Below are 55046 nucleotides of genomic sequence, written 5' to 3' on the forward strand. Positions count from 1 at the left end.
GGGGAGTCGTCAAGCGGTTAAGACACTGGATTTTGATTCCAGCATGCGAAGGTTCGAATCCTTCCTCCCCAGCCAAATAAAAGCGTGTAAGTTCTCTTACACGCTTTTTTACGCTAAGAGCAAAATAACGCTGAAAAACTTTTTTTTACCCGTCTTTACGCGTATAATCGCGTAATTAGTGTCTTAGACATAGGGCAAAGGGAAGCGTAATGTTTTCTGCGCGTAAATCAAATCTAGAATCAGGTGAAGATATGGCCGCTTATGACAGTTTAATGGTGTTTACCGGTAATGCAAATCCGGAATTGGCGCAACGTGTTGTCAAACATTTGGATATTTCACTCGGTGAAGCCACTGTTTCCAAATTCTCTGATGGCGAAGTAGCCATTGAATTGTTGGAAAATGTGCGTGGTCGCGATGTGTTTATTTTGCAACCTACCTGCGCGCCAACCAATGACAACCTGATGGAAATTTTGACGATGGCTGATGCACTTAAACGTGCTTCTGCCGGTCGTATTACTGCCGCGATTCCTTACTTTGGCTATGCGCGTCAAGATCGTCGTCCTCGCTCTGTTCGTGTACCGATTTCTGCTAAATTGGTAGCAAATATGTTGTACTCAGCAGGTATCGACCGCGTATTGACTGTTGACTTGCATGCCGATCAAATTCAAGGTTTCTTCGATATTCCGGTAGATAATATTTACGCCACCCCGATTTTATTGAACGATATTAAACAACAACGTATCGAAAATCTGACTGTTGTCAGCCCCGATATCGGTGGTGTTGTACGTGCACGTGCTGTTGCTAAATCTTTAAATGCTGATTTGGCCATTATCGACAAACGTCGTCCTAAAGCCAACGTGGCTGAAGTAATGAATATTATCGGTGACATTCAAGGCCGTACCTGCTTGATCGTAGATGATATGATCGATACGGCAAATACTTTGTGTAAAGCAGCCGTTGCCCTGAAAGAGCGCGGTGCAGATCGTGTACTGGCATACGCCAGCCATGCAGTATTCTCCGGTGAAGCAGTGAATCGAATTGCTTCTTCCGAAATTGACCAAGTAGTTGTGACAGATACGATTCCGTTGTCTGAAACAGCTAAAAAATGTGAACGCATCCGTCAAGTTACCATTGCCGGTTTGCTGGCTGAAACGGTACGCCGTATCAGCAATGAAGAATCCGTCTCATATCTTTTCAATGAAGATGTGATGACTGGCGGCATGTTGCTGCCATAACCCGATGTCGTCTTAAGCTGGTCGCGGCCGATGACGACGATTTTATCTAAATTGGAGTATTAAACATGACTTACGAAATTCAAGCCTCTGTTCGCGAAGCCCAAGGCACTGGTGCGAGCCGCCGCCTGCGTCGCGAAGGCCAAATCCCTGGCATCCTGTACGGTGAAGGTCAAGAGCCTGTTGCTATCGCTGTAGACCACAAAACTGTATTCTACGCATTGGAAAAAGAATCTTTCCATACTGCTTTGATTAAACTGTCTTTGAACGGTGAAACTAAAGACGTTATCGTGCGTGACTTCCAAATGCACCCATTCCGTCGCGAAGTTCAACACATCGACTTCCAAGCTGTAAAAGCTGATCAACCTGTACGTATCCGCGTTCCTCTGCACATTGTTAACGCTGAAAACTCTCAAGCTGTTAAATTGCAAGGTGGTCGCGTATCTCTGTTGAACACTTCTGTTGAAGTAGTTGCTTTGCCTGCAAACATTCCTGCTTTCTTGGAGCTGGATTGTGCATCAGTAGTTGCCGGCGACATTCTGCACTTGTCAGACATCAAATTGCCAGAAGGTGTTGAAAGCGTTTCTCTGAAACGTAACGAAAACCTGGCTGTTGCTACTGTTACCGGTAAAAAACGCTAATAGGTAGTTAAGATAAGAAAACCGTATCAGATTTATCTGATACGGTTTTTGTTTTGCATATAAAATCATTTGCTATAAAACTAGGTCAAATGTAACAGCATATGTACTTTATAAGATTGAAGCAATTTCCTTGCGAAGCTTATTAAGAAAGCGCCCATGCCGTACCCATTGTGCGGCTGATTCATAATCCTGTTGCTCAAATGCTTGTTGCAAATCTTGAAATAGGCTGCTTTGTACTTCTTGAATTTCTTGATCTAGAGCTCGGATGGCATCATGGTTTTGTTCTATTTGAGCATCCATCAATGTTTCCCGCCATTCCATCTGCTGCATGAGGAATTCTGGCGAAAACGAAGTGTGTTCAGGTGCATCAGCATCGATATTTTGGCTTTTCAAGAGATAAGCAGCCCGATCAATAGGGCTTTTTAATGTGCGGTAGGCATCATTAATTGTAGAAGACATCATAACGGCTTGTTTCTGCTCAAAAGCTGAAGCAGAAGCAAATTTATCGGGATGAAAACGGGCAGCTAAAGCTCGATAGATCTGTTCGAGTGCTTCGGTATCAATATTGAAAGATGGCTCAAGCTGGAAGAGGTTGAAGTATTGAGACATGATATTAAAGGAAAAAATCTAAAGAAGAGGATTATTTTACGATATAATCCAAACACTGTTTATACGAAAGGAAAACAATATGACCGGTAAGGTGCAACACAATAAAGGCAAGATACGAGACAATGCCTTAAAAGCCTTAGTCAAATCTGATTTGTTCCGACATAAAGTAGAACGAAAAAGAAAAGGCAAGGGTAGCTATAATAGGCAAGAAGCCAAAAAATGGCGGGATGGTTTTGATACTTTCCCGCCATTTTTTATATTTTAAACGTGGAAGCTCTCACCGCAGCCGCAAGAGTCTTTGACATTCGGATTTTCAAATTTGAAACCTTCCTGCAAGCCTTCTTTAGTGTAATCAACTTGCGTGCCGTCTAGATAAACCAAGCTTTTCGGATCGATATAAACTCGTGCGCCGTGTTCTTCAAAAATCAGGTCATCCTCGTTCACTTCATCGACAAATTCAAGGTTGTATGCCATGCCTGAGCAGCCGCTGGTTTTGACACCCAAGCGCACGCCCAAGCCTTTGCCGCGTTTGGTCAAGTAGCCGTTGATGTGTTTGGCTGCGTTTTCTGTGATGGTAATCATGCTTTTTTCCTCATTTCGCAATCATTTTCTGTTTTGTCTGCTTTTTATTTCAGACGGCCTCTTGATTTTCAGGCCGTCTGAAAACGCTGTTTTGCCCACTCTATTGCGGTGGCAATGGTAGTTTTTGCCTGCGGACTGTTTTTCCAACAGGTCGAGCCAGTCAATTGTGCGCCCTGTTCCAAAATATCGTCTAAATCCGCAACCGCCAGAGTGGCAATATCATCCAATCCCATTTGCTGCAAACGCTGCAATATGGTTTTACCTATGCCTTTGACAGCAAGTAGGGATTGGACTTCTTTATCAGTAAAAGGCATATCGTCTTCTTTGATTTTGCAGGTATAACGACTAAATATAAGCTGTAGCTTATTGCCCTCTCCCTAACCCTCTCCCGTGGGGAGAGGGGATAGATTGGCAGGTAATCCCAAACTTGGTAGCAACTTCAAAACGATTAAGTTTCTGTACAGTTGGTTTTGTCTCACAAAAGAAGAGGGGGGAAACCATTAGATTTGCTTTTCTCGAAGATTCGCCGGGAATCTTGGGCACCTGCCGATAAGGGTTCGTTAAATCCGGTTATTTGTTTTCCTGGCGTTTGCGATAGTCGGCAACGGCCGCTTTTACCGCATCTTCTGCCAAGATGGAGCAGTGGATTTTAACTGGAGGCAATTCCAACTCTTCGGCAATTTCACTGTTTTTGATTGCCAGTGCATCGTCAAGGCTTTTGCCTTTGACCCACTCGGTAATCAGGCTGGAAGAAGCGATGGCGGAGCCGCAGCCGTAAGTCTTGAATTTTGCATCTTCGATAATACCCTCATCGTTTACTTTGATTTGCAGACGCATTACGTCACCGCAGGCCGGAGCACCGACCATGCCGGTACCGACAGATTCGTCGTTTTTGTCGAAAGTGCCGACGTTGCGGGGGTTTTCGTAGTGGTCGATTACTTTATCGCTGTATGCCATGATGTGGTTTCCTTTGTGTTTTTAATGGTGTAAATGGTTTGTTTACGAATATTCAGACGGCCTGAAGTTTAGATTTTGCATGCGCCGCCTTCGCAGCCGTCATCATTCTCTGAATCAACGCCGCCTTCTACGGTAACGTCGTCAAAATCTTCGAGCAGGTTGTCGAGATTGTCGAGGTCGATTTCTTGTTCGTTCATGGGTTGTATCCTTGATTCTAATGTGGTGGCTTTTAGGTCGTCTGAAAAGGTCTTTGGGGATTTTCAGACGACCTTTTTTATTTATAGGTAGGTTGCTGAAAACGGATGCTTTAGCTCAAATCAAATACCTGTATCGTCAAAACCGCTTCGAGTGGCAATGCGCGCAGCAATTCAGGACGGTGCAGTTTCAAAGAGCGATAGCCGTACGACTTCATCAGCACGGTTTTGCCCTTGTCGTCTTCCATAAAAACAGGCGTGAAGTTTCCATTCGGCGCATCATCCTGTGGCGAGATTTTATCATCTAGCAGCCACGGGAAGACGTGCCGCACCTGCGTTTGGTACACATCGGGATAGCCGCCTTTGTTTTCGGTCTGTGCGGCTCGACCTTCTTTGCAAAGCTTATCCAGCCAGTCCACACCAGAAATGCCGCACTCCCACGAGGCAATGAGATGTGGCTCTTGCCTGTCTGCATCGCTGAAAACGCTTATCCACCAACCCAGCATAATTTGCTCCTTTTGTGATGGTTTTTTGAGTGCAGGCTGCTCTTAATGCGCCGCCCATTCAATCGAGTTCAAATCGATACCCTCTTTAAACATTTCCCACAGCGGAGACAGTTCGCGCAGTTTGCCGATTTTGGATTTGATCAGTTCTGCCGCAAACTGCACTTCTTCTTCGGTGGTCATGCGGCCGAAGGTGATGCGCAAGGAAGAGTGTGCCAATTCGTCGTTGCGGCCGAGTGCGCGCAGGACGTAGCTTGGTTCGAGGCTGGCAGAAGTACAGGCGGAGCCGCTGGATACGGCGAGTTCTTTGACTGCCATAATCAGGCTTTCGCCTTCGACGAAGTTGAAGCTGACGTTCAGATTGTTTGGAGCGCGGTGTTCGAGGTCGCCGTTGATGTAGACTTCTTCGATGCCTTCGATACCTTTGAGGAAAATATCGCGCAGTTTCAGGTAGTGCGCAGTGTCTTGTGCCAATTCTTCTTTGGCAATGCGGAAGGCTTCGCCCATACCGACGATTTGATGGGTCGGCAATGTGCCGGAACGGAAGCCACGCTCGTGGCCGCCACCGTGCATTTGAGCTTCGAGGCGGACGCGTGGTTTACGGCGTACATACAGGGCGCCGATGCCTTTAGGGCCGTATACTTTGTGGCCGGACATGGACAACAAATCAACTTTGGCGGCTTCAACGTCGACAGGTACTTTGCCGCATGCTTGTGCTGCGTCAACGTGGAAAATGATTTTACGTTCGCGGCAGATTTCGCCGATGGCAGGAATGTCTTGAACCACGCCGATTTCGTTGTTTACCCACATTACGGAAACGAGGATGGTGTCTTCGCGGATAGCGGCTTTCAGTACGTCTAAGTCAACCAAACCGTTTTCTTGTACGTCCAGGTAAGTTACTTCATAACCTTGGCGTTCGAGTTCACGCATGGTGTCGAGCACGGCTTTGTGCTCGGTTTTCACGGTGATGAGGTGGTTGCCTTTGGATTTGTAGAAGTGCGCCGCGCCTTTAATGGCGAGGTTGTTGGACTCGGTCGCACCGCTGGTAAAAACGATTTCTTTGGAGTCGGCGTTAATCAGGGCTGCAATGTCTGCGCGTGCTTTTTCTACGGCTTCTTCTGCTTCCCAACCGAAGCTGTGGCTATTAGAAGCTGGGTTGCCGAAAATATCGGACAGGTAGGGAATCATTTTTTCGGCAACGCGGCGGTCAACGGGAGTGGTTGCGGCGTAGTCGAGGTATACGGGGGTTTTGACGGTCATGGTTTGCTCTTTCGTTTGGTCATCTGCCTGCGGTCTTTGCCGCAAGTCGGTTTAATGAATGTGTGTAAAGGTAACGACATGACTGCTGTCGCTGCAGTTTTTTTGTTCAATGATGCTTTGCAGCGTAACGCCGCTGAGGTAGTCATTGATGGTTTTGTTTAAGTTTTCCCAAAGGTCGTGGGTCAGACAGGGGGCGCCGTGGTGGCAGTTTGCTTTGCTGCCGCATTGTGTGGCATCCAGTCGGTCTTCGGCTGCGGAGATGATTTGTGCAATATTGATTTGCTCGGCGGGAGCGGCAAGGATGTAGCCTCCGCCTGGGCCGCGTAGGCTTTCAACCAATCCGGCACGGCGCAGCTTGCTGAATAATTGTTCGAGGTAGGAGAGTGATATGCTTTGTCGTTCGCTAATGGCACTGAGTTTGACAGCGCCTGTTTGCGCGTTCATCGCCAAATCTATCATGGCGGTTACTGCAAATCGCCCTTTGGTAGTCAGTCTCATGGTATGGTTGCCTGTGTGGGGCGTTTTTATTAGTGGGGGAATTGTCTAATATCTGAGTGTTTCAGTCAAGTATGTGGCAGCTCGGTTTGATTGTTTGTTTAAATGGTGGCATTGGCTGATTTTTAAATTGGAAAATATTTTCTTTATTTTTCTGTAATTTGGATTTAAGGCCGTCTGAAAAAAGGCTATCAACCCTACAAATATCAGGGTTAAAATGTTTTGATTTAATATTGATAGTGATATAGATTATCAAAATTATTCTTAAAATTTAGTTGTTTTGATGGAGCAGAGCAAAGGGTTGTTTGAAATATTCAGACGGCCTGAACCATCCGTCTTTACTTGAACAGAGGCAATCGACAATGAAATGTGATTTAAGCAAAATAACCTGTATCGAAGACTTGCGCCTTGTTGCCAAACGTAAAATGCCGCGTATGTTTTATGACTATATTGACTCAGGCTCTTGGACGGAAACTACTTATCGTGAAAATACTTCGGATTTTAAAGACATCCGTTTCCGCCAAAAGGTATTGGTTAATATGGAGGGACGCAGTCTCGAAACCAAAATGATTGGGCAGGATGTGAAAATGCCGGTAGCGATTGCGCCGACCGGTTTCACGGGTATGGCGCACGCCGACGGCGAAATCTTGGCGGCACGTGCGGCGGAAAAATTCGGCATTCCATTTACGCTTTCCACCATGTCCATCTGCTCGATTGAAGATGTGGCTGAAAACTCCAGCTCGCCGTTTTGGTTTCAGCTTTATGTGATGCGCGACCGCGAGTTTATGGAAAACCTGATTAAGCGTGCAAAAGATGCTAATTGTTCGGCTTTGGTATTGACTGCCGATTTGCAAGTTTTGGGTCAACGCCACAAAGACATTAAAAACGGTCTGTCTGCGCCACCGAAACCGACCATCGCCAATTTAATCAATTTGGCGACCAAACCGGAATGGTGCATGAAAATGTTGAACACGGAACGCCGCACCTTCCGCAATATCGTCGGTCATGCGAAAAACGTCGGCGATTTGTCTTCGTTGTCTTCATGGACTTCTGAACAATTCGACCCGCGCTTGAGCTGGGACGATGTGGCACGCATTAAAGATTTGTGGGGCGGCAAGCTGATTATCAAAGGCATTATGGAACCTGAAGACGCGGAAAAAGCAGCGAAAAGCGGCGCGGATGCATTGGTCGTTTCCAATCATGGCGGCCGTCAGCTTGACGATACTGTGTCTGCCATTAAGGCTTTGCCTGATGTGGTCAGTGCGGTGGGCAGCGACATCGAGGTTTGGATGGATAGCGGTATCCGCAGCGGTCAGGATATTTTGAAGGCTTGGGCTTTGGGTGCGAAAGGTACGATGATAGGCCGGGCGTTCCTGTATGGTTTGGGTGCGTATGGTGAAGAAGGCGTAACCCGTGCGCTGGAAATCCTGTATAAAGAAATGGATATTTCCATGGCGTTTACCGGTCATCGCAATATTCAAGATGTGGATTCCAGCATTTTGCGTTCTACGCGTTGGCATCAAGATGAATTTTAATTGTCGAACATAAGAAAAGGCCGTCTGAAAAACTGTTTTCAGACGGCCTTTTTTATAGACGGCTATTTCTCGTTTTTGCGATACCATTCGATGAAGGCATCGGGTTTGACAAAGCCTAATAAGGCTTCGCTATGACTGCCGTCGGCGCGGACAACAAACACACCAGGAGGGCCGAAGAGGCCGTATTCTTTCAATAAGGCCTGATGGTCGGGAGTGTTGGCGGTTACGTCGATTTGGAAGAAGCGCTGCATATCGACTGCTTCGTGTACCTGAGGTTGGTTGAGCGTGTAGGCGGCCATTTCTTTGCAGGATACGCACCAGTCGGCGTAGAAATCAATCAGCACGGGCTTGCTTGGGTCGGCTTTCAAAGCGGCATCCATAGCGGCTTTGAGTTCGCCGACATCGGTAAACATCTTGCCGTGGTCGGTTTCTTGTCCGGCTTCGGATGGCGGAACCAACGTTAAGAAGTGGTGCAGGGCGGTGGTTTGTTTATTGAAGCTTTGCCAGCCAAACCATGAGCCGCCAATTAGCAGTAAAAAGCCCAATACGGCGGCAACTGTTTTCAGACGGCCTTTTTGTTTGCCGGATTTCGCCAAAAGCATAAGGGCGGGAACAATCATCAGCAAGGTGTAGAGGCCGACTACTGCGAAGTAAGGCAGATGCGGTGTGGCAAGGTATACGGCAACGGCCAGTAAGATGAAGCCGAATGCGTATTTGATGCCGTTCATCCAGTCGCCTGCTTTAGGCAGGATATGGCCGCCGAATGTGCCGATGATGATGAGCGGTACGCCGGTGCCGAGTGCTAATGTATAGAGCGCAAGGCCACCCAATACGGCATCGCCGGTCTGGCCGATATAGCCCAAAGCAAATGCCAGCGGAGGCGCAACGCACGGGCCGACAATCAGGGCGGACAAAATACCCATGATAAAGACGGAAATGATTTTGCCGCCGGAGAGTTTGTTGCTTTGGTTTTGGAAATAGGATTGGACAGAGTTTGGCAGCTGGATATTGAAGAGGCCGAACATAGACAGCGCCAGTACCACCATCAACGCGGCGGCAGCAAGTACGACCCAAGGCTGTTGCAGCCATACGGTCAACAGCGCGCCGGTCAAACCAGCAATCACGCCAACCAAGGTATAGGTTAGTGCCAAGCCTTGTACATACACCATAGACAAGATGAACGCGCGGCCTTTACCGGCTTTTTTATCGCCCACGACAATGCTGGAAACAATCGGCAGGAGCGGATACATACAGGCGGTAAAGCTTAAGCCCAAACCTGCGACAAAAAACGCCAACAGGTTGGCGTTTAAAGTATCCCAAGAGAGCTTGAAGCGGCTGCTGTCGGGATTGTTTGTAGCGGGCTGTGCGGGCATTTGGCCGTCTGAAGAGGCGGACGGTTGCAAAAAGCGGTCTTTGGCGGAAACCGGCTCGTCGCTTTGAGGCTGGTAAACCCCGTTGCCTTTTACGTCAAACTCGGTGTCCACCGGCGGATAACACACACCCACTTCGGCACAACCTTGATAAGTCAGCGTCAGTTTGTATTGCGGCGCGGCTTGTTTGTAAGGCAGGTCAACCTGTGCGGTATGGTGGTAAACCGTTTGTTTGCCGAAGAATTCGTCTTCTTTTTCTTCGCCTTTGCTGAATTTGGGTTCGGCCAAGACTTTGTCAGGATTGGTCGCTGCAACGATTTTGGACTGGTACATATAGTAGCCGTCAGCGATCTTGAACTGCACGCTGATGCCTTGATCGGTTACATTGACTTGAGGCACAAAGGCTTGCTCTGGAGGCAGCAAATCATTGGCATCTACTGCAAATGCGAAGCTGCTCAAGCCTAAAAATGCAATGAGGAAATAAAGGAATTTTTTCATAGTATCTACGGAGATGCCGTTGAGGAACCGTCATTATAAATGATGGAAAAACAATCGGCTTAATTTATGTCAAATATTGCGAGAGAAATCTAATGCTTTTGAATTATATCGAAATAGGGTTGCTCATATATGACCGATAGTCTCATGTTATCGTTCAATCTATGCCAAAGGCCGTCTGAAATTTTCAGACGGCCTTTGTTTCTATTCGGCTCGGCTTTTAAGGATAAGCGATATAAGCGTAAGCAGAATGGTTGTGTATCGATTCGAAGTTTTCGCTTTCGACAACAAACGATTCAATGCGTTTGTCGGCAATCAGCGCAGTGGCCACATCGCGAACCATATCTTCGACAAACTTTGGATTTTCGTATGCTTTTTCCGTTACATACTTCTCGTCAGGGCGTTTGAGCAAACCGTAGAGCTGGCAGCTTGCTTGCGCTTCGACGTAATTGATGATTTCTTCAATGCCTACATCCGAGTTTGCAATCAGGCTGACGGTCACATGCGAACGTTGGTTGTGCGCGCCGTATTGGGAAATTTCTTTGGAACACGGACACAATGAAGTAACCGGAACCATTACTTTCAGATTGTGGCTGTATGTGCCGTTTTTGATTTCGCCGGTCAGGGTGACATCATAGTCCAGCAGCGATTGGATACCGGAGACGGGCGCACTTTTCTTGCGGAAAAACGGGAAGGAAACGCTGATTTTGCCGGAATGCGAATCCAACAGGGCAACCATATCGGCGGTCAGCTTGTGCAGCGTATCGAAATCCAAAGCATCGGTTTGTTTTTCCATCAGGGCGACAAAGCGCGACATATGCGTGCCTTTTTGGTCGGCAGGCAGGAAAACCGTCATGGTCAGGCGGGCGACGGTGGATTGTTCGCCTTCTTTGCTTTTAAGGGAGATTGGAAAGCGCAGGCCTTTAATGCCGACCTGATTAATCGGCAGGTTGCGTAAATCGCGGCTGGATTGCACGTCTGCAATGGCGTTCATGCGTGGTATGTCCTTCATGATAGGATTGTTGAGATGCGTGTGGAGGGAATCGGCTCGTGTCGGCCGATTTGCAAATGCGAGATTATATCACTTGCTTTATCTGCCTGCATTGATTGTTTCTATTTTTCAGATAGTGATAAAATCTTCGATTATTCACATCTACATAGGCAGAGATCAAATGAAATTCGCCACGAAAGCCATTCATTCCAGCTACGATTGCGACGAACACAACCGTGCGCTGATGCCGCCGATTTATCAAAACAGTATGTTTGCGTTGCATGAGATTGGCGAAAATGTGCCTTACCGCTACTCGCGCCTGAGCAACCCGACCCGTCAGGTATTGGAAGATACCGTTGCCGATTTGGAGCACGGTGCGGCCGGCTTTGCGTTTTCCAGCGGTATGGCGGGAATTGATGCCGTATGGCGTACTTTCCTGCGCCCGGGCGATACCATTGTTGCTGTCGCCGATATTTACGGCGGTGCTTATGATTTATTGGTCGATGTTTATCAAAAATGGGGTGTGAACGTTGTTTTTGCCGATTTGGGCAATCCGGATAATCTGGACGAGCTGCTCAAAGCGCACAATGTCAAACTGGTTTGGCTGGAAACGCCGTCCAATCCGCTTTTGCGCTTGGTAGACATTAAAGTCCTCGCAGCGAAAGCCAAAGCAGCCGGTGCGCTGGTTGGTATCGACAACACCTTTGCCACGCCGTATCTGCAACAGCCGTTGGATATGGGTTGCGATTTTGTGTTCCATTCCGCTACCAAATATTTGTGTGGCCATTCCGACGTATTGATGGGCGTAGTCGTTGCCAAAACCAAAGAGCTGGCGCAGCCTTTGCACGACATGATGGTGCATACCGGCGCGATTGCAGGCCCGATGGATTGCTGGTTGGTTTTGCGCGGTATTAAAACGCTGGCTCTGCGCATGAACGCCCATTGCCAAAACGCACTCGAAATCGCGCGCCGTTTGGAAGCCCATCCTGCCATTGAAAAAGTGTTCTATCCCGGCCTGCCGTCGCACGAACATTATGAACTCGCCCAAGCACAAATGCCCAAAGGCATCGGCGGCGTGGTTACGGTTTATCTCAAAAATGACACGCGTGAAGCGGCCAATAGCGTGATTAAAAACATGAAACTGGTCAAAATGGCTTCCAGCCTCGGCGGCGTGGAAAGTTTGGTCAACCATTGCTATTCCCAATCCCACAGCGGCGTGCCGCATGATGTGAAAATGGAAATGGGCATCAAAGTCGGCCTGCTGCGTTTCTCTGTCGGTATTGAAGACGTTGACGATATTTGGAACGATATTTCCAAAGCATTGGATACGACTTTGTAAATAAGGCTTAAAGGCCGTCTGAAGGTTAATGGTTTTTCAGACGGCCTTTAGTAATACATAAGGAATAGATATGAAAACATTATTCGGCGCATTGATGAGTATGGTGGTTTTGGCAGCTTGTACATCTCCTTCAGTATCTCAGCCTGAACAAGCCTCTAAAGCGCAGGTGCAAACTCAACAAACGGTGCAACCTACTTTAGCCGCCAAATGGCGTGTTGTCGCTTTCAATAAATTCACCGAAAAAGAATTGGCTGGTATTGATGCCTATCTGGATTTGAGCGAGATGCCTAAGGCGTATGGCAAGATGGGGTGTAACGGTATGATGTTCCAAGCCAATACGATTGGTTCGGACAAAATTGATTTTGGCCATATTGCGGTAAACATGATGCTGTGTGAAGACATGAAGCTGGAAGATGCGTTTTTGCGCAAACAAAGCGTGTGGAACTATCGTTTTGACGGTAACGATTTGATTTTGGAACAAAAAGGCATCAGTATCCGTTTGCGTCGTGAATAATCTTAAAGGCCGTCTGAAAATAAAAATTTCAGACGGCCTTTTGAATCTTTATAATAAGCCCTATTTGAAACTGATACCGAATATCAAGGAAACCTATTATGGCAGCCTCGCCCGAAGCCAAGTTCACCGAAGAAAAAGTCTTGTGGATCAAACACCATACGCCCAAGTTAATGACTTTTGCCATCAGCCGCCCTGAATCCTACCGCTTCTCGGCAGGGCAGTTTTCCCGTCTCGGCTTCCGCGACGGCGAAGGCTTTATCTGGCGCGCGTATTCTGTCGTGTCTGCCGAATACGCCGATACGCTTGAGTATTTCGCGGTGTTAATCGAAGGCGGCCCGATGTCGGCGCGTTTTGCTGCGATGAAAGAGGGTGATACCATTTTGCTGGATAAGACGGCTACCGGTTTCCTCTTGCCCGAGCGTTTCCCCGACGGAAAAGATTTGGTCATGCTCTGCACGGGTTCCGGCATTGCGCCTTTCCTCTCCATTATCGAGCAGCCTGAAATCTGGCAGCGTTTCGACCGTTTGGTTTTGGCGCATTCCGTCTCTTACGCCGACGAGTTGATTTTCAACCAGCGCCTTACCGATTTGAAAGAGCATCCGCTGATTGAAGAATATTTCCATAAATTCACTTTTGTTCCGGTCACTACGCGTGAGGAAACGGAAGGCGCATTGAGCGGCAAACGGATTCCCGAATTGCTGAAGAATGGCGGCTTGGAAGAAAAAGTCGGTTTCAAGTTTACCAAAGCCAATACGCGCTTTATGGTTTGCGGCAATCCGGCAATGGTCAAAGACACTTTCCAAGCCCTAATGGATTTGGGCTACGCCATGCACCGCAACCGCATTCCCGGCGAAATCATGATGGAAAATGGTTTCTAACAGGTAAATGGTCAAAGGCCGTCTGAAAGTTTCAGACGGCCTTCAATATTAAATATAAATCGAAAATCAGAGAAAATATGAATATCAAACAAATTATCCAAGCCCTGCCCAAAGCAGAGTTGCACGTCCACATCGAAGGGACGTTCGAGCCGGAATTGATGTTTGAAATCGCCAAGCGCAACCACATAGCGATTCCTTATGAAAATGTCGATGCGGTACGGCAGGCTTATGATTTTCACAATTTACAGTCGTTTTTGGATATTTATTATGCCGGTGCCGGCGTATTGCTGCACGAGGCGGATTTTTACGATTTGACCCGTTCGTATCTTGAGCGTTGCCGCGAAGACAATGTCGTGCATACGGAAATATTTTTCGATCCGCAAACCCATACTGCGCGTGGCGTGGCGTTTGAAACCGTGATTAACGGCATTGTCCGCGCCTGTCGTGAAGCTGGGCAGCAATGGGGCATAAGCACGCGTTTGATTATGTGTTTCCTGCGGCATTTGTCGGAAGAAAGCGCATTTGAAACCTTAAATCAGGCTTTGCCATATAAAGAACACATCATCGGCGTAGGCTTGGATTCGAGCGAATTGGGGCATCCGCCGTCTAAGTTTGAGCGCGTGTTTGCGCAGGCGCAGGGTTTGTTGACGGTGTGTCATGCTGGAGAAGAAGGCCCGCCCGAATATGTTTATGAGGCTTTGGACTTGCTGCATGTCCGCCGTATCGATCATGGCGTACGGGCGGAAGAAGATGAGGCCTTGATGGCGCGTTTGATTGCAGAGCAAATGCCGTTGACCGTTTGCCCGTTGAGCAATTTGAAATTAAAAGTGTTCCCTGAAATGGCGAAACACAATTTGCGCCGTATGTTGCAACGCGGCGTGTTGGTAACCGTCAATTCCGATGATCCGGCATATTTTGGCGGCTATATGAACCGCAATTTTGAAGCGCTTGCCGAGGCTTTGGATTTGAGTGCGGAAGAAATCAAAAACTTGTGCGCCAATTCGTTCCGCGCTTCGTTTTTGAGCGAGGCGGAAAAGGAAGAGTGGATACGGAAGATTGAAGGTTTTGATGCTGAATAACGATAAAAGGCCGTCTGAAAAAGTTTTAGACGGCCTTTTATGTCGGCGACGGGCTTATTCGCCTACGGTTTTTTGTATCAGTTTTTCGGCGTTTGCCAAAGTGTTTGCCACTTCGTCAAAACCGATGCGGCTGCCGGCGATGAGGGCGCGCGTATCGGTATAGGCGGCGCGTACTTTGCCGTCCGTTTCGGTAACGAGGACGCGCAGGGGCAGTTGCAGGGCGAAGGCGGGGTCTTTGACCATCAGCGGCGTGCCGGCTTTGGGCGTGCCGAAGACGATGACTTTTGCCGGCTGCATCGTTAAGCCGTTTCGGCGGGCGGCTTCCTGATGGTCAATGACGGCAAAAATGTCCATTCCTTTGCTTTTTATGGCGGTTTCAAGGCGGCTGACGGTTTCGTCAAAGCTGTATTTTGAGGTGAGGGTATGCGTGGTCATAGCGGTTTCGTTTTGGGTGGACGGTTCGCCGGTAGGATGTGCCGAAGCGGTTGAAATGCAGAGTGCGGATGCGGCAATCAGGGGGAGTATGTGTTTCATCGTATTTCCTTATCGGTTTGTTTATCAGGCTTCGGACGGGGCGGCACGCGCCGCGCCTGATGTTGCGCCGCGTGCCGGAGTGCCGTATGCCGTCTGAAAGCCTGTCCTTTCAGACGGCATTATGATGGCGGTTAATAGTCGACTTTGATTTTGGGCGTTTCCTGAGCGGCTTTGTATTCTTCTTCCAATTCAAAGCGCAGCGGATACAAATTCAATTTTTCCATCAGCAGGCGGTCGCCGTCTTCGTCCGGATTGCCCGTAGTCAGCAGCTTGTCGCCGTAGAAAATCGAGTTTGCGCCAGCCATGAAACACATGGCCTGCATGGATTCCGGCATATTGCTGCGGCCAGCGGACAGGCGGACGTAGCTATGCGGCATGGTAATGCGTGCGACGGCGATGGTGCGGACAAATTCAGTCCAGTCCAAATCTTCGGCATCGGCCAGCGGCGTGCCTTCTACTTTAACCAACTGGTTAATCGGCACGCTTTCAGGTTGCGGGTCGAGGTTGGCAAGGCTGGCAATCAGGCCTGCGCGTTCGGCGCGGGTTTCGTTCATGCCGACGATACCGCCGCAGCAGACTTTCAAACCGGCATTGCGGACTTTGCCTAAAGTATCCATGCGGTCTTCGTGTTTGCGGGTGTGGATGATGTCGTTGTAGCGTTCGGGGTCGGTGTCGAGGTTGTGGTTGTAGTAGTCCAAACCGGCTTTTTTGAAGTCTTCAGCCATGCCGTCTTCGAGCATGCCGAAGGTGCCGCACACTTCCATGCCCAAGCCTTTCACCGCGCTGATGATTTCGGAAACGACAGCCACGTCTTTGGGTTTGGGGCCGCGCCATGCCGCGCCCATGCAGAAACGGCTGGCGCCGCGCGATTGGGCAATTTTGGCTTTTTCGACGATTTCGTCCACATCCATCATCTGCTCTTTGCCCAGATTGGTGTTGTGGTGTGCCGATTGCGGGCAGTAGGCGCAGTCTTCGGGACAACCGCCGGTTTTGATGGAGAGCAGGGTGGAAAGTTGGATTTCGCGCGGGTTGAAGTTTTGGCGGTGGATTTCGGCAGCTTGGAAAACGAGGTCGAGGAAAGGCAGTCCAAACAAAGCCTCAACATCGCATTTTTTCCAATAACGCGCAGTCGGATGCGGCTTGCGCTCGGTTTGACGGCGCAAGGCTACGGGAGATACGGTCATAGTGTGTTCTTTCGTGTTTACAGCGACGCAGTGTCGCTGACGGCTTGACTGCCGGCGCAATGACGGCAGCAGCAGGTTTGAAATCAATATAAAAGGCCGTCTGAAACGGCGCAGCAAGTGTAACGCTTTTGATAATGTAGAGCAAATGTTTCAGACGGCCTGAAATATGGTTTGCCCGGGTTTGCTATAATCGCATTTTTAATTTTTCCGTTTTCTTATGAACGCGCCCAAAGCCTTCGCCGTACTCGGCCCGACCGCCGGCGGTAAAACCGCACTGGCCTTAAATATTGCCCAATCGTTGCCGGTAGAAATCATCAGTTTGGATTCCGCGCTGGTGTATCGCGGCATGGACATCGGTACGGCTAAGCCGACTGCCGAAGAGCTTGCCGCCGTACCGCATTATTTGATTGATATTATCTCGCCGCTGGAAAGTTACAGCGCGGCGGATTTTGTCGGCGACTGCGTACGCTTGGTGAACGAAATACATGCGCGCGGTCGCTATCCTCTGATTGTCGGCGGCACGATGATGTATTTCCACGCGCTGACGGAAGGTTTGAACGACTTACCTAGCGCGGATACGGCAGTGCGCGCACAGCTTCAGGCGGAAAAGAACGAATACGGTCTGGCAGGCCTATATCGCCGTTTGCAGGAAGTTGACCCGATTACGGCAGGCCGTCTGAAAGCCAATGACAGCCAGCGTATTGAGCGCGCTTTGGAAGTCTATCTTTTGACCGGCAAGCCTTTGAGCGAACATTTCACAGAGCAGAAGCAGGCTGCGCCTTTATTGGATTTATGCACGGTTGCCCTTATCCCCGAAGACCGCCATTTGTTACACCGGCAAATCGAAAAACGCTTTTTAAGTATGCTGGAACACGGTTTCCTCAATGAAATGCACGCTTTACGCCGCGATTATCCGCAGCTACATGCCGATATGCCGTCTATGCGCTGCGTGGGCTACCGTCAGGCTTGGGATTATCTCGAAGGCGAAACCGATTATGACACCTTTGTCGAAAAAGGCATTGTCGCCACGCGCCAGCTTGCCAAACGCCAGTTAACCTGGTTGCGGAAAATTCCTTTGGCGCACACGTTAGATCCTTACGCAGACAGCGATTATGTTCAGACGGCCTTAGCCTTGGCGCGTCAGCATTTTCAGGAATAATCCATGCTGACCACGCCACCACTTGCGCCTAAAACATTGGCCGCATTAAAAGAATTGGGTATTTGTACACTGGAAGATTTACAGGAAATCGGCGCAGTTCGTGCATTTCTATTGCTGAAAGCGTCGGGTTTGACCGTAACCAAAAGCACCTTGTGGCAACTGGCTGCGCTGGTTTCAGGTGTAGATGTCCGGCATATTTCCGAGGAGAGAAAGACGGAGCTGGGCGAGGCTTTGAAAAACCATCCACCTGTTGCCATTTTCCCTTCGCAAAGCGATATGGAAGCCTTTATGCGGCTGGCGATAGAACAGGCCAGACAATCGGCGGCCTTGGGCGAAGTGCCCGTTGGCGCAGTCATCGTATATCAAGGCAAGGCAATCGCAGCGGCACACAATACCTGCATTGGCGACCACAATGTCAGCCACCATGCCGAAATCAATGCACTTTCCGCCGCTGGTAAGGCCTTGCAAAACTACCGTTTGGAAGATTGCGACGTATACATCACATTAGAGCCTTGCTCCATGTGCGCATCTGCCTTGATACAGGCGCGGGTCGGGCGCGTGATTTATGGTGCGGCCGAAGCTAAAACCGGTGCGGCAGGCAGCGTGGTCGATTTGTTTGCCGACAAACGTCTGAACAAGCATACTGCAATTTTGGGCGGCATATTGGCAGAAGAATGCCAAAACGTATTGCAGGATTTCTTTGCGGCCAAACGTAAGGCCGTCTGAATTTCAGACGGCCTGTCAGCAAAAACACTTTATTTTAAATTTTCGGATTTCCCATGTCAGTCAATCATTACGAAAACTTCCCAGTCGGTTCCATTGTGCTGCCGCGCCGTTTGCGCAAGCCGATTCACGCCGTTTACGCTTTTGCACGGACGGCGGATGATATTGCCGACGAAGGCAATGCCGAAGCAGCCGAACGCCTGCGCCAACTGGACAAACTGAAGGCAGAGTTAGACCGCATTACACAAGGTGGGAAACCGCAAACGGCTTTGATGCAGCGTTTGTATAACGAAGCGATTGAGCCGTTTCAATTGCCGTTGCAGCCGTTTTATGATTTGCTGGCGGCGTTCAGTCAGGATGTGGTTAAAACCCGTTATGAAAACTTTGGCGAATTGATTGCCTATTGCCGTTTGTCCGCCAATCCTGTGGGGCGCATTATGCTGCATTTGTACGGGCAAACCGATGAAGTGAGCATGGCGCAAAGCGACGGCATTTGCACTGCCTTGCAGCTGATTAATTTCTGGCAGGACGTGGCGGTGGATTGGCAGAAAGGGCGCGTGTACATCCCCCAGGAAGATTTGCAGAAGTTCAAAGTTAGCGAAGAACAGATTGCGGCCGGTAAAGCCGACTTTGCTTTTCAACGATTGATGGCGCACGAGTGCCAACGTGCCTTTCAAATGCTGAAGGCCGGCTCGCCGTTGGGCAAAACCCTCAAAGGGCGAATCGGTTTTGAGCTGCGCATGATTATTGTCGGCGGCCAGTTGATTTTGCAAAAGCTGGACGGTTGCAAATATGACGTGTTTAACCAGCGCCCGCTGTTGGATAAGAAAGACTGGATGATTATCATCAAGCGGGCTTTGATGAAGAAATAAAAAAAGGCCGTCTGAAATTGATGTTTCAGACGGCCTTGATGTTTTTCGATTAGCGGTTTTTCAAACGGCTGATGCGGTTGTCCAAAGAAGGATGGGTACTGAACCAAGAATCTTTGGCTTCGCTGGCAATGCCCATTGCAGTCATGGTTTGCGGCAGGTCGCTGGGGTTGCCTTTCAAGCGTTGCAGGGCGGCAATCATTTTCGGCGCACCCACCAGTTTTGCAGCGCCTGCATCGGCGCGGTATTCGCGTTGGCGGCTGAACCACATCACAATGATGCTGGCGAGGAAGCCGAATACGATTTGCAATACCATGCTGACCATGAAATATGTACCTTGCGAAGTGCTGCCGTCATTGTTGCGCGCCACCATGCTGGAAACGATACGCGCCAAGAAGACGACAAAAGTATTCACAATACCTTGAATCAGCGTCAGCGTTACCATATCGCCGTTGCCGACGTGCGCCATTTCATGCGCCAAAACGGCTTCGACTTCATCTCGGGTCATGTGATCGAGCAGGCCGGTGCTGACAGCGACGAGCGAGCTGTTTTTGGTTGCGCCGGTTGCAAAGGCGTTAGGCTCGGGAGAGTCGTAAATGGCTACTTCCGGCGTTTTCAGATTCCATTGGCGGGCTTGCGCTTCAACAGTTGTTAACAGCCAAGCTTCTTCTTCGCTTTGGGGCTGGTCGATGACGACGGCGCCAACCGAATGTTTGGCAATGGTTTTCGACATCAGCAGGGAGACAATCGAGCCACTGAAGCCGACGACTGCGGAATAAGCCAACAGGCTGCCGACTTGGTCGGTGCTGTTGATGCCCAAGATGGCCAAAATAACACGGATGACAACCAGAACTGCGATATTGGTCGCGATAAATAAGAAAATGCGTTTCACCGATTATTCCTTTTTAGTGTGGTTTGTGAGGTGATTTTTATATGGGCGCATTGTCTCAAAAACTCCATAGAGATGAAACAGCATGATAGGCAAAGGTATGCAAATTCAAAGCAATTGAAGCAAAGGCCGTCTGAAAAAGCAGTATTTATGGTTAAAAACAGCCTTTCAGACGGCCTGATTGCAAACAGATATTATTTTCCGAATTCCTGCAGCCAGTCTCGCGCTACCAAAAATTGATTTAATGCGGCTTCTGGAGAACCTTCTTCCGGCGCATATTGATACTCGAAGCGTACTAAAGGCGGCATGGACATCAAAATGCTTTCCGTACGACCGCCGCTTTGCAGGCCGAACAGCGTGCCTCTGTCACAAACCAAGTTAAATTCCACATAGCGTCCGCGACGGTAGAGTTGGAAATCTCGTTCACGTTCTCCATAAGGCGTATTTTTGCGTTTGGCCACAATCGGTAGATACGCTGCGATATAGCCTTCCCCGACTGCCTTGATAAAATTCAAGCAGGTATCGAAATCCCAGCGGTTTAAATCGTCAAAAAACAGGCCGCCCACGCCGCGTGTTTCGTTACGGTGTTTCAAATAGAAATATTCGTCACACCATTGTTTGAATTCAGGATAAACCGATTCTCCAAATGGCGCGCATACGTCCCGAGTCACTGTGTGCCAATGCACGATATCTTCTTCAAAAGGATAAAACGGCGTCAAATCAAAGCCGCCGCCAAACCACCAAACCGGCTCGGCATTTTCAGGGTAGGCAATAAAAAAGCGCACATTGGCATGGCTGGTCGGAACATAAGGATTTTTCGGATGAATGACCAGCGACACGCCCATGGCTTCAAACGCCGCGCCTGCCAATTCCGGACGATGGGCCGTAGCAGAAGCCGGCATTTTTGTTCCCTTTACATGCGAAAAATTCACACCGGCCTGCTCGAATACTGCGCCGTTTTTCAATACACGGGTTTCGCCGATACCCAGCTTCCCAGTCCATACTTCATGCACAAATTTGGCTTCGCCATCTTCTTGCTCCAGCGCGGCGCAGATTTGGTTTTGCAGTGTTTTAAGGAGGGTTAGAACGGATTCTGTGTGCATGATATATCCTTGATGGTTTCGTATTTGTAAAATGACAGGGCGGAAGATGATTTAAGTTGTTGAAACTAATTGTTATTTTTCTGTTTCTTTATTATGGGTAAATTTTTGCATGGGCGTATCTTGCAATCAAGCGTTACTCATCGGCAATAGATTGAAAGGTATTACGGGGTTAAAAATACAGTTGCTACTCTTGCTGCATGATATTGGCAAGATTTAATTTAAATGTTTGTTGAATCTTGTTTACATCCTTAGCAAAAATATGATAGTCACTCGAAGAATAGATAGATTTTATTCTATCCAAATTAGTTTGTTGATAACATTTTTTCATTTCCGCGATGAAAAAATTATCTTTTCCTCTTTCATTGAGACAGTTATTTTCTAACAGATAGATTGCCCATGCTGTAAAAATAAATGTACTATCTTCCGGATATTCAGATAAATAAATTTCGAATTCAATTATAGAATATTCAGCTGCTTCAATTAATGTTATATCTAAATCTCTGACAAATTTTTCCGTTATATTTTTAAATAATTTCTTGAATTCTATATAATTTTTTATTTTTTCCATGATTCTATTTTCCTGTAAAAATATTTAATTGAATATTTGGATAGCGATTTCTAAACTCTAAAATAACATTGCTGCAAGATTGACAGGCCTTTAATGATGATATTGCGATACCTTTCAGACGGCCTTGATTTATTCAGTAAAAAAAGTATGTGCGCCCAAATAGTTTTTTGCGTAGAACGGAGTGGAAAGTTTTTCGGTTTTGATGGTTTTACCGCTGCTGGGGGCGTGAATAAATTCGCCGTTGCCGATGTAGAGGCCGACATGGGAATATTTGTGTGCGCCGCCGGTATTGAAGAAGACAAGATCGCCGGCTTTCAATTTGCTGTCGGGAATTTTTCGGCTGGCTGCGGCCATATCGCGTGCGGTGCGTGGCAGATTGACGTTGAGGGCGTTTTTATAGACGAATTGGATCATGCCGCTACAGTCAAAGCCTGTGGCTGTGGTGCTGCCTCCCCATTTGTAGGGCGTACCGATCAGGCCTAGGCTGTGAAGCATCAATTCCTGCGAACCTTGGGTGTGGTCGATATGGGAAATGCGGACAGGTTGGATTGTTCTGGCGGTTGTTTGCGGCTTGTGGGATTTATGCTTGCCAGTGGTGCCGCAGGAGGCCAACAATAAGCAGGTGGTACAAACAAATAGGGTTTTGCAGATGAGTCGAGACATGGTGAATTCCTCCGGCTGCATGATTTTTGTTTTCAGACGGCCTCTATAATAATCCTTCTATGGGCAGGATGGACAGGATTTTTGAAGTCATCCGTTTCCAGAACTTGGCTTCGGGTTCGTGTGCGTAAGTTCGTTTTTCGCTTGGGTCATACCAGTATAGTTTATTGTAATTGCCAAGCGTTACCTGATAGGCGTAATTTGGGGTGGTCGTTACGAGGGTGCGCTGCATTTGGCCTGCGATTTCGGGGCTTTCGATGACGACACCCATTTCGGTATTGAGGCGTGCGGAGCGTGGGTCGAGGTTGAATGAGCCGATGAAAATGCGTTTCTCGTCTACGATGAATGTTTTGGCGTGCAAGCTGGTGGCTGAACTGCCGGTCAAGCCGCGGTCTTTGGAGGTCGGAACGGCGTGGTTGGGTTGAAGCTCATAGAGTTTAACTCCGGCTTTAAGCAAGGGCTTGCGGTATTTGACGTAGCCGGAATGGACGGCGGCAACGTCGGTCGCCTGGAGGGAATTGGTCAGAACGGTAACATCCACGCCGTTGTGAATCAGCTTTTCTATGGCCTTAACGCCTGATTTTGTGGGTACAAAATAAGGGGAAACAAGGTAAACGCTTTTTTCAGGTTGCTTGAGGGCGTCTTGCAGGCGTTCGGAAATAGGCGGTTTGTGCCGGTCGCGGTCTAAGCCTTTGGCCGGGTCATCGCTGATCAGGCGTGTGCTGACACTTTGCCACTCCATAAGGTTGCTCTGCATTTTTTGATAGAGGTTGGAGTGTTCGATGCTTTGACGGTAGCGGATGAGCGTTTGATTTTTATCTTGGGCGGTGTAATCAAGCTCTGCCAATCCTTTTTGCATGTTTCCCCGTTTGATGATGCTGGTCGCGTTATAGGCGGAGTGGCTTGCCCAATAGCGGTCGAAGTCTTGGGAAACTTCGGTTACTACGCGGCCTGTGGCGAGGATATCAAGGTCGGCAAAAATGGTATCGTCGTTAACCTTAAAATATTCGTCGCCGATATTGCGTCCGCCCAAAATGGTGGCACGGTTGTCCGCGGTAAACGATTTATTGTGCATTCTGCGGTTAAGTCGCGGGAAGTCGGCAACGTAGCCGAGTGCACGCCATTTTCTGAAAATAAAGGGATTAAACAGACGAACTTCGATATTGGGATGATTGTCGAGTGCAAGTAGGAGATCATCCATGCCGTTGGTGTTGTTGTCGTCCAGAAGCAAACGCACACGGACGCCGCGTTCGGCCGCGCGATGAATCAGGTTGAAGAGAAGCTTGCCGGAGATGTCGTTGTGCCAGATATAGTACTGCAAATCGAGGGTATGGTCGGCGGATTCAATCAGGGCGGCACGGGCGACAAAGGCTTCATGGGCATCGTTCAACAGATAGATATGGGAAACATCGGTCTTGGAGGATGTAGAAGGAATGCCTAATGCGCTGTCCAGCCGCGGCGTTGCAGGTATGTCAAGATAACTGCTTTGGGTGCGTTCATCCAATGAAGGCAAAAACGCGGCACACCCACCCAATAGCAGGATATAAAGAAAGGGAAGATGAAATTTCATGGGGAACCGGTACAAACAATCCCTACCTAAATGACATTTAGGCAGGGATTGAAGTGAAATTAGGTTGCTTGAATCAGCTTAGAAGGCAACATAATTTGCCGGATTGACCGGTTTGCCGTTTTGACGGATTTCAAAGTGCAACTGAGTACGAGATGCATCGGTATTACCCATGTGCGCAATGGTTTGACCGCGTTTAACGGTTTGGTTTTCATTAACCAGCAGGCGTTGGTTGTGGCCGTATGCGCTCAAGAATGAGGAGTTGTGTTGGATGATGACCAAGTTGCCGTAACCGCGCAAGCCTGAGCCTGCGTAAACGACTTTACCGTCTGCCGCTGCAACAACAGGCTGGCCTTGTGTACCGGCGATATCTACACCTTTGTTGCTGCCGCCGAAGTTGGCGATAACGTTACCGGTAGTCGGACGCTGCCATGTGATGCCGCTGACGTTGCGGCTGCTGCCGGTAGATACGGTTGGTGTATTGGCAGGAGTGCTTGGAGTCGGAGCAGTGGTTGTAGTTATTGGCGTAGAAGGTTTGCTTGCAGAAGCTGCAGGTGCAACGTAGCCTTCAGGTTTCACACGGAGGGTTTGACCAATGCTGATGGTGTTGTCGGCCAAGTTATTCCATGCGCGCAGATTGTCTTGGGTAATGTTGTAGCGTTTGGAGATGTTGTAAACGGTATCACCACGAACAACGGTATGTGTCGCTGCATTAATATCAACAGGCGCGTAAGAAGGCGTGTAAGTGCCGGTGCTGCCGCTGTTGTATGTTGGAGCAGGTGTACTTGCCGGCGGAGTGTATGGAGCATCTGTCGCTGGGCTGGTGTTGGTATTGTAAGGCGCTGCGCCGTAAGGATTGTCAACGGTAGAGCCTGTTGTTGAACCACCGCTTTGTGTGCCGACGACTACAGGAGCCGGTTGTTGGCTGGCACAGGCTGCAAGTAATAAAACCAAAGCTGCCGATCCGGCATAAGATACACTTTTTTTCAACATGTTGATGACTTTCGTATTCGGGTAATTGTTCTCGTCGAGGCATATCATAATAAAAATATGCTTGTTTCTCAAGTGTTCGGCTGTTAGGGACTGTTAAGGCGCAGGGATTTCTGACCAAAAGGAAGCAGTTTGCTCCATTTGTCCGTAGGCAGTCAAATCGACTTGCAGGGGGGTTATCGTGATGAAGCCGGACGCGCATTCGCCAAAGTCGGTACCTTCTTCGCTGTCGGAAACATCGCCGACCGGCCCAATCCAATAAATTTGTTCGCCACGTGGATTATACATGGGAACAATGCTTTGTTCATGATGACGGCGGCCGAGCCGTGTAATTTTTATGCCTTGGATATCCTCAGGTGCGACGGCAGGGATATTGATGTTCCATAAGATGGGTTCGGAAATAGGGCGTTTGAGAAAGTAGGAAAGCAGTATCCAAGCGGCTTTTTCCGCGGTTTCCCAATAACGGCCGCTGGAGTCGGCAAGCGAAAAAGCAATGGCGGGAATGCCCATTAAATAGGCTTCAGTCGCGGCGGCAACCGTACCGGAATAAAGCGTATCGTCGCCCATGTTCGCGCCGTTGTTAATGCCGGACAAGACTAAGTCTGGTTTGAAGTCGGCAAGGACGTGCTGGCCGACATGAATGCAGTCGGTGGGCGTACCATTCACATAGTAAAACCCGTTTTCCGCCTGTTTCAGTTGTAAAGGACGGTCTAAAGTCAGGGAATTGCTGACGCCGCTGCGATCGCGTTCGGGCGCAACCACCCTGACATTGGCAAATTCTGCACACACTCTTGCCAAAACAGCCAAACCGGGCGCAAGATAACCATCGTCGTTTGAGATTAATATGTTCATGTGACAATATTGTGTCTATCGGTAAGATGGACGGTATTGTACTGGTTTGCTTGAGCGATTGTCCACGAATCGGCAACGTTTGGGCGGAAAGGATAATAATGAAACATTATGAGTTAGACCCCAAAGCTTTATTGGGCGGCGTGATTGCTTCAGACGGCAATCAGGAGATTGTTCAGCTTTCACTGCAGAAGAATAATGAAATTCCGGCATATGAGGCGGATGCGATTATTTTGCTTTTGGTTTTAAACGGCAAAGCCGAAATCAAAACGGTGGACGAAGTTTTGCAAACCGAAGGCTTGCAAGTTATCCGTCTTGAGCCGATGGAAGCGCACAGCATTCGCGCGTTGGCCGATAACACCAATATTTTGGTTATCAAACAATTGATTCACGAAACCGGTTTCAGCAAACGTTTGAGATTTGGAAGTTGCTGTCTGTAATGCAATAAAGGCCGTCTGAAAAGTTTCAGACGGCCTTTTAAAAATCAACTAGATTTATTTCAAACCTTTTTTCACCAAGTCTTCATAACCGCCATGGTTGGTTACGTTGGTGTAGCCGGCTTTTTTCAGCTCAGTCAGCGCGGCTTCTGCACGGCGGCCGCTGCGGCAGTAGAGGTTGACCGGCGCATTTTTATCCGGGCTGACGGATTTGATGCGGTCAACGATTTGGTCATGCGGAATATTGAGTGCACCTTGCAAATGGCCTTCTTTGAATTCTTCGGCAGAGCGGACATCAATCCAAACGCCTTTTGCTTTTGCAGGTTGTGCCGCGCTTTTTTCAACTTTAGGCATAGAGGCTGCGGAAGCGGCCAAAGGAGTGGCAATAGCGGTGACAAAAAGTACGGCAGTCAGCAGTTTCTTCATGGTTCAATCTCCTATTAGACAGAAAACAATATGATAACTTTATCAGTTTAGCATTTCGTCAGGCCGTCTGAAAGGGGAGTCGGCTTTCAGACGGCCTGATTTTACAAACCGATTTAGCGTTGGGTTTCTACTGCTTCCAAAGCGCGCAAAGCGTAGGTATAAGCGGCACCAGCATTCAGTGCGATAGCGGTGGCCAATGCGCCGGCGATTTCGCTTTCGGTTGCCCCAGCTTTGGCTGCGGCGGCTGCATGCACGCTGATGCAGCTTTCGCAACGCGTGGTAATGGCAACGGCAATGGCGATCAGTTCGCGTGTTTTGGCATCCAGTGCTTCGGCAGCGGCTGCTTGATCCAGTGCGCCGTAGGCTTGCAGCATTTTAGGATGGTTTTTACCCAGTTCGCCGAATGCTTTTTTTACCAAGGCGGTATGTTCAGGCCAGTCTTTAAACATGATATGTCCTTTCTTAATGTGAGTGGATAAGATAAAAAATCCTATTCGTTTGTGTTTGGTGTGTGTATTATTGCAATAATTGGAAGATTAAAATCGTCAAAACATCTCATTTATTGGTAAAAAAACACTATGGATATTTTGGATAGGCTGGTCGAATTGGCGCAGGTAAAAGGCAGCGTGGATGTTCAATGTCTGTTTCGAGGGGAATGGTATGTGCGGCATGAGCCCAAGCGTGCGAATGGTTTGGTGCATATCGTCACTGCCGGTTCGGGTTATATCCGAATTGATGGGGAGCAAGAGGCCAGGCTGCTGAGTGCGGGGGATGTCATTTTTTTCCCGCGTAGTGTAGGGCATACTTTGAGCAGCGACAGCAGTTGTGAAAATCTTGGTGTTAATGTGCTGACGAGTGAAAAAGGCGCATTTAAAGTCAAGCAGAGTCATACAGGAGGCGATGCGGCTTTGCATCTTTTCTGCGCACGGTTTGAATATGAAGCGCAGGCGGATATTATGGCGGGGCTGCCTGACACGGTTTTGCTGAATATCAACCATCCTTCTTTACAGTATTTGGTGGCATTGTTGCAGTATGAGAGCAGTCAGGCATTGTCCGGTTCGGTAGCGGTTGTGAACGCATTGGCTTCGGTGTTGTTGGTATTTCTACTTCGAGCCAGCCTAGAGAAAAATGGGGAAGCGCAATTAAGCGGTTTGCTGAATGGTTGGCAGGATAAACGCCTGCAGAATCTGCTTCAGGCAGTAGTGGATAAGCCGGAAGAGGAATGGAATATCGAGAAAATGACCGCGATGGCCAACTTATCTCGCGCCCAGTTGATGCGGGTATTTAAGCAGCAGACGGGAACAAGCCCGCATGCCTTTGTAAACAGTATCCGCTTACAGCAGGGGGCATTATTGTTGAAACAGACGGCGGATTCGGTTTTATCGGTTGCGCTCTCGGTTGGTTTTCAATCGGAAACGCATTTTGGCAAGGCATTTAAAAAGCAATATGGGATATCGCCGGGGCAATATCGTAAAAGTGATCGCGCTGATGAAGCAGCAGTACAAGCGGAAGAAATGCCGATTTATTTTATTTGAACAGATGATAAAAGGCCGTCTGAAAGTGTAAAAATGAAATCTAGGATTTCTAAAACACTTTTCAGACGGCCTTAATTTTAAAATGCGTCAATCAGACGGGATTAGTCCAGTTTTTTGAAATGGCGGCGGCGTTCCAATTCGCTCAGGTAGCGTTTACGCAGGCGGATGGATTGTGGCGTAATTTCAACCAGTTCGTCATCGTCGATGAACTCAACTGCACCTTCCAAAGTTAATTTGATAGGCGTAGTTAGGCGCACGGCTTCATCTGTACCGCTGGCACGGACGTTGGTCAGTTTTTTACCTTTCAGAGGGTTTACCACCAAGTCGTTGTCGCGACTGTGAATACCGATAATCATACCTTCGTAGACTTTGTCGTTTGGAGAAACGAACATACGGCCGCGGTCTTCCAAGTTCCACAGGGCGTAAGCAACAGCTTCACCTTGCTCTTGAGAAACCAGTACGCCGTTGTGACGGCCGGGCATATCAGGTTTAACCGGAGCATAGTCGTCAAAAACGTGGCTCATCAAGCCGGTGCCGCGGGTCAAAGTCAGGAATTCGCCTTGGAAACCGATCAGACCGCGTGCAGGAATGTGGTATTCCAGACGGGTACGGCCATTACCGTCGCTTTCCATATTGGTCAATTCGCCACGGCGACGGCCAAGCTCTTCCATAACGGCACCTTGGTTGTCATCAGGTACGTCCACGGTCAGGTTTTCGTAAGGCTCGCATTTTTGACCGTTGATTTCACGGAATACCACGCGCGGTTTACCGACTGCCAATTCAAAGCCTTCACGGCGCATGTTTTCCAACAAAATGGTCAGGTGCAATTCGCCACGGCCGGAAACGCGGAATACATCAGCGTCGGCAGTATCTTCAACACGCAGGGCAACGTTGGTCAGCAATTCTTTTTGCAGGCGGTCGCGGATTTGGCGGGAAGTCACGAATTTGCCTTCAGTACCGGCCAAAGGAGAAGTATTGACCATAAAGTCCATGGTCAGGGTAGGCTCGTCCACGCTCAACATAGGCAAGCCTTTAGGATTGTCTTTGTCGGTAATGGTTACGCCGATACCGATGTCTTCGATACCGGAAATAATCACGATATCGCCGGCTTCAGCTTCTTCCAAAGGTACGCGTTCCAAGCCTTGGAAGCCCAACAGCTGGTTGATGCGGCCTTGGGCGACTTGTTCTTCATGATTCATAACGGCAACGACTTGGCCGGGTTTGATGCGGCCGTTCAGGATGCGGCCGATACCGAGGCGGCCGGTATAGTTGTCGTAGTCCAGTTGGGAAATTTGCAGTTGCAGCGTTTCGTCCGCGCTGCCGCTTGGTGCAGGCGTGTGTTTCAAAATGGTCTCGAACAGAGGACGCATATCGCTGCTCTCGTCGTTTTCATCCAGTTTGGCAAAGCCGGACAGGCCGGAAGCATAGACGATAGGGAAGTCCAATTGCTCGTCGGTTGCGCCTAAGTTGTCGAAGAGTTCGAAAGTTTGGTCGATAACCCAGCTTGGACGGGCAGACGGTTTGTCGATTTTGTTGATAACAACGATAGGTTTCAGACCCAAAGCCAAGGCTTTTTTGGTCACGAAACGGGTTTGCGGCATAGGGCCTTCTTGTGCGTCAACCAACAGTACGACGCAGTCAACCATGCCCAATACACGTTCCACTTCGCCACCAAAATCGGCGTGTCCCGGGGTATCTACGATGTTGATGTGGTAGCCTTCGTATTCGATGGCGGTATTTTTAGCGAGAATGGTAATGCCGCGCTCTTTTTCAAGATCGTTGCTGTCCATGACGCGTTCTTCGACTTGTTGGTTGGAACGGAATGTACCGGACTGGCGCAGCAATTGGTCAACTAATGTGGTTTTGCCATGGTCGACGTGGGCGATGATGGCAATATTGCGGATTTGTTTCATGATGATTTATGTGTTTCAGCTAGGTGCTTAAAAAAAAGATAACTGGTAATTATAGCACGATTCCTAAGTATTGACCGAGTAGAAGATTCAAAAAAATGAGGCAAAAGCAGTTGAGAATAATTCATAATTAAATTTGATTGATTTTGTTGGATTATTTGCTTTTATTTATGGTTAACGAATGTAAATGTTTTTGAATAATGCAATGGATTCTTAATATTAATGTCAAAAAATTGTTATTAAAAACAGGGGATTAATTTTTCAGACGGCCTTTTAGGCAGGTTAAATTTTTTGATAATTGTTTGTATTTTAAATAGAAAATTTGTCAAAAGTGCTACTTGTGCATACAATTACCTCATTCCATAACAACACACGAATCTTCATTCGTGATTATCAACTTTTAAAAGAAAGAGAAAGAATTATGCAAGGCAACCAAGCAGTTATTGATTACATGAACGAATTATTGTCTGGTGAGTTGGCTGCTCGCGACCAATATTTTATCCACTCTCGCCTGTACTCTGAATGGGGTTACACCAAACTGTTTGAACGTTTGAACCACGAGATGGAAGAAGAAACCACTCACGCTGAAGACTTCATCCGTCGTATCCTGATGTTGGGCGGTACTCCTAAAATGACCCGTGCCGAACTGAACATCGGTACTGACGTAATCTCTTGCCTGAAAGCAGACTTGAACACTGAATACGAAGTACGCGATGCGTTGAAAAAAGGCATCAAATTGTGCGAAGAAGCTCAAGACTACGTTACCCGCGATTTGATGGTTGCTCAACTGAAAGACACTGAAGAAGATCACGCTCACTGGTTGGAACAACAACTGCGTCTGATCGAATTGGTCGGCGAAGGCAACTACTACCAAAGCCAACTGTAATCTAGCCTATAACATATAAGGAGCTGAATATGAAAGGCGATCGCTTAGTTATTCGCGAGCTGAACAAAAACTTAGGTTTGTTGCTGATTACCATTAACCAATACTTCCTGCATGCCCGCATTTTGAAAAACTGGGGTTTTGAAGAATTGGGCGAACACTTCTTCAAACAATCCATCCGCGAAATGAAATCCGCAGACGATTTGATCGAGCGTATTTTGTTCTTGGAAGGCCTGCCTAATCTGCAAGAATTGGGTAAACTGTTGATCGGTGAATCTACCGAAGAAATCATTGCCTGCGATCTGAAAAAAGAGTATGAAAAACATGATGCTCTGGTTGCAGCCATCGCTCTTGCAGAAGAGCAACAAGACTACGTCAGCCGTGATTTGTTGGAAAAACAAAAAGACATCAACGAAGAACACATCGACTGGCTTGAAACCCAGCAGGAATTGATTGGCAAAGTTGGTTTGCCAAACTACCTGCAAACTGGGGCGCAAGAGGACTAAAACACAAACCACTGCCAAATATAGCAGTCCCTGCTCCCATCGACGGCATATCTTTACGGATATGCCGTTTTCTTTTATGAAAATGCTTAAAGGCCGTCCGAATGTTCAGACGGCCTTGATTTTATATCGCTTTCAAACGGTATAGATAAGTAGTTTCCTTGTTTCTGGCAAACGCCAAAGGATCGGATTCATCTATTGCTTTTTTGTGTTGCGGTTTGGTTTTCAAAATATCGACTATATTGAGCGAGGCCGTCTGAAAGCATTGGTTTAGAAAGTCTTTATCGCGCAAATGCAAGTGTTCTGCCAAGTCGGAAATAATCAGCCAAGCTTCGCCGTTTGGATTTAAGTGCTGGCGTACGTCGTTGATGAAGGCTGTCAACATGGCATTGTTTGGGTCGTAAAGTGCAGTTTCAATGGCGGAGGTTGGTTTTGCCGGCAGCCAAGGCGGATTGCAGACGATAAGGTCGGCGCAAGTTTCGGGAAATAAATCAATCGATTGGATGCTGACAGCTTTATCCAGGCTTAGACACTCAAGGTTTGCTGTGGCGCAGGCTATTGCTTTTGGGTTGGTGTCTGTGGCAATGATGTCGGGTATGCCTCGCTTGGCCAAAATTGCGGCAATAACACCTGAGCCGGTGCCGATGTCAAAGGCCGTCTGAATATTGGGAGCGAGTGGCGCTTGGGCGATTAAATCCAAATATTCGCCACGCAGTGGAGAGAATACGCCGAAAGGAACATGGATTTTTCCGTCTAGCTGCGGAATATCTATACCTTTTTTGTGCCACTCGTGCGCACCGATAAAGCCCAGTAATTGATTCAGCGGCAAGAGAAACGGTTTGTCGTTTGGTGTGTCGTAAACATCGCACAGGGCGGCGTAGATGTCGGGTGCACGTGCATTATCCAGTTGAAAATTCGGTTGGATTTCAATGGCAAGCATATTGAGCAAACGGCTTTGTTGCGCCTGTTTCATACGGTGGGCATGAAAGGCCGTCTGAATATCGGCAGGTGCGCCTTTCTTTTTTTCAGACGGCCTGCGGATACGCTTTTTCATTGCGGCTAAGACTTGCTTGGCATTGTGAAAATCGCCAGTCCAAACAGTTGCAGTTTGCGGGTGGGCATTTTTTAAAATTTCTGCTGCGCCTGCTTCTTGCATATAAACCGCCTGCTTGGGCGGCTTTTGTGTGCTTTCGTTGCGCCATTCGATGTCGGAGCGGTTGGTAGGGATGGTGTGGGGCATAATGTGTTTCAAATCGGAGAAATAGGGGATTAGTTTACTATATTTAGGATGGGTTCGGTTTGAGATGGGCTTTTAATAGTCCGAATTAGACAAAATGTATAAAAATTTCTTAATTTTTAAAATTTAATCTGATATTTTGATAAAAATAGATTGTCGTTTTGTCTAAAATGAGTATAATGCAAAACCAGAATACAATAATCTTAATCAGATTTGGACAAGGAACATCATGCAATTAGACATTGACCGTTTGGTTGCCTATTTTGGCGGCGTAAACGCGCTGGCCGAAGCCCTGAAACAGCACGACCCGGAAAATGCTGCGACCACAGCGGCTATCTACAAATGGCGTACACGCGGTTCCCTGCCTTTGGCTCAGTTGCAAAAACTGACCGCTTTGGCGGAAGCGCAAGGCAGACCGCTTGATTTGAATGCTTTTTTACAAAAAAATGAATCTCTGGAGAGAACAGAAATGACACAAACCAACCGCGTTATCATTTTCGATACCACTATGCGCGACGGCGAGCAGTCGCCTGGTGCATCCATGACCAAAGAGGAGAAAATCCGCATTGCCCGCCAGTTGGAGAAAATGGGCGTGGATGTGATTGAGGCAGGTTTTGCAGCAGCCAGTCCGGGCGATTTTGAATCGGTTAATGCGATTGCCAAAATTATTACCAAATCTACAGTTTGCTCATTGGCGCGTGCCGTTGAAAACGATGTGCGCAAAGCAGGCGAAGCTGTTTCCCCTGCGCCGAATAAACGTATTCACACTTTTATCGCCACCAGCCCGATCCACATGGAGCACAAACTGAAAATGAAGCCGCAGCAGGTCATCGATGCGGCGGTCAAAGCGGTAAAAATTGCCAAAGAATACACTGATGATGTGGAATTTTCCGCCGAAGACGCCGTGCGTTCAGATTTGGACTTTCTCGCCAAAATCTTTACGGCGGTTATCGAGGCAGGTGCAACCACCATCAATATTCCCGATACTGTCGGCTACTCCATCCCTTCCGTATGGTACGAGCGTATCAGCAACATCATCAAAAGCGTGCCCAACGGCGACAAAGTAGTCTGGTCGACCCACTGCCATAATGACTTGGGTATGGCGGTTGCCAACTCGCTGGCTGCTGTTCAGGCAGGTGTGCGTCAGGTGGAATGTACCATCAACGGCTTGGGCGAACGTGCGGGTAATGCCAGCCTTGAAGAAATCGTGATGGCGTTGAAAGTGCGTCATGATTTGTTCGGCTTGGAAACCGGCATCGATACCACGCAAATCGTGCCGGTATCCAAACTGGTATCTACTATCACCGGCTATCCGATTCAGCCAAACAAAGCAGTAGTCGGCGCAAACGCCTTTGCGCACGAATCAGGCATCCACCAAGACGGCGTGTTGAAACACCCTGAAACCTATGAAATCATGACTGCCGAATCAGTCGGCTGGTCAACCAACCGCCTGACTTTGGGCAAACTCTCCGGCCGTAATGCTTTCAAAACCAAGCTGGCAGATTTGGGTATTGAGTTGGAAAGTGAAGAGGCATTGAATGCGGCATTTGCACGCTTCAAAGAGCTGGCGGATAAGAAACGCGAAATCTTTGATGAAGACCTGCACGCTTTGGTGTCTGACGAAATGGGTAATATGAATACCGAAAGCTACAAATTCATTTCCCAAAAAATCAGCACTGAAACTGGCGAAGAACCGCGCGCCGATATTGTGTTCAGTATTCGCGGTGAAGAAAAACACGCTTCCGCTAGCGGCTCAGGCCCTGTTGATGCCATCTTCAAAGCCATTGAAAGCGTGGCTCAAAGTGGCGCAACCTTGCAGATTTACTCTGTCAACGCAGTAACGCAAGGCACAGAAAGCCAAGGCGAAACTTCAGTCCGCCTGCAGCGTGGCGATCGTGTGGTTAACGGTCAAGGCGCAGATACCGATGTGTTGGTGGCGACTGCCAAGGCTTATCTGTCTGCACTGAGCAAATTGGAATTCGGTCAAGCCAAGCCTAAAGCACAAGGCAGCGGCATGATTTGATTTATTGAAAAAAGTAAAGGCCGTCTGAAATCGTAGTGATGCGTTTCAGACGGCCTTTTTTATTTGGTCAAAAAATAGTTTGTTTATTGAAGTTTAAGCAGTCGGTCTTGTTCAACAGACAATACGCCGTTTACTTTTTTGAAATAGGCAATGGCATCTTCAATATTGGTCTTGGAAGCCGGACGAATAGCAATGCCGTTCAGGTTTTTGTATTCGTAAACCAAAGTTGCACCAGAGGTTTTCACTGCTTTTAGCAATGGCGCAGAACCAGTTTGGGCATCATAGAAGATAATCAGGTTGCCGGTTGTATCTTGGGTTTGTTGCTGAGATGGAATAGCAGTTAATTGAGTAGGAGTGCTTGGGCTTTGACAGGAACAAAGCAGGGTGGAGAGTAGGACGAATGCTAGGATTTTCATGGCATTAATTCAATTTGATAAAAGAAAAAAGGCCGTCTGAACAATCGTAAAACAAAATCAAAGTTTCTCTTTACAACTTTCAGACGGCCTTTGTTCCTTATGCTTCAGGCAATTCCATGGCTAGAACGGTTTGTTCTTGTTTGGCACGGAAAGCAGCCAATTTTTCAGCCAATTCAGGATTTTCGTTGGCCAAAAGTGAAATGGCAAACAGCGCTGCATTGGCCGCTCCTGCTTCGCCAATGGCAAATGTGGCAACAGGAACGCCTTTGGGCATTTGCACAATCGAAAGCAGGGAGTCTTCGCCGCGCAGATATTTGCTGGGAACGGGAACGCCCAAGACGGGAACCGTGGTTTTGGCTGCAACCATGCCTGGCAAATGCGCTGCGCCGCCTGCGCCGGCAATGATGGCTTTGATGCCGCGTTCGCGTGCGGTTTCGGCGTATTCAAACATCAAATCAGGCGTACGGTGTGCAGAGACGACACGCGCTTCGTATTCAACGCCGAATTCTTTGAGAAATTGTGCTGCCTGCTGCATCACCGGCCAATCGCTGTTGCTGCCCATAATAATGCCGACTTGGATCATGAAGAGTTCCTTTTGCTTGAATGGATTAAGGGTAAAAAAATATTCAGACGGCCTTGGGGATGACAAGGCCGTCTGAACGTTTATCTTTGTTTGAGACTGATGGAAGCACGTTTTGCCGCTTCACTATTGGGGAAGCTTTGTATCAGTTTGCGCCATGTGCTGCGGGCGATGTCTTTTTGTTGCAGTTTGTATTGGCATTGGCCGATGCTGTACATGGCATCGGGAGCTTGCGGGCTGTTGCGGAATCGGTTGGCGTAGCGGTTGCCAATTTCGATAACGGATTCGCAGTTACCCAGACGTTGTTGGCTTTGCAGGAGCAGGTACATATTACGGCGGGCAATTTCGCTGCCATTGCCGCCGTCAGCCTCTTTCAAAATGGCTACTGCGGCAGAGAAGTTGTTACGCTGATAGTATTTTTGCGCCTGATTATAAAGGCGCAGTTCATTTTGTGAAGCTGAGTCTGTTTCAGACGGCACGCTGCCGCCATTGGCCAAATAGTTCATTTTCAGCTTGCGGTCGTCTAATCGCTGGGCCTTGGGGTTGGAAGCCGAAGTAGTCAGACGTTTGATGTTTCGTTGTTGTTCGAATGTGTGCAAGCGTTGATTTAATTCTTCAACCGTACGTTCCAGTCGGGCAATTTGTATGCCCAAGTGGTCAATCTGGGTTTGTGCGTCTAAACGCGGATAGGGGATACTTTTTTCATGTAAAGGCTCACGCGGAATATCCGGCAGGACAAAGTTAGGATTGTCGGCAGGTTGAGGAGGATGGGAAACGGCGCATGATGCGGCCAATAGAGTAAGCGGCAAAAGAAACAGGGAATGTGATAATGTTTTCATCGGATTGTGTCGTTTTATTTTTTTAGTAGTAATGTCAAACCGTCGCCGATAGGCAGGGTAATGGGAATAATGCGTGTATCGTGCGGCAGATTTTGGTTGAAATGGCGCAGGATATCCAAGCTGGGCGGATCATTTTCGGCAGCTTCATTCATGACGCGTCCTCCCAACAAAATATTGTCGATGGCAATCACGCCGCCACTCCGTACCAGTTGCAAACAGCGTTCGAAATATTGCGGCGTAGGCGGTTTGTCGGCATCGATAAGTGCCAAGTCGTAGCTTTCCGATTCGCCTTGCGCAATCAAATCGTCCAAAGTTAGCAAAGCCGGTTGCAGATGAAGCGAGATTTTATGCGCTATGCCTGCTGCCTGCCATGTTTCGCGGGCAATATCGGTAAAGGTTACATTGATGTCGCAAGCCGTGATTTTGCCGTCTTCGGGGAGGGCAAGCGCCATGGCGGTGCTGCTGTAACCGGTAAAGACGCCAACTTCCAAATATTTTTTGGCATTCAATAATTTGGCCAACCACACCAACATGGCTGCCTGCTCTTGGGCGATGGCCATCTTTCCCAGACGATGTGATTGGGTACGCTCGCGCAATGCGGTCAAAACGGGATGTTCGGATTGACCGATGCTGTTAAGGTAATGTTGTAATGCCGGATCGGTATTGTGCGTGTTGGTCGTCATGCCGATACGGGATTAGTCTTGATAGTAGGTGTAGGGTTTTTTATTGACTTTGGCTGCTTCAAATTCGGCCTGCTCTATCGGATTGAGGGTAACATCCCACAGCAAATGGCGGTTTTCGAGGCGTTGTGCTTCCATTTCGGGATTGTCTTCCATGAGTTTGTCGAGGAATTGGGTAGCTTCGGATTTGTAGTGGTACATGATGTTCTGCCTGAATCGTTGTCAGACCGTCATTATAGCCGATATTTTTTGCCAATACGCTAATTAATCGAACTTCCATAAGGTATAATGGCACGTCTTTTTTAGGCCGTCTGAAGCCTTTGCTCAATGTTTTGTCCCTTCTGCGGCAGAATATTGTGCAAAGGCTTAAGCCAGACAAGTTTCAGACGGCCTTTTTTATTGTGAAAAGAGCTGCTTATGTTAAAAAAATGGCTGCATAAAGTGTTGCCTAAAAAACACGTCAAATCGTTGCCCGAAAAGGAAATTATCCCACTTGAGCAACACCGTATCCGCGCGGATATGTTGAGCTTTGCCGCGGAAAAAATTGCCAAACGTCTGCATGAAGCCGGTTTTCAGGCTTATATTGTCGGTGGTGCCGTTCGGGATTTGTTGCTCGGGGTCGAGCCCAAAGACTTTGATATTGCAACGGACGCCACGCCGGAGCAAATCCGCAAAGTATTCCGCCGCAGCCGCATTATCGGCCGCCGCTTCCAAATCGTTCATGTGATGATCGGCCCAGAAACCATTGAAGTGACGACGTTCCGTGGCGGCGATAAGGTTCAGCAAAATGCGCAAGGCCGCATTATGAAGGACAATACTTACGGCAGCATTGAAGAAGATGCCATGCGTCGCGATTTTACTTGCAATGCGCTGTATTACGACCCGATTAAAGAGGAGATTTGGGACTTCCATCAGGGTGTGGCTGATGTTGCTGATAAAAAATTGGTGATGATAGGCGATCCTGCCGAACGCTATCAGGAAGATCCTATCCGTATTCTTCGTGCTGTACGTTTATCGGGCAAGTTGGGCTTTGAAGTGGAAGAGCAAACGGCTTTGCCGATTGCCGAATATGGAGGCCGTCTGAAAAATGAGCCTGTTGCTCGTCTTTTTGACGAAATTCTGAAAATTCTGTTTTCCGGTTATTCCCGTGCCTGTTTGAAACGGCTAAACGAGTTGGGTATTCCCGAAGGCATCCATCCGCTTTTAGATGCCTTGAAAACTGCTGAAGCGGCTGAAAACCGTATGATTATGTTGGCCTTGAAAAATACCGATGAGCGTATCCGTGCGGATAAGTCCGTTTCCGTCGGTTTCGTATTGGCGGCGGTATTGTGGCCGACACTAAATGCTATGTGGCAACGCAATCTAAGCCATGGACAAAAACCTGTCCCTGCATTGATGGATGCGATGAACACCATGCGAGATACGGTAGAGAAGGGTTGGGGCGTACCGCAACGATTTTCTGCAACCATGCGTGAAATCTGGCAATTTCAGCCGCAATTTGACAATATGCGTGGCGCACGCCCGTATCGCCTGTTATCACAAGCCCGTTTCCGAGCCGCTTATGATTTCCTGATTTTGCGTAGCGAGGTTGGTGAGGTTGATAAAGAGATGGCTTCTTGGTGGACAACTTTCCAACATGCCGATGAGGAAACACGCCAGCAAATGACTGTTGCCAATGATCACAAACGTCAGAAACAAAGTGGATCAACTGATGGCAAATCCAAACGTCGCCGCCGCCATCCGAAAAAGAAAACCACTGAGGCTGAATAAATTATCAAAATAAGTTTAAGGCCGTCTGAAACGATTAAATCTTTTGAGATTTGGTTTTCAGACGGCCTTTTTGTATTGCAATAAAAAACCGCAGGTCTTTCAACCTGCGGTTTGCTTTTATGATTTGTTTTCTTCGCTGTCGAGGAAGCTGCGAAGGCGGTCGCTACGGGTCGGGTGGCGCAACTTGCGCAGGGCTTTGGCTTCGATTTGACGGATACGTTCACGGGTTACGTCAAATTGTTTGCCGACTTCTTCCAAAGTGTGGTCGGTATTCATATCGATACCGAAACGCATACGCAAAACTTTGGCTTCACGCGGCGTCAGGCTTTCAAGGATTTCTTTGGTCACTTCGTGCAGGCTGGTGTACATCGCAGCTTCTGCCGGTGCAACGTTGTTGGCATCCTCGATGAAGTCACCCAAGTGCGAATCGTCGTCATCGCCAATCGGTGTTTCCATGGAAATCGGCTCTTTGGCGATTTTCATGATTTTGCGGATTTTGTCTTCCGGCATTTCCATTAGCTCGGCCAGTTTAGCAGAATCAGGCTCTTCACCGGTTTCTTGCAGGTATTGGCGCGAGATACGGTTCATTTTGTTGATGGTTTCAATCATGTGAACCGGAATACGGATGGTACGCGCTTGGTCGGCGATAGAACGGGTAATCGCTTGACGGATCCACCATGTGGCGTAAGTTGAGAACTTGTAGCCGCGGCGGTATTCGAATTTGTCCACCGCTTTCATCAGGCCGATATTGCCTTCTTGAATCAAATCAAGGAACTGCAAGCCGCGGTTGGTGTATTTTTTGGCAATGGAAATAACCAAACGCAAGTTGGCCTGAATCATTTCCTGTTTGGCTGCTGAGGTTTCTTTTTCGCTCAACACCATGTTTTTGTTGATTTCTTTCAACTCTTCGATGGAAATTCGGGTTTCGGCTTCCATATTTGCCAGCTCGGTTTGTTTTTCGAGGATGGCGTGGCGGAAACGATCCAATGCGTTTGCCCATACACGGCCTTTGGCTACTTCTTCTTCTACCCATTCCAAATCGGTAATAGCTGGCAGGAAGTTTTTGATGAAGTAGTCGCGATCCATACGGACGCGGTCGATACAGATGTCGCGGATTTCACGCTCGAGTTTACGGATGTTTTCAACGCGGCTGCGCAGGTTGCTGCTCAGGTTTTCGATTTGACGTGTGGCAAAACGGACTTCTAACAGTTTGTTGGCAATGGCATCACGGTGTTTCAGGTAGTTGGCGTGCAGGCTGCCGTATTTTTCCAACTGCTTGATCATTTTGCCGTATTCGCTCTCGATAAAGGCGAAGTGTTCCAAAACTTTTTGCTTCAGTTCGGCCAAATGGGCAGCGGATATGGCTTCAGAGTCGCTACCTGAATCGTCTTCATCTTCATCGTCGCCATCTTCATCATCGCTAACGGTTTCGCCTTCTTCGTCATCTGGTTTGGCATTTTCCAAATGACCCAAGCCCAATTCGTTCAACAAGACTTCATTAGGGTCGATGATGGCTTCAACCACTTCATCCACACGGATTTCGTCGTTGCGGACTTGTTCGATCAAAGCCAGAATTTCGGCAATTGAGCCTGGGCAGGCGGAGATTGCCTGCACCATGTTTTTCAGTGCATTTTCGATTTTTTTGGCGATGATGATTTCGTCTTCACGCGTCAACAGATCGACTTGACCCATTTCACGCATATACATACGCACAGGGTCGGTTGTGCGGCCGAATTCTGAATCTGCACTGGAGAGTGCTGCTTCGGCTTCTTCAACGGCATCGTCGTCGGTCATGGCGGCGGCGTTGTCGCTCAAGAGGATGTCTTCAGCATCGGGGGCTTGCTCGGTTACTTGGATGCCCAAGCCGGAAATCATGCTGACGATGTTGTCGATTTGCTCGGCGTCGGACATATCGTCGGGCAGGGCATCGTTAATTTCGGAATAAGTGATGTAGCCGCGTTCTTTACCCATAATAATGAGTTGACGCAGACGGGCGCGCTGCTCTTCGATACTCAAGGGACGGTTGTCATCTTGGTCTTGGTATTCTTCGTAGTTTTGGTTTTTAGACATGGATTGCTCTCTAGGTTGATAGGATGCCGACGGTTTACGGTGATGTGGCCGTACCTGAAGGCGGAGCAGAGCTTTTTGTTGTGAAATCAGATTTCACTTTAATACTCTGAGGCTGTCTGAAAATATTACGGATGGAGTGTTCTGCGTGTCATGCTTCGCAGCGTGTGTTTAGATTGTTCAGACGGCCTGAGGGGTTAGTTTTGCTTTGCCGTCAAAAGCGACAGCAAAAGTCTTTTTTCATTTTCGGTCAAACCAGTTTGAATACTTTTTTGCTTTAAAGTTTCGATTTGACTGTATTTTAATTCATTTAACAACTTTTTCATGCCAATTTGGAAACTTTCGCAATCTTCTTCGTTATCCCCTTCCATTTCTTCAGAATGAAGGGTCGATAAAAAGATTTGATTGACGGTTTCCTCATAGGGCGAACCGCGCATATATTCAAGCACTTGTGCGGTTGCAGGAGTCGTATCGTGATGCTTGATGGTTTCGGCTAAATTGGCAAGGCAGGCAAAGTCGCCGCTTAAAGCCAGATAATCGGGTAGGTCTATATATGAAGCCCAAGCCGGATTTATCAAGAGGCTGCGTATCTGTCTTTGAACCAGCGTCAGCATGGTTGGCTGTTTGACAGAAATAGGCGGCAGTTTGTAACTTTTTTGTTTGACGTGCCGCTTTGGCGCTTCTTGTCCGAGTAACTGGGCGAGGTTGTCCGGGTCAATGCCTACCAGCTCGCTGAGTTTTTGTTTTAGAAGATAGCCCAATGCCGGCGCGGTAATCTGAGCCAAAAGCGGAGAACTGGTTTTGACCAACTCTGCTTTGCCTTCTTGTGTATTGAGGTTAAGGCCGTCTGAAAGATGTTCCCAAAAGTATTCCGATAGGGGCTTGCTTTGGTTTAACAAGGCATCTTCAAATTGAGTCTTGCCGTAGGCGCGGATGTAGCTGTCTGGATCATGTTCTTCGGGTAGGAACAGAAAATGCAGCGATTTATCGTCTTTTAATTGTGGTAACGCATTTTCCAGCGCGCGCCAAGCCGCTTTACGTCCCGCACTGTCGCCATCAAAACAAAAATAAATACTGTCGGCCTGACGCATCAGGATTTTGATGTGTTCCGCCGTGGTTGCCGTACCCAAAGCCGCTACGCCGTAGCCGACGCCGAACTGCGCCAATGCGACCACGTCCATGTAGCCTTCGACCACCAAAATCCGTCCTGCCTCTTTTATGGCAGCACGCCCTTCATATAGTCCGTAAAGGTTTTTCCCTTTGTCAAACAAAGGAGTATCGGGCGAGTTCAGGTATTTGGGTTTGGAGTCGTCCAATACGCGGCCGCCAAAGCCAATTACCTGACCGCGAGGATTACGGATAGGGAACATAACACGATGGCGAAAGCGGTCGTAATGTTTGCCTTCGTTATCAACGACCATGCCCGTATCCACCAACGCAGTATTCGGATAGGGTTGGAACACTTGCGCCAAAGGTTGCCAACCGTCAGGCGCATAGCCTAAGCCATAATGCGCGATGACTTCCGCACTCAAGCCGCGCTTATCCAAATAAGCCTTTGCCGCCGGATTGAATTTCAACTGTTGTGCGTAAAAATCCGCTGCCGCTGCCGTCGTTTCTTCCAAAGTCTGTTGTTTTTTCTTACGTTCGGCACGGATTTCGGGATTGTCTTCCTGCCCGCGAACTTTAGGCACCGTCATACCGACGCGATCAGCCAAAAACTGCACCGCCTCCGGAAACGACAGCCCCTGATGTTCCATCACAAAACCAATCGCCGAACCATGAGCCCCGCAACTGAAGCAATGGTAAAATTGCTTGGTCGGGCTGACCGAAAACGACGGCGTTTTTTCCTTGTGAAACGGACAGCAGGCCATATAGTTTGCCCCGCCTTTCTTCAGCGGAACCTGCTCGTCGATAATATCGACAATATCGACTTTGGATAAAAGCTCGTCAATGAAATCAGATGGAATCATGGCTCGGCAGAAGAGGATGGACGGAAAACATTTCAGACGGCCTTATAAACAGACAAAGGCCGTCTGAAAATGGAATTTTGGATGAGGGTTGAACTGATTTTTATATTATAGCAAATTGTTGTAATACATGTGTCTTATCCTTTTGAGGTAGGGTATTAATCATCGTATTTCATTCGTTATTTAAGATAGATATGATGTCGTTAAAGCAAAGGCCGTCTGTAAGATATTCAGACGGCCTTTGATGTTGGTTTATTTTTTGATTTAGTTGCACTTTGATGGTATGAATATGATAATGAACGTATATCCTCGGTTTTAGAAAGGTCGTTTCTCATGAAAGATTTTGCCCGTTTGCTCAATCATCCCGATATTTCCTTTTCTCCGATTCCAAATGCCATTAGAGTTGATAACCCTGCAACAGGTGAGGCTTTGGCATTTGTCCGTAAGACTGGTTCAGACGGCCTGAAGCTTTTGATTCAAAAGGCAGAGACGGCACAAAAATTATGGGCGGCAAAAACCGCGTTGGAACGGGCCGATGTGTTGTGGCGTTGGTATTTTTTAATTAAAGAAAACAAAGAAGAACTGGCGCGTATCATGACGATGGAGCAGGGCAAAAGCCTGACTGAGGCGCGTGGTGAAATTGATTATGCGGCTTCGTTTGTGCGCTGGTTTGCGGAAGAGGCGCGGCGGATTGACGGCGATGTGCTGACAAGTGTGAAAGCATCGCAAAAACTGGTTGTATTGAAACAGCCTGTCGGTGTTACCGCTGCGATTACGCCGTGGAACTTCCCATCTGCGATGATTGCACGCAAGGCTGCGCCTGCTTTGGCGGTGGGTTGCGCGATGATAGTCAAACCAGCATCACTCACGCCTTTGAGTGCGTATGCATTAGTCGTTTTGGCTTATGAAGCGGGCGTACCACAGGATTTGTTGCCTGTTGTCAGCGGTAGTGCTTCGGAAATCAGCCATGAATTTGCCACAAATCCAACTGTGCGCAAAATTAGCTTTACCGGCTCAACCGAAGTCGGCGCAAAAATTTTTGCCGACAGTGCGGCAGACATTAAAAAACTTAGCTTAGAACTGGGCGGCAATGCGCCGTTTATCGTGTTTGACGATGCCGATTTAGACAAAGCCGTCGAAGGTGCGCTCGCCAGCAAGTTCCGTAACAGCGGTCAGACCTGCGTCTGCACCAACCGCGTTTACGCTCAATCCGGCATTTACGAGGAATTTTGTCACAAATTGAGTGAAAAAGTGGCTGCGCTCAAATTGGGCAACGGCTTGGAAGATGACGTAAACCAAGGACCGCTGATTGAGGAAAAAGCGGTGGAGAAAGTAGAGCAGCACATCGCCGACGCATTGGCTAAAGGCGCAAGTTGCCTGACCGGCGGCAAACGCAGCGCGTTGGGTGGAACGTTTTTTGAGCCGACTGTTTTAAGCAGCGTTACGGCGCAAATGGCGGTAGCCCACGAGGAAACCTTCGGGCCTTTGTGTCCGGTGTTCCGTTTTGAAACCGAAGCCGAAGTCATCGAGGCTGCGAACAATACGGAATACGGTTTGGCAGCTTACCTTTTCACCTCCGATACCGCCCGCCAATGGTGCGTCGGCGAAGCCTTGGAATACGGCATGGTCGGTATCAATACGGGCTTAATTAGTAATGAAGTAGCACCGTTTGGCGGCGTAAAACGCAGCGGTTTGGGACGTGAAGGCAGCAAATATGGTGCGGACGAGTATTTAGAATTGAAATATTTGTGCATTGATGTAGCGGAATAAGGCTGCATAGTAAAGACCGTCTGAAATTTGGTTTTCAGACGGCCTTTTTCAAACGCAGAGAAGGTATTGGATAATTTTTATATTGTGAGAGCGAGCTTTATAAAAAAGCAAAACCATAAGAAACAAAGTTGCAAAAAATTTGTCACATGTTTATAAAATTAGTTTGATAACTATTTTTATGTTTTTAATTTCATTATATGTGTATTCCAAATTTCTGGCAGTAGTTTTTCTTTGAGTGATGGCAGCGAAATTTTGGCACATATATCGGCGGCACAATTAGTTATATACACAAATGTGGGCAAGGCGAGATTGGTTCTTTTTGCTCACACGGTGTGGCTCATATCGATAGCGTGGGAACTTTATCTAGGTTACAATTTTTGGGTATGATTTTTATAAAAAAGGTGATGTGAATGTTGAAGAAATTTTTAATCTTGTTTTGCGTAGCTTTCACCGGCGCATGCAGTTCCTTTGATGGAGACGGTTTGACAAATGGCTCATATTCTCAAGGGAAACGGCTTGACCCGAATTGTGATCATTATGCTGTCGGCGGTAGTGGTGGCGGTTGTACACCGTCAGGTCAATGGCATCTTAAAGATAAGCAAGGACAAAGAGTGCCATTCTAGCTTTTAAAAATGATTGTAGAACGGGCATTTAATTATTTAGGCCGTCTGAAATTTGGTTTTCAGACGGCCTTTGTTTTAGAGTAGATCCTGGATGGCTGAACGTTCTTCTTCCAATTCGGCCAGTGTGGCGGCAATACGTTTTTGGCTGAATTCATCCGACAAGTCCAAGCCTTGGACGATGCGGTAGCTGCCTTCGTCACAAATGACGGGGAAGCCGAAAATCAAACCTTCGGGAATGCCGTAGGAGCCATCGGATGGAACGCCCATGGTTATCCATTTACCGCTGCTGCCGAGCAACCAGTCGCGCAGGTGGTAGATGGCGGCATTGGCGGCGGAAGCTGCGGATGATGAACCGCGCGCAGCGATAATGGCGGCACCGCGTTCGGCGATTTTCGGCATGAAGACTTCGGTGTTCCAGTCGGGTTCGGTAATCATGTCTTGGACGGACTCCCCGTTGCTGGTGGCGTAGCGGTAGTCGGCGTACATAGTCGGGCTGTGGTTGCCCCAGACGCACATTTGCTCGATGGAAGTAATCGGGCGGTTGATTTTTTCGGCAATTTGGCTGACTGCGCGGTGGTGGTCGAGACGCATCAGGGCGGTAAAATTTTCCGGCGGGATGTCGGGTGCGGATTTCATGGCGATGTAGGCGTTGGTATTGGCCGGATTGCCGACGACGAGGACTTTAACGTTGCGATGGGCAACTTTGTTCAACGCCGCGCCTTGTACTTTGAAAATTTCGCCATTGGCGTGCAACAAGTCGGCACGCTCCATGCCTTGCGTGCGCGGGCGCGCACCAATCAAGAGGGCGATGTCGGCATCTTTGAAGGCGACTTCGGGGTCGTCTGTGGCGAAGATGTCGGCAAGGAGCGGGAAAGCGCAATCCTGCATTTCCATAATCACTCCGCGCAATGCCTGTTGTGCCTGTGGCAGGTCGAGCAGCTGCAGGATAACGGGTTGGTCGCGTCCGAGCATGATGCCGCCGGCGATACGGAAGAGGGTGGCGTAGGCGATTTGGCCTGCCGCGCCGGTAACGGCGATTCGGACGGGTGGCTTGAGGGACATATTTTTCCTTTTGAAGTCTTTGTTTTACTTGATTTTCGGATTATAGCAGTATTATAGGGAGAATGATGTAGAAAGGCCGTCTGAAATTTGATTTTCAGACGGCCTTGAGTGTTTGAAAAGATTATTCGCCGCTTTTCTTTTCGGCTTGCTCTTCCGCTGCTTCATAGGCTTCGACGATTTTCTGCACCAAAGGATGGCGGACAACGTCTTCGCTGGTGAAGGTGTGGAAATACAGGCCTTCTACATCGCGCAGTTTTTCTCGTGCATCTTTCAAGCCGGATTTGATGTTGCGCGGCAGGTCGATTTGGCTGATGTCGCCGGTAATGACTGCTTTGGCACCAAAGCCGATACGGGTCAGGAACATTTTCATTTGTTCGGGCGTGGTGTTTTGCGCTTCGTCCAAGATGACATACGCGCCATTTAAGGTGCGGCCGCGCATGTAGGCGAGTGGCGCAATTTCAATCAAACCTTTTTCCATCAGTTTGGTTACGCGGTCGAAACCCATCAAATCATACAGTGCATCGTAAAGCGGTCGCAGGTAGGGATCGACTTTTTGTGCCAAATCACCCGGCAGGAAGCCTAATTTTTCGCCTGCTTCGACTGCGGGGCGCACCAACACGATGCGTTCGATTTGGTGTTTTTCCATGGCATCGACTGCGGCGGCAACGGCAAGATAGGTTTTGCCTGTACCGGCCGGGCCTAAGCCGAACACGACATCGTGGTTGAGCAAGGCGCGGATATAGCCGTTTTGGCGCGGGGTGCGGCCGCCGATGCTGCCGCGTTTGGTGCGGAAATAGTATTGTTGGTCGTGGTGTTTTTCTTCGTGTTTTTCATCTGCTGTTTTTGCTTCAACGGCCGCGAGGCTGATGGCGTTGTCGTCCAAGTCGCCTTTTTTTGCGGCTTCGGCAAGCGACAGCAAGGCGCGACGGCCGGCGTGTGCCAGTTCGCCCATGAAGGTGAAATGTTCGAAGCGGCGGCTGATTTGGATATCAAGGGCTTTGCCTAAGGCTTCGAGATTGCTGTCGAGCGCGCCGCACAGGCGTTGCAACACGGTATTGTCAATTTCTTCAAACTGTAGATGGACGGTGTGGGTCATATCGGTTTCCGTAAATAAATCTAATTTTTCCGTATTATACCCTTGTTCAGACGGCCTGCTTTATAATACGTCGCTTCTTTTTAATAAACCGTTTCAATCAAAATGAATCAGACTGCTTCTCCTCAATCGGAATTTCTGCGCGGTATCAAAGAATGTTCCCCCATGCTGATCGGCTTGTTGCCGTGGGCGCTGATTTTGGGCATGCAGGGTGGGCAGAAAGGCATGAGTTGGCTGGAAATGCTGCTGATGACGGGCATGAACTTTGCCGGAGGTTCGGAATTTGCCGCAGTCAATTTGTGGGCAAATCCTTTGCCGATTATGCTGATTGCAACAGTTACGTTTATGATCAATTCGCGCCATATCCTGATGGGGGCGGCGATTGCGCCGTATATGAGGGATATGCCGCTGAAAAAGGCAATGCCCGCGCTGTTTTTTATGTGTGATGAAAGCTGGGCAATGGCGTTTGCTGAAATTCAAAAGCGTAAGGCGGCAGGTTTGCCTGCTTTCAATATGCCGTTTTATGCCGGCGTGTGTTTTATTTTGTATGTAACTTGGATTGGTTTTGCGGCATTTGGCGCGGCAGTCGGCCCGATGTTCGGCGATGTGGCGGCTTGGGGCTTCGGCATGGCGTTTCCTGCGGTGTTTTTGGTGTTGCTGCGCGGGATGTGGAAGAGCTTTGCGGCTTCACGCCCTTGGTTTGTCAGCCTGATTGTGGCGTGCGCAACCTATTTGACCGTGGATGGCGCATGGTATGTTCCGGCCGGAACGTTGTCGGGCTTGTTGGCGGCGTATGTGTGGGGAGAGCAAAAATGAAGGATTTGTTGTCGCTGCAATCGTTTTTGCTGTTTTTAAGTATGTTGGCCGTTACCTATTCAACCCGATTAATCGGCTTTTTTGCATTGCGCAACCGTACGTTGAGCCGTCGCGCGCAAGTGGTTATGGAGGCCGCGCCGGGCTGTGTGTTGATTTCCGTGATTGCGCCTTATTTTGTGTCGGACAAACCGCATGAGCTGATTGCCATTGCTTTGACGGTATTGGCGGCCAGCCGGTTTTCGATGTTGGTGACGGTATTAATCGGCGTTGGCACTTCGGGCATACTCGGTTATTTGATGAAATAAAAAATTTTCAGACGGCCTTACTTGTTATAATGGCCGTCTGAATTTTTTGATAAAGCAAAAACATGGCAAACCAACGACTCATCTATGGCTTTCACGCCGTCAATGCCCGTTTGTGGCAAAACCCGAAATCGATTACCGAACTCTATATCCAAGAGGGCAAATCCGATGCGCGCACCCGCGATGTATTGGATAAAGCGGCCTCTGAAAACGTACGCGTGCATTTTGCTGATGCCGACCGCCTGAATGCCATCAGCAAAGGGGCGCGTCATCAGGGCGTGGTCGGGTTTATCGATGCTTCCAAAAACCATGTTCACTTAGAAGATGTATTGGAAAACCTGAGCGAACCTCCGTTTTTGCTGGTATTGGACGGCATTACCGATCCGCACAACCTCGGCGCGTGCCTGCGTACTGCCGATGCGATGGGCGTGCATGCCGTAATTGCGCCTAAAGACAAAAGCGCCGGCTTGAATGCGACTGTCAGCAAAGTTGCCTGTGGCGCGGCGGAAACCGTGCCGTATATTACCGTAACCAATCTTGCCCGTACTTTGCGTGAATTAAAAGAGTACGGCATTTGGATTGTCGGCACAGACATGGGTGGCGACTCCGACCTTTACCACTACGACTTGCCCGACAGCGTGGCTTGGGTAATGGGCAACGAAGGCGAGGGTATGCGCCGCCTGACGCGGGAACATTGCGATATGCTGGTATCGATTCCGATGTTTGGCACGGTAGAAAGCATGAATGTTTCCGTCAGCGCAGGCATGGTATTGAGCGAAACCCGCCGTCAACGCGTGTTGAAATCGGAAAAATAAAAAGTTTAATTAAAAGGCCGTCTGAATGTTTTTCAGACGGCCTTTTAAAATTTTAATGTTTCTCCAAACGTTTGACTTCCGTTTCTTCTAAGACCTCCGCCTCCACCAAAGGAATCGTAACATCGGCATCTGTTGATGGTTTTAAAAGCTCATATACGGTTTTTTTAACGGCTGTTTCAATACGAGAACGCATTGACCATACGAATAAAAACAATAAGATAAAAAATGAGGTAAAGATAAATAGTCCGTATAGGTAGCTGCCCAAAAGCTGGCCTATATAAAGTGAAAGGCTCAGTAAAACCAAAATGACGGCTACTGCGCCTGTAATGGCGAAGAGTAGGTAGAAAACGCTGGGTGCCGCATATTCAGAAGCCGTTTCTGCCAATTGTTCCTGTTTTTCTCGAACGCTGTCGGAAATCGGGTCAATGATGGCTTCACGAAATTTCCGCTTTATAAAATCAAACATAGTTTCCCCTTTTTTATAATGGTTAAAGAAATAGCATTATCTTATAAATAAGAAATTTATGCCAAAGCATTTGGAAATTTGGATGTATTGGACGCAGTGAATATACCGATTAATTGAGATGAAGGGATAGGCTATTATTGAGTACAGCCTTGTGAAGGTTGGAGTAGCTCTGCTTATATTTAATAATAAAGTAGAAAAAATATAAATTATTTAAATATTTAAAATAAATGGAATAAATTTGTAATAATATGTTTTGTGCTAAGAGATTTGAGTATATAAATGTTTTAATTCTCTTGATTTTTATGACTAAAGCAAGATGTTATAAGGCTGAGACGATTTTGCAAAAGTCTCAGCCCCGATTTATCTTACATTAACTTTTCTTCCGGCGACGTTCGCCAGGCAGTAGCATATCTGCCCATTTGATGATGTTGGCGACTTCTGCCGGATTGAGTTCGTAGAACTGGCCGCGTTTGAGGCGGTTTGGCAGGCCGATAGGGCCGAAGCCTACGCGGACGAGGCGGCTGACGGTCAGGCCTTGGCTTTCAAAAATGCGGCGTACTTCGCGGTTGCGGCCTTCTTTGATGACGACGTTGTACCATTTATTTGCGCCTTCGCCGCCTTGTTCGTAGATACGTTCTACTTTTGCTAGACCGTCTTCGAGCATCACGCCTTCTTCGGTTAGGACGCGCATTTGTTCGGTGGTCAACTCGCCCAATACGCGTACGGCGTATTCGCGTTCGACTTCAAAGCTGGGGTGGGCAAAGCGTTGAACCAGTTCACCTGAAGTGGTCAGGATCAAGAGGCCGCTGGTATTGATGTCCAAACGGCCGATGGCCACCCAGCGGCTGCTGGCTGCTTGCGGCAGGCGGTCGAAAATACTGACGCGGCCTTGCGGGTCGTCGCGGGAAACGATTTCGCCTTCTTGTTTGTAGTAGAGGATGATGCGTGGCAGGCGGTCTGCCCATTTGAGTTTGATGATGCTGCCTTTGACGGTAACATGATCGTCGGGCGTGACTTTTTCACCCAGTTGGGCTACGCGTCCGTTGACCGTTACCCAGCCGTTGCTGATCCATTCTTCCATTTCGCGACGTGAACCGACGCCGGAAGCGGCCAGGACTTTTTGCAGGCGCTCGGGTTCAAAGCGTGAAAGGTCGCTGCGGCGTTCTTTCAAATCGCGGGCGTGCTCCATGATTTTTTGGTTTGGGTTGCGGACCACCAGTTTTTTGGCTTTGGCAGCACGTTGTTTAGGTGCGGTATTTTGAGCTTTGGGGCCGTCTGAAACTTTTTGGCCGTAAGGTTTGCCTGATGTTTTTCGCTCGTCGTCGGGACGTTTTTTATTGGCAAAGGATTTGGCCGGTTTGGAAGGTTTTTTGGCGGTAGATGATACGCCGTCGCGCCATTGGCGTTTGCTGGAAGGCTGTTTGGACATGATTTTTCCTAACTCGCTTGAAAAAGCGGTTCTTCTGCGGCATTTGCGGCAGGGGTTGGATTGGGGGAAAAGGCCGTCTGAAAATCAAATTCAGACGGCCTGCCGATGAAAGGCTGTATTGTAACTCAACCAGTAAATTTTTGTTTGAAAATCCGAAAATTATGGCGAAAGGCGTTCGCGTATCCAGTTGCCGTCAACCAGGCGGTATTGGATGCGGTCGTGCAGGCGGCTGGGGCGGCCTTGCCAGAATTCGATGCGGTCGGGAATAACGAGGTATCCGCCCCAATGCGGAGGGCGGGGAACATGCAGGGGATGTTTGACACCGACGGCCGCGGCTTTGGCCACCAATACGGCTTTGCTGGAAATCACTTCGCTTTGCGCACTTGCCCATGCGCCGATACGGCTGGTATATGGGCGGCTCTCAAAATATTCGTCCGAAGCGGCAGCATCAAGTTTTTCAATGCGTCCTTCAACGCGCACTTGGCGTTCGAGTTCCGGCCAGAAAAAAGTCATAGCGGCAAAAGGGTGTGCCGTATAGGAGCGGCCTTTGCGGCTATGGTAATTGGTAAAGAAAACAAAGCCTTTGGGGTTGACCTCTTTCAGCAGTACCATGCGGCTGTTGGGCCTGCCGTCTTCGCCTACGGCGGCAACGTTGACCGCAGTCGGTTCGTTGACTTCGGCGTGAATCGCTTCGTTCAGCCATTGCTCGAATTGGACAATCGGGTCGGCGTGGCATTCGGCTTCCGACAGCTCGCGTTTGCTGTAATCTTCGCGGATATTGTGCAGATCCATGATTTTTCTCCTTAGGTCTGACTGAATCATACTCCGTTTTTTCAGACGGCCTCAAGGGCATTTGTGTATAATCGTAGCCCTTTCCAATATAGAACAATACGGAGTCCTGTCATGCAAACCGAAGTCGAACTGAAAATCTTAAATCCGAAAATGGCCGATTCCCTGCCTGCTTATGCAACGCCCGGTTCTGCCGGTTTGGACTTGCGTGCCTGCCTGGATGAAGCCGTTGTATTGCAGCCGGGCGATGTGTATCTCGTGCCGACCGGTTTGGCGGTGCATTTGGCCAACCCTGCGTATGCAGCCGTTTTGTTGCCGCGTTCCGGCTTGGGTCATAAGCACGGTATTGTTTTGGGCAATTTGGTCGGTTTGATTGACTCGGATTATCAAGGTGAATTGAAGGTTTCTTTGTGGAACCGTGGTAAAGAAGCGTTTACCATCGAGCCGATGGAGCGTATCGCACAAATGGTGATTGTGCCAGTTGTCCAAGCCGCGTTTAAGGTTGTGGACGAGTTTGCCGCCAGCGAGCGCGGTGAAGGCGGATTCGGCAGTACCGGCAAAGCCTGATGATTTGAAAGGCCGTCTGTAACAGGATAAATTGAAATATTCGATTTCGGTTTGCCGCTGTTCAGACGGCTTTTTTGTTGTGCCAACCTTTGCATAATTACACACAAGATTGCATTTTTATATCTTGCCTGCATGGCTGACGCACCCAATAATACAGGCCGTCTGAAACCTTTACGGAGCGTTGTTATGTCCCGCCCCTCACTTTTTCTGCCTTTGTTTTTGATTATCTTTGGTGCGATTTGGTTTTTACGCGCTACGGATATTTTGCCTGCGACATCGACAATGATTGCCGGTGCATTAATTATTTTGGGCTTTGCCGTGTTGATTATGGACGGCATCAACAAACAGTCCATTGTTTCCGGCCCGATGCTGGTTTATATCGGTACAGCCATTTATCTGCACATGAGCTACTGGATTTACCTCTCGCCGTTATTGGCCATCGGCATGGTCGTGTTGGGTTGTCTGCTGTTGCTCTCACGCAGCGATATGGTTCCTGAGAAACACACAAAATAGAAAGATGAGAGATTTGGGTTTTGCCCTATAAAGGCCGTCTGAACAATGGTATAATCCGCCGTTTAAGACGGCCTTTTTTATTGTGGTTTAAATTTGAAATTTACCCTCTCGGCCGCACCGTTTTCTTACATTTTGCAAAGTTTTCGCCATGACCCAAGACAAAATCCTTATTCTCGACTTCGGCTCGCAAGTTACCCAGCTGATCGCCCGCCGCGTGCGCGAAGCCCACGTTTACTGCGAACTGCATTCTTTCGATATGCCTTTGGAAGAAATCAAAGCCTTCAACCCGAAAGGCATCATCCTCTCCGGCGGCCCTAATTCTGTATACGAATCCGATTATCAAGCCGATACCGGTATTTTTGATTTGGGCATTCCGGTTTTGGGCATCTGTTACGGCATGCAATTTATGGCGCACCACTTGGGCGGCGAAGTTACCCCGGGCAACCAACGCGAATTCGGTTATGCGCAAGTCAAAACCATCGACAGCGAGCTGACACGCGGCATTCAAGACGATGCGCCAAACACGCTCGACGTATGGATGAGCCATGGCGATAAAGTTTCCAAACTGCCTACCGGCTTCTCTGTCATCGGCGATACCCCGTCTTGCCCGATTGCCATGATGGAAAACGCTGAGAAACAATTCTACGGCATCCAATTCCACCCTGAAGTGACCCACACCAAACAAGGCCGTGCGTTGTTGAACCGCTTTGTCTTGGATATTTGCGGCGCACAACCAAGCTGGACCATGCCGAACTACATCGAAGAAGCCGTTGCCAAAATCCGCGAACAAGTCGGCAGCGACGAAGTGATTTTGGGTTTGTCCGGCGGTGTGGACTCTTCCGTAGCGGCCGCGCTGATTCACCGCGCCATCGGCGACCAACTGACCTGCGTGTTTGTTGACCATGGTCTGTTGCGTTTGAACGAAGGCAAAATGGTGATGGATATGTTTGCCCGCAACTTGGGCGTACGCGTGATTCACGTTGATGCCGAAGAGCAGTTTTTGGCGAAACTGGCCGGCGTGACCGATCCGGAGAAAAAACGCAAAATCATCGGTGCGGAATTTATCGAAGTATTTGACGCTGAAGAGAAAAAACTCACCAACGCCAAATGGTTGGCGCAAGGTACGATTTACCCTGACGTAATTGAATCCGCAGGCGCGAAAACCAAAAAAGCCCACGCCATCAAATCACACCACAACGTCGGCGGCCTGCCTGAAAACATGAAGCTCAAATTGCTTGAACCATTGCGCGACTTGTTCAAGGACGAAGTGCGCGAATTGGGCGTTGCTTTGGGTCTGCCGCGCGAAATGGTATACCGTCATCCGTTCCCGGGCCCGGGTTTGGGTGTGCGTATCTTGGGCGAAGTGAAAAAAGAATACGCCGACTTGCTCCGTCAGGCAGACGATATTTTCATTCAAGAATTGCGCAATACTACCGATGAAAACGGCACATCTTGGTATGACCTGACCAGCCAAGCCTTTGCCGTATTCCTGCCTGTGAAATCCGTCGGCGTAATGGGCGACGGCCGTACTTACGATTACGTCGTTGCCTTGCGTGCCGTGATTACCAGCGACTTTATGACTGCGCACTGGGCTGAGTTGCCTTACTCGCTGCTTGGCCGTGTGTCCAACCGCATCATCAACGAAGTCAAAGGCATCAACCGCGTGGTTTACGATGTAAGCGGCAAACCGCCTGCCACGATTGAATGGGAATAATCCCTAAAAAATAAAGGCCGTCTGAACAGATATTGTTCAGACGGC

At 48.5% G+C, this 55046-nt stretch carries 58 protein-coding genes, 1 tRNA gene and 2 pseudogenes; 25 read left to right on the top strand and 36 right to left on the bottom strand.

All coding sequences use genetic code 11. The features are described from left to right. From ACTHR7_RS02225 to ACTHR7_RS02235, 3 genes are all read left to right on the top strand, one after another. Nucleotides 1–75, top strand: a tRNA-Gln gene (locus ACTHR7_RS02225). Between the two features lie 176 nt (nt 76–251). After that, nucleotides 252–1235: a ribose-phosphate pyrophosphokinase gene (locus tag ACTHR7_RS02230; protein WP_107867422.1), complete on the top strand. Its 984-nt coding sequence runs from the start codon at nt 252–254 to the stop codon at nt 1233–1235. A gap of 65 nt (nt 1236–1300) precedes the next feature. Further along, nucleotides 1301–1873 carry a 50S ribosomal protein L25/general stress protein Ctc gene (locus ACTHR7_RS02235; RefSeq protein WP_004519902.1) on the top strand — a complete coding sequence of 191 codons (573 nt, stop codon included), beginning with the start codon at nt 1301–1303 and terminating at the stop codon, nt 1871–1873. 108 nt (nt 1874–1981) lie between these two features. Here the strand turns inward: ACTHR7_RS02235 and hscB are convergent, their stop codons facing one another. Next, on the bottom strand, nt 1982–2482 hold the full coding sequence (gene hscB / locus ACTHR7_RS02240; RefSeq protein ID WP_107867283.1) for a Fe-S protein assembly co-chaperone HscB: 501 nt from the start codon (nt 2480–2482) through the stop codon (nt 1982–1984). Nucleotides 2483–2561: 79 nt separating this feature from the next. On the opposite strand from hscB, the pseudogene ACTHR7_RS02245 reads away from it, so the two are divergent. Further along, nucleotides 2562–2784, top strand: a pseudogene (locus tag ACTHR7_RS02245) (alternative ribosome-rescue factor A). Here ACTHR7_RS02245 and iscA read toward each other — a convergent pair. The 7 genes from iscA to iscR all read right to left on the bottom strand — a co-directional run bounded on the left by iscA (nt 2744) and on the right by iscR (nt 6476). Further along, nucleotides 2744–3064: an iron-sulfur cluster assembly protein IscA gene (iscA, locus tag ACTHR7_RS02250; RefSeq protein WP_063075834.1), complete on the bottom strand. Its 321-nt coding sequence runs from the start codon at nt 3062–3064 to the stop codon at nt 2744–2746. The pseudogene ACTHR7_RS02245 and the gene iscA sit on opposite strands and share 41 nt — an antisense overlap. Before the next feature lie 68 nt (nt 3065–3132). Beyond that, nucleotides 3133–3378, bottom strand: coding sequence for a recombinase RecA (locus tag ACTHR7_RS02255; protein ID WP_070461779.1), 246 nt, complete (start codon nt 3376–3378; stop codon nt 3133–3135). Nucleotides 3379–3634: 256 nt separating this feature from the next. After that, on the bottom strand, nt 3635–4021 hold the full coding sequence (gene iscU / locus ACTHR7_RS02260) for a Fe-S cluster assembly scaffold IscU (RefSeq protein ID WP_003674559.1): 387 nt from the start codon (nt 4019–4021) through the stop codon (nt 3635–3637). A gap of 68 nt (nt 4022–4089) precedes the next feature. Continuing rightward, the gene (locus tag ACTHR7_RS02265; RefSeq protein ID WP_256388723.1) at nt 4090–4218 is read right to left on the bottom strand and encodes a hypothetical protein; all 129 of its coding nucleotides are present in this window, start codon (nt 4216–4218) and stop codon (nt 4090–4092) included. Between the two features lie 110 nt (nt 4219–4328). Next, nucleotides 4329–4721, bottom strand: coding sequence for a hypothetical protein (locus ACTHR7_RS02270; RefSeq protein ID WP_440370249.1), 393 nt, complete (start codon nt 4719–4721; stop codon nt 4329–4331). A 42-nt stretch (nt 4722–4763) separates the two neighbouring features. After that, nucleotides 4764–5978: an IscS subfamily cysteine desulfurase gene (locus tag ACTHR7_RS02275; protein WP_004519895.1), complete on the bottom strand. Its 1215-nt coding sequence runs from the start codon at nt 5976–5978 to the stop codon at nt 4764–4766. A 51-nt stretch (nt 5979–6029) separates the two neighbouring features. Next, nucleotides 6030–6476, bottom strand: a complete 447-nt coding sequence (gene iscR / locus ACTHR7_RS02280; protein WP_003746476.1) for a Fe-S cluster assembly transcriptional regulator IscR — start codon at nt 6474–6476, stop codon at nt 6030–6032. Nucleotides 6477–6835: 359 nt separating this feature from the next. On the opposite strand from iscR, the gene ACTHR7_RS02285 reads away from it, so the two are divergent. Beyond that, the gene (locus ACTHR7_RS02285; protein ID WP_440370250.1) at nt 6836–8008 is read left to right on the top strand and encodes an alpha-hydroxy acid oxidase; all 1173 of its coding nucleotides are present in this window, start codon (nt 6836–6838) and stop codon (nt 8006–8008) included. Between the two features lie 62 nt (nt 8009–8070). Here the strand turns inward: ACTHR7_RS02285 and dsbD are convergent, their stop codons facing one another. Together dsbD and folE2 are read right to left on the bottom strand one after the other, a co-directional pair. Further along, nucleotides 8071–9876 (bottom strand): protein-disulfide reductase DsbD, encoded by a 1806-nt coding sequence (dsbD, locus tag ACTHR7_RS02290; RefSeq protein ID WP_440370251.1) that lies wholly within the window; start codon nt 9874–9876, stop codon nt 8071–8073. A 217-nt stretch (nt 9877–10093) separates the two neighbouring features. Next, nucleotides 10094–10867 (bottom strand): GTP cyclohydrolase FolE2, encoded by a 774-nt coding sequence (gene folE2 / locus ACTHR7_RS02295; RefSeq protein WP_440370252.1) that lies wholly within the window; start codon nt 10865–10867, stop codon nt 10094–10096. Between the two features lie 178 nt (nt 10868–11045). On the opposite strand from folE2, the gene ACTHR7_RS02300 reads away from it, so the two are divergent. The 4 genes from ACTHR7_RS02300 to ACTHR7_RS02315 all read left to right on the top strand — a co-directional run bounded on the left by ACTHR7_RS02300 (nt 11046) and on the right by ACTHR7_RS02315 (nt 14674). Then, entirely contained in the window at nt 11046–12203 is a 1158-nt protein-coding gene (locus ACTHR7_RS02300; RefSeq protein WP_440370253.1) for a trans-sulfuration enzyme family protein, read from the top strand. Between the two features lie 70 nt (nt 12204–12273). Then, nucleotides 12274–12717, top strand: coding sequence for an META domain-containing protein (locus tag ACTHR7_RS02305; protein ID WP_440370254.1), 444 nt, complete (start codon nt 12274–12276; stop codon nt 12715–12717). A gap of 98 nt (nt 12718–12815) precedes the next feature. Further along, a complete protein-coding gene (locus ACTHR7_RS02310; RefSeq protein ID WP_440370255.1) occupies nt 12816–13595 on the top strand; it encodes a ferredoxin--NADP reductase in 780 nt (259 codons plus the stop codon). Between the two features lie 77 nt (nt 13596–13672). Next, entirely contained in the window at nt 13673–14674 is a 1002-nt protein-coding gene (locus tag ACTHR7_RS02315) for an adenosine deaminase (protein ID WP_107867290.1), read from the top strand. A 54-nt stretch (nt 14675–14728) separates the two neighbouring features. Here ACTHR7_RS02315 and ACTHR7_RS02320 read toward each other — a convergent pair whose 3' ends face one another. Then, nucleotides 14729–15208: a DUF302 domain-containing protein gene (locus tag ACTHR7_RS02320; RefSeq protein WP_003680761.1), complete on the bottom strand. Its 480-nt coding sequence runs from the start codon at nt 15206–15208 to the stop codon at nt 14729–14731. A gap of 131 nt (nt 15209–15339) precedes the next feature. After that, nucleotides 15340–16392 (bottom strand): biotin synthase BioB, encoded by a 1053-nt coding sequence (gene bioB, locus ACTHR7_RS02325; protein WP_004519884.1) that lies wholly within the window; start codon nt 16390–16392, stop codon nt 15340–15342. A 217-nt stretch (nt 16393–16609) separates the two neighbouring features. On the opposite strand from bioB, the gene miaA reads away from it, so the two are divergent. From miaA to hpnC, 3 genes are read left to right on the top strand one after another with little or no spacing between them, the layout of a single operon-like run. Beyond that, a complete protein-coding gene (gene miaA, locus ACTHR7_RS02330; protein WP_440370256.1) occupies nt 16610–17551 on the top strand; it encodes a tRNA (adenosine(37)-N6)-dimethylallyltransferase MiaA in 942 nt (313 codons plus the stop codon). Nucleotides 17552–17554: 3 nt separating this feature from the next. Further along, nucleotides 17555–18277 (top strand): tRNA adenosine(34) deaminase TadA, encoded by a 723-nt coding sequence (tadA, locus tag ACTHR7_RS02335; protein WP_440370257.1) that lies wholly within the window; start codon nt 17555–17557, stop codon nt 18275–18277. A 53-nt stretch (nt 18278–18330) separates the two neighbouring features. Continuing rightward, the gene (hpnC, locus tag ACTHR7_RS02340; protein ID WP_107867294.1) at nt 18331–19146 is read left to right on the top strand and encodes a squalene synthase HpnC; all 816 of its coding nucleotides are present in this window, start codon (nt 18331–18333) and stop codon (nt 19144–19146) included. A 49-nt stretch (nt 19147–19195) separates the two neighbouring features. Here the strand turns inward: hpnC and htpX are convergent, their stop codons facing one another. From htpX to surE, 8 genes and pseudogenes are all read right to left on the bottom strand, one after another. Beyond that, nucleotides 19196–20035: a protease HtpX gene (gene htpX / locus ACTHR7_RS02345; RefSeq protein ID WP_377072656.1), complete on the bottom strand. Its 840-nt coding sequence runs from the start codon at nt 20033–20035 to the stop codon at nt 19196–19198. A 191-nt stretch (nt 20036–20226) separates the two neighbouring features. Beyond that, complete coding sequence (hemF, locus tag ACTHR7_RS02350; protein ID WP_107867296.1) at nt 20227–21135, bottom strand: oxygen-dependent coproporphyrinogen oxidase; 909 nt, start codon at nt 21133–21135, stop codon at nt 20227–20229. 184 nt (nt 21136–21319) lie between these two features. Then, nucleotides 21320–21703 (bottom strand): hypothetical protein, encoded by a 384-nt coding sequence (locus tag ACTHR7_RS02355; RefSeq protein ID WP_002219725.1) that lies wholly within the window; start codon nt 21701–21703, stop codon nt 21320–21322. A gap of 4 nt (nt 21704–21707) precedes the next feature. Beyond that, a pseudogene (locus ACTHR7_RS02360) lies at nt 21708–21803 on the bottom strand (deaminase domain-containing protein); the annotation flags it as partial. A gap of 29 nt (nt 21804–21832) precedes the next feature. Then, nucleotides 21833–22366 carry a C40 family peptidase gene (locus tag ACTHR7_RS02365; RefSeq protein ID WP_070827048.1) on the bottom strand — a complete coding sequence of 178 codons (534 nt, stop codon included), beginning with the start codon at nt 22364–22366 and terminating at the stop codon, nt 21833–21835. A gap of 43 nt (nt 22367–22409) precedes the next feature. After that, on the bottom strand, nt 22410–23933 hold the full coding sequence (locus ACTHR7_RS02370) for a phospholipase D family protein (RefSeq protein ID WP_107867297.1): 1524 nt from the start codon (nt 23931–23933) through the stop codon (nt 22410–22412). 78 nt (nt 23934–24011) lie between these two features. Beyond that, complete coding sequence (locus ACTHR7_RS02375; protein WP_107867424.1) at nt 24012–24923, bottom strand: peptidoglycan DD-metalloendopeptidase family protein; 912 nt, start codon at nt 24921–24923, stop codon at nt 24012–24014. A gap of 93 nt (nt 24924–25016) precedes the next feature. Beyond that, the gene (gene surE, locus ACTHR7_RS02380; RefSeq protein WP_107867298.1) at nt 25017–25772 is read right to left on the bottom strand and encodes a 5'/3'-nucleotidase SurE; all 756 of its coding nucleotides are present in this window, start codon (nt 25770–25772) and stop codon (nt 25017–25019) included. Nucleotides 25773–25870: 98 nt separating this feature from the next. On the opposite strand from surE, the gene ACTHR7_RS02385 reads away from it, so the two are divergent. After that, nucleotides 25871–26209, top strand: coding sequence for a hypothetical protein (locus tag ACTHR7_RS02385; protein ID WP_107867299.1), 339 nt, complete (start codon nt 25871–25873; stop codon nt 26207–26209). A 54-nt stretch (nt 26210–26263) separates the two neighbouring features. On the opposite strand, the gene ACTHR7_RS02390 is transcribed toward ACTHR7_RS02385, so the two are convergent. Both ACTHR7_RS02390 and ACTHR7_RS02395 read right to left on the bottom strand, forming a co-directional pair. Next, nucleotides 26264–26632, bottom strand: coding sequence for a rhodanese-like domain-containing protein (locus ACTHR7_RS02390; protein WP_107867300.1), 369 nt, complete (start codon nt 26630–26632; stop codon nt 26264–26266). 113 nt (nt 26633–26745) lie between these two features. Beyond that, nucleotides 26746–27081, bottom strand: a complete 336-nt coding sequence (locus tag ACTHR7_RS02395; protein WP_003686488.1) for a carboxymuconolactone decarboxylase family protein — start codon at nt 27079–27081, stop codon at nt 26746–26748. 129 nt (nt 27082–27210) lie between these two features. Here ACTHR7_RS02395 and ACTHR7_RS02400 point away from each other — a divergent pair, with 129 nt between their 5' ends. After that, nucleotides 27211–28167 (top strand): cupin domain-containing protein, encoded by a 957-nt coding sequence (locus tag ACTHR7_RS02400; RefSeq protein ID WP_440370258.1) that lies wholly within the window; start codon nt 27211–27213, stop codon nt 28165–28167. A 101-nt stretch (nt 28168–28268) separates the two neighbouring features. On the opposite strand, the gene typA is transcribed toward ACTHR7_RS02400, so the two are convergent. Next, nucleotides 28269–30080 carry a translational GTPase TypA gene (gene typA, locus ACTHR7_RS02405; protein ID WP_070461822.1) on the bottom strand — a complete coding sequence of 604 codons (1812 nt, stop codon included), beginning with the start codon at nt 30078–30080 and terminating at the stop codon, nt 28269–28271. Nucleotides 30081–30498: 418 nt separating this feature from the next. Here typA and bfr (ACTHR7_RS02410) point away from each other — a divergent pair, with 418 nt between their 5' ends. Together bfr (ACTHR7_RS02410) and bfr (ACTHR7_RS02415) are read left to right on the top strand one after the other, a co-directional pair. Next, a complete protein-coding gene (bfr, locus tag ACTHR7_RS02410) occupies nt 30499–30963 on the top strand; it encodes a bacterioferritin (protein WP_003680738.1) in 465 nt (154 codons plus the stop codon). Between the two features lie 29 nt (nt 30964–30992). Further along, nucleotides 30993–31466: a bacterioferritin gene (bfr, locus tag ACTHR7_RS02415; protein WP_293205385.1), complete on the top strand. Its 474-nt coding sequence runs from the start codon at nt 30993–30995 to the stop codon at nt 31464–31466. Nucleotides 31467–31587: 121 nt separating this feature from the next. Here bfr (ACTHR7_RS02415) and ACTHR7_RS02420 read toward each other — a convergent pair whose 3' ends face one another. Then, the gene (locus tag ACTHR7_RS02420) at nt 31588–32703 is read right to left on the bottom strand and encodes a class I SAM-dependent methyltransferase (protein WP_293205382.1); all 1116 of its coding nucleotides are present in this window, start codon (nt 32701–32703) and stop codon (nt 31588–31590) included. A 226-nt stretch (nt 32704–32929) separates the two neighbouring features. On the opposite strand from ACTHR7_RS02420, the gene ACTHR7_RS02425 reads away from it, so the two are divergent. Next, nucleotides 32930–34723 (top strand): 2-isopropylmalate synthase, encoded by a 1794-nt coding sequence (locus ACTHR7_RS02425; RefSeq protein ID WP_107769023.1) that lies wholly within the window; start codon nt 32930–32932, stop codon nt 34721–34723. An 83-nt stretch (nt 34724–34806) separates the two neighbouring features. Here ACTHR7_RS02425 and ACTHR7_RS02430 read toward each other — a convergent pair whose 3' ends face one another. From ACTHR7_RS02430 to ACTHR7_RS02450, 5 genes are all read right to left on the bottom strand, one after another. After that, complete coding sequence (locus ACTHR7_RS02430) at nt 34807–35139, bottom strand: hypothetical protein (RefSeq protein ID WP_070461830.1); 333 nt, start codon at nt 35137–35139, stop codon at nt 34807–34809. Nucleotides 35140–35236: 97 nt separating this feature from the next. After that, nucleotides 35237–35722 (bottom strand): 5-(carboxyamino)imidazole ribonucleotide mutase, encoded by a 486-nt coding sequence (gene purE, locus ACTHR7_RS02435; protein WP_003686478.1) that lies wholly within the window; start codon nt 35720–35722, stop codon nt 35237–35239. 80 nt (nt 35723–35802) lie between these two features. After that, a complete protein-coding gene (locus ACTHR7_RS02440) occupies nt 35803–36558 on the bottom strand; it encodes a tetratricopeptide repeat protein (protein ID WP_440370259.1) in 756 nt (251 codons plus the stop codon). Between the two features lie 14 nt (nt 36559–36572). Continuing rightward, a complete protein-coding gene (locus ACTHR7_RS02445) occupies nt 36573–37241 on the bottom strand; it encodes a class I SAM-dependent methyltransferase (RefSeq protein WP_070644852.1) in 669 nt (222 codons plus the stop codon). 12 nt (nt 37242–37253) lie between these two features. Then, nucleotides 37254–37439: a DUF3460 family protein gene (locus ACTHR7_RS02450; protein ID WP_070644850.1), complete on the bottom strand. Its 186-nt coding sequence runs from the start codon at nt 37437–37439 to the stop codon at nt 37254–37256. A 216-nt stretch (nt 37440–37655) separates the two neighbouring features. Between ACTHR7_RS02450 and ACTHR7_RS02455 the strand changes: the two genes are divergently transcribed. Further along, a complete protein-coding gene (locus ACTHR7_RS02455) occupies nt 37656–39008 on the top strand; it encodes a polynucleotide adenylyltransferase PcnB (RefSeq protein WP_440370260.1) in 1353 nt (450 codons plus the stop codon). Between the two features lie 117 nt (nt 39009–39125). Here the strand turns inward: ACTHR7_RS02455 and rpoD are convergent, their stop codons facing one another. Then, nucleotides 39126–41078: an RNA polymerase sigma factor RpoD gene (gene rpoD, locus ACTHR7_RS02460; protein ID WP_377072683.1), complete on the bottom strand. Its 1953-nt coding sequence runs from the start codon at nt 41076–41078 to the stop codon at nt 39126–39128. A 194-nt stretch (nt 41079–41272) separates the two neighbouring features. Beyond that, complete coding sequence (dnaG, locus tag ACTHR7_RS02465) at nt 41273–43045, bottom strand: DNA primase (RefSeq protein ID WP_440370261.1); 1773 nt, start codon at nt 43043–43045, stop codon at nt 41273–41275. Nucleotides 43046–43375: 330 nt separating this feature from the next. On the opposite strand from dnaG, the gene ACTHR7_RS02470 reads away from it, so the two are divergent. Continuing rightward, nucleotides 43376–44812: an NAD-dependent succinate-semialdehyde dehydrogenase gene (locus ACTHR7_RS02470; RefSeq protein WP_440370262.1), complete on the top strand. Its 1437-nt coding sequence runs from the start codon at nt 43376–43378 to the stop codon at nt 44810–44812. A gap of 698 nt (nt 44813–45510) precedes the next feature. Here ACTHR7_RS02470 and ACTHR7_RS02475 read toward each other — a convergent pair. After that, a complete protein-coding gene (locus ACTHR7_RS02475; protein ID WP_377072686.1) occupies nt 45511–46497 on the bottom strand; it encodes a malate dehydrogenase in 987 nt (328 codons plus the stop codon). 121 nt (nt 46498–46618) lie between these two features. Beyond that, complete coding sequence (locus tag ACTHR7_RS02480) at nt 46619–47593, bottom strand: PhoH family protein (RefSeq protein ID WP_254324836.1); 975 nt, start codon at nt 47591–47593, stop codon at nt 46619–46621. Between the two features lie 102 nt (nt 47594–47695). Between ACTHR7_RS02480 and ACTHR7_RS02485 the strand changes: the two genes are divergently transcribed. From ACTHR7_RS02485 to rlmB, 3 genes are all read left to right on the top strand, one after another. Continuing rightward, on the top strand, nt 47696–48406 hold the full coding sequence (locus tag ACTHR7_RS02485) for an AzlC family ABC transporter permease (RefSeq protein WP_107791874.1): 711 nt from the start codon (nt 47696–47698) through the stop codon (nt 48404–48406). Continuing rightward, nucleotides 48403–48711 carry an AzlD family protein gene (locus tag ACTHR7_RS02490; RefSeq protein ID WP_003680717.1) on the top strand — a complete coding sequence of 103 codons (309 nt, stop codon included), beginning with the start codon at nt 48403–48405 and terminating at the stop codon, nt 48709–48711. The genes ACTHR7_RS02485 and ACTHR7_RS02490 overlap by 4 nt, the downstream gene beginning before the upstream one ends. 62 nt (nt 48712–48773) lie before the next feature. Continuing rightward, nucleotides 48774–49523, top strand: coding sequence for a 23S rRNA (guanosine(2251)-2'-O)-methyltransferase RlmB (rlmB, locus tag ACTHR7_RS02495; protein WP_107791875.1), 750 nt, complete (start codon nt 48774–48776; stop codon nt 49521–49523). A gap of 52 nt (nt 49524–49575) precedes the next feature. On the opposite strand, the gene ACTHR7_RS02500 is transcribed toward rlmB, so the two are convergent. The 3 genes from ACTHR7_RS02500 to pdxH all read right to left on the bottom strand — a co-directional run bounded on the left by ACTHR7_RS02500 (nt 49576) and on the right by pdxH (nt 52210). After that, nucleotides 49576–49989: a hypothetical protein gene (locus ACTHR7_RS02500; RefSeq protein WP_107791876.1), complete on the bottom strand. Its 414-nt coding sequence runs from the start codon at nt 49987–49989 to the stop codon at nt 49576–49578. 370 nt (nt 49990–50359) lie between these two features. Continuing rightward, nucleotides 50360–51418 carry a pseudouridine synthase gene (locus ACTHR7_RS02505; protein WP_003686367.1) on the bottom strand — a complete coding sequence of 353 codons (1059 nt, stop codon included), beginning with the start codon at nt 51416–51418 and terminating at the stop codon, nt 50360–50362. 159 nt (nt 51419–51577) lie between these two features. Further along, on the bottom strand, nt 51578–52210 hold the full coding sequence (gene pdxH / locus ACTHR7_RS02510) for a pyridoxamine 5'-phosphate oxidase (protein WP_003686383.1): 633 nt from the start codon (nt 52208–52210) through the stop codon (nt 51578–51580). A gap of 111 nt (nt 52211–52321) precedes the next feature. On the opposite strand from pdxH, the gene dut reads away from it, so the two are divergent. The 3 genes from dut (at nt 52322) to guaA (ending at nt 55001) form a co-directional block, all read left to right on the top strand. Further along, nucleotides 52322–52774: a dUTP diphosphatase gene (dut, locus tag ACTHR7_RS02515; protein ID WP_003680707.1), complete on the top strand. Its 453-nt coding sequence runs from the start codon at nt 52322–52324 to the stop codon at nt 52772–52774. Between the two features lie 186 nt (nt 52775–52960). Further along, nucleotides 52961–53287, top strand: a complete 327-nt coding sequence (locus tag ACTHR7_RS02520) for a hypothetical protein (RefSeq protein WP_063067841.1) — start codon at nt 52961–52963, stop codon at nt 53285–53287. A gap of 148 nt (nt 53288–53435) precedes the next feature. Then, the gene (gene guaA, locus ACTHR7_RS02525) at nt 53436–55001 is read left to right on the top strand and encodes a glutamine-hydrolyzing GMP synthase (protein ID WP_070461856.1); all 1566 of its coding nucleotides are present in this window, start codon (nt 53436–53438) and stop codon (nt 54999–55001) included. Nucleotides 55002–55046 lie beyond the last annotated feature (45 nt).

The organism is Neisseria sp. P0007.S010, from assembly GCF_051962875.1.
Classification (GTDB): Bacteria; Pseudomonadota; Gammaproteobacteria; order Burkholderiales; family Neisseriaceae; genus Neisseria; species Neisseria subflava_A.

Excerpts from the sequence above, each read along its gene's own strand:
- ACTHR7_RS02230 (WP_107867422.1), top strand. The coding sequence starts at position 252 with ATGGCCGCTTATGACAGTTTAATGGTGTTTACCGGTAATGCAAATCCG.
- ACTHR7_RS02235 (WP_004519902.1), top strand. The coding sequence starts at position 1,301 with ATGACTTACGAAATTCAAGCCTCTGTTCGCGAAGCCCAAGGCACTGGT.
- hscB (WP_107867283.1), bottom strand. The coding sequence starts at position 2,482 with ATGTCTCAATACTTCAACCTCTTCCAGCTTGAGCCATCTTTCAATATT.
- iscA (WP_063075834.1), bottom strand. The coding sequence starts at position 3,064 with ATGATTACCATCACAGAAAACGCAGCCAAACACATCAACGGCTACTTG.
- ACTHR7_RS02255 (WP_070461779.1), bottom strand. The coding sequence starts at position 3,378 with ATGCCTTTTACTGATAAAGAAGTCCAATCCCTACTTGCTGTCAAAGGC.
- iscU (WP_003674559.1), bottom strand. The coding sequence starts at position 4,021 with ATGGCATACAGCGATAAAGTAATCGACCACTACGAAAACCCCCGCAAC.
- ACTHR7_RS02265 (WP_256388723.1), bottom strand. The coding sequence starts at position 4,218 with ATGAACGAACAAGAAATCGACCTCGACAATCTCGACAACCTGCTCGAA.
- ACTHR7_RS02270 (WP_440370249.1), bottom strand. The coding sequence starts at position 4,721 with ATGCTGGGTTGGTGGATAAGCGTTTTCAGCGATGCAGACAGGCAAGAG.
- ACTHR7_RS02275 (WP_004519895.1), bottom strand. The coding sequence starts at position 5,978 with ATGACCGTCAAAACCCCCGTATACCTCGACTACGCCGCAACCACTCCC.
- iscR (WP_003746476.1), bottom strand. The coding sequence starts at position 6,476 with ATGAGACTGACTACCAAAGGGCGATTTGCAGTAACCGCCATGATAGAT.
- ACTHR7_RS02285 (WP_440370250.1), top strand. The coding sequence starts at position 6,836 with ATGAAATGTGATTTAAGCAAAATAACCTGTATCGAAGACTTGCGCCTT.
- dsbD (WP_440370251.1), bottom strand. The coding sequence starts at position 9,876 with ATGAAAAAATTCCTTTATTTCCTCATTGCATTTTTAGGCTTGAGCAGC.
- folE2 (WP_440370252.1), bottom strand. The coding sequence starts at position 10,867 with ATGAACGCCATTGCAGACGTGCAATCCAGCCGCGATTTACGCAACCTG.
- ACTHR7_RS02300 (WP_440370253.1), top strand. The coding sequence starts at position 11,046 with ATGAAATTCGCCACGAAAGCCATTCATTCCAGCTACGATTGCGACGAA.
- ACTHR7_RS02305 (WP_440370254.1), top strand. The coding sequence starts at position 12,274 with ATGAAAACATTATTCGGCGCATTGATGAGTATGGTGGTTTTGGCAGCT.
- ACTHR7_RS02310 (WP_440370255.1), top strand. The coding sequence starts at position 12,816 with ATGGCAGCCTCGCCCGAAGCCAAGTTCACCGAAGAAAAAGTCTTGTGG.
- ACTHR7_RS02315 (WP_107867290.1), top strand. The coding sequence starts at position 13,673 with ATGAATATCAAACAAATTATCCAAGCCCTGCCCAAAGCAGAGTTGCAC.
- ACTHR7_RS02320 (WP_003680761.1), bottom strand. The coding sequence starts at position 15,208 with ATGAAACACATACTCCCCCTGATTGCCGCATCCGCACTCTGCATTTCA.
- bioB (WP_004519884.1), bottom strand. The coding sequence starts at position 16,392 with ATGACCGTATCTCCCGTAGCCTTGCGCCGTCAAACCGAGCGCAAGCCG.
- miaA (WP_440370256.1), top strand. The coding sequence starts at position 16,610 with ATGAACGCGCCCAAAGCCTTCGCCGTACTCGGCCCGACCGCCGGCGGT.
- tadA (WP_440370257.1), top strand. The coding sequence starts at position 17,555 with ATGCTGACCACGCCACCACTTGCGCCTAAAACATTGGCCGCATTAAAA.
- hpnC (WP_107867294.1), top strand. The coding sequence starts at position 18,331 with ATGTCAGTCAATCATTACGAAAACTTCCCAGTCGGTTCCATTGTGCTG.
- hemF (WP_107867296.1), bottom strand. The coding sequence starts at position 21,135 with ATGCACACAGAATCCGTTCTAACCCTCCTTAAAACACTGCAAAACCAA.
- ACTHR7_RS02355 (WP_002219725.1), bottom strand. The coding sequence starts at position 21,703 with ATGGAAAAAATAAAAAATTATATAGAATTCAAGAAATTATTTAAAAAT.
- ACTHR7_RS02365 (WP_070827048.1), bottom strand. The coding sequence starts at position 22,366 with ATGTCTCGACTCATCTGCAAAACCCTATTTGTTTGTACCACCTGCTTA.
- ACTHR7_RS02370 (WP_107867297.1), bottom strand. The coding sequence starts at position 23,933 with ATGAAATTTCATCTTCCCTTTCTTTATATCCTGCTATTGGGTGGGTGT.
- ACTHR7_RS02375 (WP_107867424.1), bottom strand. The coding sequence starts at position 24,923 with ATGTTGAAAAAAAGTGTATCTTATGCCGGATCGGCAGCTTTGGTTTTA.
- surE (WP_107867298.1), bottom strand. The coding sequence starts at position 25,772 with ATGAACATATTAATCTCAAACGACGATGGTTATCTTGCGCCCGGTTTG.
- ACTHR7_RS02385 (WP_107867299.1), top strand. The coding sequence starts at position 25,871 with ATGAAACATTATGAGTTAGACCCCAAAGCTTTATTGGGCGGCGTGATT.
- ACTHR7_RS02390 (WP_107867300.1), bottom strand. The coding sequence starts at position 26,632 with ATGAAGAAACTGCTGACTGCCGTACTTTTTGTCACCGCTATTGCCACT.
- ACTHR7_RS02395 (WP_003686488.1), bottom strand. The coding sequence starts at position 27,081 with ATGTTTAAAGACTGGCCTGAACATACCGCCTTGGTAAAAAAAGCATTC.
- ACTHR7_RS02400 (WP_440370258.1), top strand. The coding sequence starts at position 27,211 with ATGGATATTTTGGATAGGCTGGTCGAATTGGCGCAGGTAAAAGGCAGC.
- typA (WP_070461822.1), bottom strand. The coding sequence starts at position 30,080 with ATGAAACAAATCCGCAATATTGCCATCATCGCCCACGTCGACCATGGC.
- bfr (WP_003680738.1), top strand. The coding sequence starts at position 30,499 with ATGCAAGGCAACCAAGCAGTTATTGATTACATGAACGAATTATTGTCT.
- bfr (WP_293205385.1), top strand. The coding sequence starts at position 30,993 with ATGAAAGGCGATCGCTTAGTTATTCGCGAGCTGAACAAAAACTTAGGT.
- ACTHR7_RS02420 (WP_293205382.1), bottom strand. The coding sequence starts at position 32,703 with ATGCCCCACACCATCCCTACCAACCGCTCCGACATCGAATGGCGCAAC.
- ACTHR7_RS02425 (WP_107769023.1), top strand. The coding sequence starts at position 32,930 with ATGCAATTAGACATTGACCGTTTGGTTGCCTATTTTGGCGGCGTAAAC.
- ACTHR7_RS02430 (WP_070461830.1), bottom strand. The coding sequence starts at position 35,139 with ATGAAAATCCTAGCATTCGTCCTACTCTCCACCCTGCTTTGTTCCTGT.
- purE (WP_003686478.1), bottom strand. The coding sequence starts at position 35,722 with ATGATCCAAGTCGGCATTATTATGGGCAGCAACAGCGATTGGCCGGTG.
- ACTHR7_RS02440 (WP_440370259.1), bottom strand. The coding sequence starts at position 36,558 with ATGAAAACATTATCACATTCCCTGTTTCTTTTGCCGCTTACTCTATTG.
- ACTHR7_RS02445 (WP_070644852.1), bottom strand. The coding sequence starts at position 37,241 with ATGACGACCAACACGCACAATACCGATCCGGCATTACAACATTACCTT.
- ACTHR7_RS02450 (WP_070644850.1), bottom strand. The coding sequence starts at position 37,439 with ATGTACCACTACAAATCCGAAGCTACCCAATTCCTCGACAAACTCATG.
- ACTHR7_RS02455 (WP_440370260.1), top strand. The coding sequence starts at position 37,656 with ATGTTAAAAAAATGGCTGCATAAAGTGTTGCCTAAAAAACACGTCAAA.
- rpoD (WP_377072683.1), bottom strand. The coding sequence starts at position 41,078 with ATGTCTAAAAACCAAAACTACGAAGAATACCAAGACCAAGATGACAAC.
- dnaG (WP_440370261.1), bottom strand. The coding sequence starts at position 43,045 with ATGATTCCATCTGATTTCATTGACGAGCTTTTATCCAAAGTCGATATT.
- ACTHR7_RS02470 (WP_440370262.1), top strand. The coding sequence starts at position 43,376 with ATGAAAGATTTTGCCCGTTTGCTCAATCATCCCGATATTTCCTTTTCT.
- ACTHR7_RS02475 (WP_377072686.1), bottom strand. The coding sequence starts at position 46,497 with ATGTCCCTCAAGCCACCCGTCCGAATCGCCGTTACCGGCGCGGCAGGC.
- ACTHR7_RS02480 (WP_254324836.1), bottom strand. The coding sequence starts at position 47,593 with ATGACCCACACCGTCCATCTACAGTTTGAAGAAATTGACAATACCGTG.
- ACTHR7_RS02485 (WP_107791874.1), top strand. The coding sequence starts at position 47,696 with ATGAATCAGACTGCTTCTCCTCAATCGGAATTTCTGCGCGGTATCAAA.
- ACTHR7_RS02490 (WP_003680717.1), top strand. The coding sequence starts at position 48,403 with ATGAAGGATTTGTTGTCGCTGCAATCGTTTTTGCTGTTTTTAAGTATG.
- rlmB (WP_107791875.1), top strand. The coding sequence starts at position 48,774 with ATGGCAAACCAACGACTCATCTATGGCTTTCACGCCGTCAATGCCCGT.
- ACTHR7_RS02500 (WP_107791876.1), bottom strand. The coding sequence starts at position 49,989 with ATGTTTGATTTTATAAAGCGGAAATTTCGTGAAGCCATCATTGACCCG.
- ACTHR7_RS02505 (WP_003686367.1), bottom strand. The coding sequence starts at position 51,418 with ATGTCCAAACAGCCTTCCAGCAAACGCCAATGGCGCGACGGCGTATCA.
- pdxH (WP_003686383.1), bottom strand. The coding sequence starts at position 52,210 with ATGGATCTGCACAATATCCGCGAAGATTACAGCAAACGCGAGCTGTCG.
- dut (WP_003680707.1), top strand. The coding sequence starts at position 52,322 with ATGCAAACCGAAGTCGAACTGAAAATCTTAAATCCGAAAATGGCCGAT.
- ACTHR7_RS02520 (WP_063067841.1), top strand. The coding sequence starts at position 52,961 with ATGTCCCGCCCCTCACTTTTTCTGCCTTTGTTTTTGATTATCTTTGGT.
- guaA (WP_070461856.1), top strand. The coding sequence starts at position 53,436 with ATGACCCAAGACAAAATCCTTATTCTCGACTTCGGCTCGCAAGTTACC.